This is a genomic window from Clostridium guangxiense, assembly GCF_021043395.1.
Lineage (GTDB): Bacteria > Bacillota > Clostridia > Clostridiales > Clostridiaceae > Clostridium_S > Clostridium_S guangxiense.
The window spans coordinates 165785-223455 of the sequence record NZ_JAJNKE010000003.1 but is presented as its reverse complement, the minus strand read 5'-3'; the positions used below and the strand labels follow the sequence as shown (position 1 = coordinate 223455).

Annotated in this window: 59 protein-coding genes and 1 pseudogene (2 of these 60 running past the window's edge); 12 read left to right on the top strand and 48 right to left on the bottom strand. The window is 30.3% G+C overall.

Annotated elements, in window-relative coordinates; translation table 11 throughout:
• The 5 genes and pseudogenes from LQK79_RS04215 to LQK79_RS04200 all read right to left on the bottom strand — a co-directional run.
• On the bottom strand, positions 1 to 816 hold the beginning of the coding sequence (locus LQK79_RS04215; protein ID WP_269144048.1) for an elongation factor G. It extends 1137 nt beyond the left edge of the window; 816 of the gene's 1953 nt are visible here — the first part of the coding sequence; the start codon lies at positions 814 to 816; its stop codon lies beyond the left edge, outside the window.
• 992 nt (positions 817 to 1808) lie between these two features.
• Positions 1809 to 2312 (bottom strand): PDDEXK nuclease domain-containing protein, encoded by a 504-nt coding sequence (locus LQK79_RS21175; RefSeq protein WP_407928511.1) that lies wholly within the window; start codon positions 2310 to 2312, stop codon positions 1809 to 1811.
• A 99-nt stretch (positions 2313 to 2411) separates the two neighbouring features.
• Positions 2412 to 2651 (bottom strand): annotated as a pseudogene (locus LQK79_RS21170) (DUF1016 N-terminal domain-containing protein); the annotation flags it as partial.
• 125 nt (positions 2652 to 2776) lie between these two features.
• Entirely contained in the window at positions 2777 to 2920 is a 144-nt protein-coding gene (locus LQK79_RS04205) for a hypothetical protein (RefSeq protein WP_231015671.1), read from the bottom strand.
• A 14-nt stretch (positions 2921 to 2934) separates the two neighbouring features.
• Positions 2935 to 3273 (bottom strand): DUF6088 family protein, encoded by a 339-nt coding sequence (locus LQK79_RS04200; RefSeq protein ID WP_331000637.1) that lies wholly within the window; start codon positions 3271 to 3273, stop codon positions 2935 to 2937.
• A 191-nt stretch (positions 3274 to 3464) separates the two neighbouring features.
• Here LQK79_RS04200 and LQK79_RS04195 point away from each other — a divergent pair, with 191 nt between their 5' ends.
• Positions 3465 to 3812, top strand: a complete 348-nt coding sequence (locus tag LQK79_RS04195; protein ID WP_231015669.1) for a TIGR04076 family protein — start codon at positions 3465 to 3467, stop codon at positions 3810 to 3812.
• Between the two features lie 314 nt (positions 3813 to 4126).
• Here LQK79_RS04195 and LQK79_RS04190 read toward each other — a convergent pair whose 3' ends face one another.
• The 3 genes from LQK79_RS04190 to LQK79_RS04180 all read right to left on the bottom strand — a co-directional run bounded on the left by LQK79_RS04190 (position 4127) and on the right by LQK79_RS04180 (position 7161).
• The gene (locus LQK79_RS04190; protein ID WP_231015668.1) at positions 4127 to 5248 is read right to left on the bottom strand and encodes an SLC13 family permease; all 1122 of its coding nucleotides are present in this window, start codon (positions 5246 to 5248) and stop codon (positions 4127 to 4129) included.
• Positions 5238 to 6155, bottom strand: coding sequence for a ketopantoate reductase family protein (locus LQK79_RS04185; protein ID WP_231015667.1), 918 nt, complete (start codon positions 6153 to 6155; stop codon positions 5238 to 5240). Before LQK79_RS04185 ends, LQK79_RS04190 begins: the two co-directional genes overlap by 11 nt.
• A gap of 163 nt (positions 6156 to 6318) precedes the next feature.
• Entirely contained in the window at positions 6319 to 7161 is an 843-nt protein-coding gene (locus LQK79_RS04180; RefSeq protein WP_231015666.1) for an AraC family transcriptional regulator, read from the bottom strand.
• A gap of 172 nt (positions 7162 to 7333) precedes the next feature.
• On the opposite strand from LQK79_RS04180, the gene LQK79_RS04175 reads away from it, so the two are divergent.
• From LQK79_RS04175 to def, 3 genes are all read left to right on the top strand, one after another.
• The gene (locus tag LQK79_RS04175) at positions 7334 to 8785 is read left to right on the top strand and encodes a UDP-N-acetylmuramoyl-L-alanyl-D-glutamate--2,6-diaminopimelate ligase (protein WP_231015665.1); all 1452 of its coding nucleotides are present in this window, start codon (positions 7334 to 7336) and stop codon (positions 8783 to 8785) included.
• 125 nt (positions 8786 to 8910) lie between these two features.
• Positions 8911 to 9147 carry a helix-turn-helix transcriptional regulator gene (locus tag LQK79_RS04170; protein WP_231015664.1) on the top strand — a complete coding sequence of 79 codons (237 nt, stop codon included), beginning with the start codon at positions 8911 to 8913 and terminating at the stop codon, positions 9145 to 9147.
• A 1-nt stretch (position 9148) separates the two neighbouring features.
• Positions 9149 to 9601, top strand: coding sequence for a peptide deformylase (gene def / locus LQK79_RS04165; RefSeq protein WP_231015663.1), 453 nt, complete (start codon positions 9149 to 9151; stop codon positions 9599 to 9601).
• Between the two features lie 55 nt (positions 9602 to 9656).
• Here the strand turns inward: def and splB are convergent, their stop codons facing one another.
• The 24 genes from splB to LQK79_RS04045 form a co-directional block, all read right to left on the bottom strand.
• On the bottom strand, positions 9657 to 10679 hold the full coding sequence (gene splB, locus LQK79_RS04160; protein WP_231015662.1) for a spore photoproduct lyase: 1023 nt from the start codon (positions 10677 to 10679) through the stop codon (positions 9657 to 9659).
• Between the two features lie 65 nt (positions 10680 to 10744).
• Entirely contained in the window at positions 10745 to 10894 is a 150-nt protein-coding gene (locus LQK79_RS04155) for a hypothetical protein (protein ID WP_231015661.1), read from the bottom strand.
• A gap of 55 nt (positions 10895 to 10949) precedes the next feature.
• Complete coding sequence (locus LQK79_RS04150) at positions 10950 to 11837, bottom strand: fructose bisphosphate aldolase (protein WP_231015660.1); 888 nt, start codon at positions 11835 to 11837, stop codon at positions 10950 to 10952.
• A 160-nt stretch (positions 11838 to 11997) separates the two neighbouring features.
• Entirely contained in the window at positions 11998 to 12555 is a 558-nt protein-coding gene (locus tag LQK79_RS04145) for an HD domain-containing protein (protein WP_084756829.1), read from the bottom strand.
• A gap of 199 nt (positions 12556 to 12754) precedes the next feature.
• On the bottom strand, positions 12755 to 12913 hold the full coding sequence (locus tag LQK79_RS21165; protein ID WP_347460365.1) for a hypothetical protein: 159 nt from the start codon (positions 12911 to 12913) through the stop codon (positions 12755 to 12757).
• A 282-nt stretch (positions 12914 to 13195) separates the two neighbouring features.
• Complete coding sequence (locus LQK79_RS04135; RefSeq protein ID WP_231015659.1) at positions 13196 to 13714, bottom strand: 2'-5' RNA ligase family protein; 519 nt, start codon at positions 13712 to 13714, stop codon at positions 13196 to 13198.
• Between the two features lie 36 nt (positions 13715 to 13750).
• Positions 13751 to 14365 (bottom strand): EFR1 family ferrodoxin, encoded by a 615-nt coding sequence (locus LQK79_RS04130; RefSeq protein WP_231015658.1) that lies wholly within the window; start codon positions 14363 to 14365, stop codon positions 13751 to 13753.
• A 70-nt stretch (positions 14366 to 14435) separates the two neighbouring features.
• The gene (locus LQK79_RS04125) at positions 14436 to 14927 is read right to left on the bottom strand and encodes a MerR family transcriptional regulator (protein WP_231015657.1); all 492 of its coding nucleotides are present in this window, start codon (positions 14925 to 14927) and stop codon (positions 14436 to 14438) included.
• On the bottom strand, positions 14896 to 15453 hold the full coding sequence (locus LQK79_RS04120; protein WP_231015656.1) for a calcium-binding protein: 558 nt from the start codon (positions 15451 to 15453) through the stop codon (positions 14896 to 14898). Before LQK79_RS04120 ends, LQK79_RS04125 begins: the two co-directional genes overlap by 32 nt.
• Positions 15454 to 15619: 166 nt before the next feature.
• Positions 15620 to 15931, bottom strand: coding sequence for a nucleoside triphosphate pyrophosphohydrolase (locus LQK79_RS04115; protein WP_231015655.1), 312 nt, complete (start codon positions 15929 to 15931; stop codon positions 15620 to 15622).
• Between the two features lie 14 nt (positions 15932 to 15945).
• A complete protein-coding gene (locus LQK79_RS04110) occupies positions 15946 to 18435 on the bottom strand; it encodes a DEAD/DEAH box helicase family protein (RefSeq protein WP_231015654.1) in 2490 nt (829 codons plus the stop codon).
• A gap of 22 nt (positions 18436 to 18457) precedes the next feature.
• Positions 18458 to 19813 (bottom strand): ATP-binding protein, encoded by a 1356-nt coding sequence (locus LQK79_RS04105; RefSeq protein WP_231015653.1) that lies wholly within the window; start codon positions 19811 to 19813, stop codon positions 18458 to 18460.
• 12 nt (positions 19814 to 19825) lie between these two features.
• Positions 19826 to 21928, bottom strand: a complete 2103-nt coding sequence (locus LQK79_RS04100; protein ID WP_231015652.1) for a hypothetical protein — start codon at positions 21926 to 21928, stop codon at positions 19826 to 19828.
• A gap of 72 nt (positions 21929 to 22000) precedes the next feature.
• The gene (locus tag LQK79_RS04095; RefSeq protein WP_231015651.1) at positions 22001 to 23593 is read right to left on the bottom strand and encodes an ATP-binding protein; all 1593 of its coding nucleotides are present in this window, start codon (positions 23591 to 23593) and stop codon (positions 22001 to 22003) included.
• Positions 23586 to 25262 (bottom strand): ATP-binding protein, encoded by a 1677-nt coding sequence (locus LQK79_RS04090; protein WP_231015650.1) that lies wholly within the window; start codon positions 25260 to 25262, stop codon positions 23586 to 23588. The genes LQK79_RS04095 and LQK79_RS04090 overlap by 8 nt, the downstream gene beginning before the upstream one ends.
• 12 nt (positions 25263 to 25274) lie before the next feature.
• Positions 25275 to 26369 (bottom strand): hypothetical protein, encoded by a 1095-nt coding sequence (locus LQK79_RS04085; RefSeq protein WP_231015649.1) that lies wholly within the window; start codon positions 26367 to 26369, stop codon positions 25275 to 25277.
• A gap of 339 nt (positions 26370 to 26708) precedes the next feature.
• Positions 26709 to 27155 (bottom strand): YaiI/YqxD family protein, encoded by a 447-nt coding sequence (locus LQK79_RS04080; protein WP_231015648.1) that lies wholly within the window; start codon positions 27153 to 27155, stop codon positions 26709 to 26711.
• A 21-nt stretch (positions 27156 to 27176) separates the two neighbouring features.
• Positions 27177 to 27653, bottom strand: a complete 477-nt coding sequence (locus LQK79_RS04075) for an LURP-one-related/scramblase family protein (protein ID WP_231015647.1) — start codon at positions 27651 to 27653, stop codon at positions 27177 to 27179.
• Between the two features lie 282 nt (positions 27654 to 27935).
• Positions 27936 to 28721 (bottom strand): SDR family NAD(P)-dependent oxidoreductase, encoded by a 786-nt coding sequence (locus LQK79_RS04070; RefSeq protein ID WP_231015646.1) that lies wholly within the window; start codon positions 28719 to 28721, stop codon positions 27936 to 27938.
• Between the two features lie 49 nt (positions 28722 to 28770).
• Positions 28771 to 29817, bottom strand: a complete 1047-nt coding sequence (locus LQK79_RS04065) for an NERD domain-containing protein (RefSeq protein WP_231015645.1) — start codon at positions 29815 to 29817, stop codon at positions 28771 to 28773.
• A 198-nt stretch (positions 29818 to 30015) separates the two neighbouring features.
• Entirely contained in the window at positions 30016 to 30813 is a 798-nt protein-coding gene (locus tag LQK79_RS04060) for a flavodoxin family protein (RefSeq protein ID WP_053241552.1), read from the bottom strand.
• 1 nt (position 30814) lies between these two features.
• The gene (locus tag LQK79_RS04055; RefSeq protein WP_053241553.1) at positions 30815 to 31393 is read right to left on the bottom strand and encodes a TetR/AcrR family transcriptional regulator; all 579 of its coding nucleotides are present in this window, start codon (positions 31391 to 31393) and stop codon (positions 30815 to 30817) included.
• 118 nt (positions 31394 to 31511) lie between these two features.
• Positions 31512 to 32642: a hypothetical protein gene (locus LQK79_RS04050; protein WP_231015644.1), complete on the bottom strand. Its 1131-nt coding sequence runs from the start codon at positions 32640 to 32642 to the stop codon at positions 31512 to 31514.
• A 147-nt stretch (positions 32643 to 32789) separates the two neighbouring features.
• Positions 32790 to 33062: an acylphosphatase gene (locus LQK79_RS04045; RefSeq protein ID WP_053241556.1), complete on the bottom strand. Its 273-nt coding sequence runs from the start codon at positions 33060 to 33062 to the stop codon at positions 32790 to 32792.
• 202 nt (positions 33063 to 33264) lie between these two features.
• Between LQK79_RS04045 and LQK79_RS04040 the strand changes: the two genes are divergently transcribed.
• The gene (locus LQK79_RS04040) at positions 33265 to 33960 is read left to right on the top strand and encodes a Bax inhibitor-1/YccA family protein (protein WP_053241557.1); all 696 of its coding nucleotides are present in this window, start codon (positions 33265 to 33267) and stop codon (positions 33958 to 33960) included.
• An 88-nt stretch (positions 33961 to 34048) separates the two neighbouring features.
• On the opposite strand, the gene LQK79_RS04035 is transcribed toward LQK79_RS04040, so the two are convergent.
• The 13 genes from LQK79_RS04035 to LQK79_RS03975 form a co-directional block, all read right to left on the bottom strand.
• Complete coding sequence (locus LQK79_RS04035) at positions 34049 to 35056, bottom strand: aldo/keto reductase (protein WP_053241558.1); 1008 nt, start codon at positions 35054 to 35056, stop codon at positions 34049 to 34051.
• 26 nt (positions 35057 to 35082) lie between these two features.
• Positions 35083 to 36270 (bottom strand): pyridoxal phosphate-dependent aminotransferase, encoded by a 1188-nt coding sequence (locus tag LQK79_RS04030; RefSeq protein WP_053241559.1) that lies wholly within the window; start codon positions 36268 to 36270, stop codon positions 35083 to 35085.
• Between the two features lie 21 nt (positions 36271 to 36291).
• Positions 36292 to 37269 (bottom strand): 2-hydroxyacid dehydrogenase, encoded by a 978-nt coding sequence (locus LQK79_RS04025; protein WP_331000636.1) that lies wholly within the window; start codon positions 37267 to 37269, stop codon positions 36292 to 36294.
• 87 nt (positions 37270 to 37356) lie between these two features.
• Positions 37357 to 38391: a CdaR family transcriptional regulator gene (locus LQK79_RS04020; protein WP_231015642.1), complete on the bottom strand. Its 1035-nt coding sequence runs from the start codon at positions 38389 to 38391 to the stop codon at positions 37357 to 37359.
• Between the two features lie 151 nt (positions 38392 to 38542).
• Positions 38543 to 39685, bottom strand: coding sequence for a glycerate kinase family protein (locus tag LQK79_RS04015; RefSeq protein ID WP_231015641.1), 1143 nt, complete (start codon positions 39683 to 39685; stop codon positions 38543 to 38545).
• Positions 39686 to 39709: 24 nt separating this feature from the next.
• Entirely contained in the window at positions 39710 to 40993 is a 1284-nt protein-coding gene (locus LQK79_RS04010) for a GntP family permease (protein WP_231015640.1), read from the bottom strand.
• Positions 40994 to 41281: 288 nt separating this feature from the next.
• A complete protein-coding gene (locus LQK79_RS04005) occupies positions 41282 to 42391 on the bottom strand; it encodes a glycoside hydrolase family 172 protein (protein ID WP_231015639.1) in 1110 nt (369 codons plus the stop codon).
• 173 nt (positions 42392 to 42564) lie between these two features.
• The gene (pcp, locus tag LQK79_RS04000; RefSeq protein WP_053241563.1) at positions 42565 to 43173 is read right to left on the bottom strand and encodes a pyroglutamyl-peptidase I; all 609 of its coding nucleotides are present in this window, start codon (positions 43171 to 43173) and stop codon (positions 42565 to 42567) included.
• A 21-nt stretch (positions 43174 to 43194) separates the two neighbouring features.
• On the bottom strand, positions 43195 to 45192 hold the full coding sequence (locus LQK79_RS03995; protein WP_231015638.1) for a methyl-accepting chemotaxis protein: 1998 nt from the start codon (positions 45190 to 45192) through the stop codon (positions 43195 to 43197).
• Positions 45193 to 45466: 274 nt separating this feature from the next.
• Positions 45467 to 45961, bottom strand: coding sequence for a flavodoxin family protein (locus LQK79_RS03990; RefSeq protein ID WP_231015637.1), 495 nt, complete (start codon positions 45959 to 45961; stop codon positions 45467 to 45469).
• A 79-nt stretch (positions 45962 to 46040) separates the two neighbouring features.
• Positions 46041 to 48974 carry an insulinase family protein gene (locus LQK79_RS03985; RefSeq protein ID WP_231015636.1) on the bottom strand — a complete coding sequence of 978 codons (2934 nt, stop codon included), beginning with the start codon at positions 48972 to 48974 and terminating at the stop codon, positions 46041 to 46043.
• Between the two features lie 133 nt (positions 48975 to 49107).
• Positions 49108 to 49335, bottom strand: coding sequence for a transporter substrate-binding domain-containing protein (locus LQK79_RS03980; protein ID WP_407928510.1), 228 nt, complete (start codon positions 49333 to 49335; stop codon positions 49108 to 49110).
• Positions 49295 to 49999, bottom strand: coding sequence for a polyprenol monophosphomannose synthase (locus tag LQK79_RS03975; RefSeq protein ID WP_231015635.1), 705 nt, complete (start codon positions 49997 to 49999; stop codon positions 49295 to 49297). The genes LQK79_RS03980 and LQK79_RS03975 overlap by 41 nt, the downstream gene beginning before the upstream one ends.
• Positions 50000 to 50196: 197 nt before the next feature.
• Here LQK79_RS03975 and LQK79_RS03970 point away from each other — a divergent pair, with 197 nt between their 5' ends.
• From LQK79_RS03970 to LQK79_RS03950, 5 genes are all read left to right on the top strand, one after another.
• Positions 50197 to 51594, top strand: coding sequence for an aspartate ammonia-lyase (locus LQK79_RS03970; protein ID WP_084756897.1), 1398 nt, complete (start codon positions 50197 to 50199; stop codon positions 51592 to 51594).
• Between the two features lie 21 nt (positions 51595 to 51615).
• Positions 51616 to 52854 carry a [FeFe] hydrogenase H-cluster maturation GTPase HydF gene (hydF, locus tag LQK79_RS03965; protein ID WP_053241569.1) on the top strand — a complete coding sequence of 413 codons (1239 nt, stop codon included), beginning with the start codon at positions 51616 to 51618 and terminating at the stop codon, positions 52852 to 52854.
• Between the two features lie 201 nt (positions 52855 to 53055).
• Entirely contained in the window at positions 53056 to 53895 is an 840-nt protein-coding gene (locus LQK79_RS03960) for a CvfB family protein (protein WP_053241570.1), read from the top strand.
• A 59-nt stretch (positions 53896 to 53954) separates the two neighbouring features.
• Entirely contained in the window at positions 53955 to 54452 is a 498-nt protein-coding gene (locus tag LQK79_RS03955; RefSeq protein WP_053241571.1) for a DUF1259 domain-containing protein, read from the top strand.
• 131 nt (positions 54453 to 54583) lie between these two features.
• Positions 54584 to 55399 (top strand): TIM barrel protein, encoded by an 816-nt coding sequence (locus tag LQK79_RS03950; RefSeq protein ID WP_231015634.1) that lies wholly within the window; start codon positions 54584 to 54586, stop codon positions 55397 to 55399.
• A 217-nt stretch (positions 55400 to 55616) separates the two neighbouring features.
• On the opposite strand, the gene LQK79_RS03945 is transcribed toward LQK79_RS03950, so the two are convergent.
• Positions 55617 to 55805: a hypothetical protein gene (locus tag LQK79_RS03945; protein WP_231015633.1), complete on the bottom strand. Its 189-nt coding sequence runs from the start codon at positions 55803 to 55805 to the stop codon at positions 55617 to 55619.
• A gap of 161 nt (positions 55806 to 55966) precedes the next feature.
• Between LQK79_RS03945 and LQK79_RS03940 the strand changes: the two genes are divergently transcribed.
• Together LQK79_RS03940 and LQK79_RS03935 are read left to right on the top strand one after the other, a co-directional pair.
• Positions 55967 to 56227, top strand: a complete 261-nt coding sequence (locus LQK79_RS03940) for a helix-turn-helix domain-containing protein (RefSeq protein WP_231015632.1) — start codon at positions 55967 to 55969, stop codon at positions 56225 to 56227.
• A 71-nt stretch (positions 56228 to 56298) separates the two neighbouring features.
• Positions 56299 to 56454 (top strand): hypothetical protein, encoded by a 156-nt coding sequence (locus LQK79_RS03935; RefSeq protein ID WP_231015631.1) that lies wholly within the window; start codon positions 56299 to 56301, stop codon positions 56452 to 56454.
• Between the two features lie 6 nt (positions 56455 to 56460).
• Here the strand turns inward: LQK79_RS03935 and LQK79_RS03930 are convergent, their stop codons facing one another.
• A complete protein-coding gene (locus LQK79_RS03930; RefSeq protein WP_231015630.1) occupies positions 56461 to 57114 on the bottom strand; it encodes a hypothetical protein in 654 nt (217 codons plus the stop codon).
• Between the two features lie 93 nt (positions 57115 to 57207).
• Positions 57208 to 57671 carry the 3' portion of a hypothetical protein gene (locus LQK79_RS03925; RefSeq protein ID WP_231015629.1) on the bottom strand. 118 nt of this gene lie beyond the right edge of the window, so 464 of the gene's 582 nt are visible here — the last part of the coding sequence; its start codon lies beyond the right edge, outside the window — the gene reads right to left on this strand; its stop codon occupies positions 57208 to 57210.

Here is a 57671-nt window from a genome sequence, read left to right as displayed (position 1 = left end):
AGTTTTCTTATTATTGATTTTTGAATTGTCAATTTTAAATACAACTCCAGAAAGCATGCTCGCCTCATTACCTTTTGAATATGGCAAATACTTAACTACAGCATCCATTAAATCCTGCATGCCAATTCTCTTTAATGCCGCACCAATTAATACAGGATAAAGCTTTCCGCACCTAGCTTTAAATTGTATTCTTTGCTTAACATATCGCCTTTCAATTTTTTCACCATTTATATATGCTTCTAAAAACTTATCATCAATATCACATAAATTTTCTATAATTCCTTCTATACTATCACCAGAATATGGCTTCTCTACTTCAAGTTCATGAATACCTTCTCTATGTGCATTTTGAATTCCTATTATATTAGGTGATAAAACCTTTTTCATTTCTTCTATTACCCTTTTGTAATTAGCTCCACTTCTATCGAGTTTATTTATAAATATAACCGTTGGAAGCTTAAGTTTCTTTAAAACTCTAAAAAGCATTAAAGTGTGTGCTTGAACTCCTTCAACTGCTGAAACAACAAGCACTGCTCCATCAAGTACACTTAAGGAACGTTCAACTTCTGCTACAAAATCTGCATGTCCCGGTGTATCCAGTATATTAATCTTTACATTTTTCCAATTAAAGGATACTACAGATGACTTTATTGTAATTCCACGCTTTCTTTCAAGTTCCATAGAATCCGTCTGAGTATTTCCATTATCTACTCTTCCGATTTCCTTTATGACTCCACCCAAATATAGTAAGTTTTCTGTAACGGTTGTTTTTCCTGCATCAACATGCGCAACTATGCCAATATTAATTTTATTCAAAATATCATCCCTTCAAATTCAGCACATGCAAAATAGATGTTAAAGGTAAGGTGATAATCCAATACTACCTTTTTTATATGCTGCGTTTTCCCCGAATCAGATTACACATCTGAAGGTATTTTAAATAACAAAAAAACACCATAACCAATGGTGCCAAATGTCTTTTATTATAAATCATCAAGGCTTCAGGGTTACTTTACTTTTTAAAAGAAGCATCACCAAATAAAGCAAAAACATAATACTTTTTTGCCTCATGTGTGGTTACCGACTCAACTATTAAGTTTCGGTACAGTAAACCATTAAAAACATACTTCTTTTTTAAATATTAAATTAGATACTTTTCACCTTTATGATTTTTTTTAGCATGAAAAACAACTCCTTACAATAAGTTTAGGCATCTGAAAGAAAATAGTAAATTCATATTACTGAAAATTAGCCGATAGATGGACCTATTATTTTTTTGAAGATACCTTAAATACCTACCTATATGAGTTTATTATACAAGTAATGTATTTATATGTCAATTTGTAATTACTATGGATAGAAAGCTGGAAAATTGAAAACTCAAAGTTTATCCTAAAAAACTAGAAGTTGTAAAGCAGAGTAGAGAGTAGGGAGCACAGAGTACAGTGAAGGATGATTTTTCTCAGCTATGCTTCGAAAAATCTAAAACTTAATGGGCGCAAAGCGCTTAAAATAAAGTGTTCAGCGCAGCTGACACTATTAAGTTCTAAGATTTACCTAAGTGAAACGAAAGGTAAATCCACCTTCACTGTACTCTGTACTTTGAAAACAACTTCAAAAAATCTCTCAGTCCATAATTTCATTACGCTTGTAACATTTTTTTTCTTTATATCTAAGTTAAAAATACTTCAACCACAATAATTGCCTAAATTATATTGTTATCTCAACTCTCTTATGCTATTATTTTTTCCTCTATAAATTTGTTCTTAAGTAATAAAAGTATCAAATAGTAATTCATACCTTGCTATCTATTTTATTTTCATAAGTTCTAATCTACTAATACCTATTTTTTCAACTTCTTCAACTAATTTTTCCTTCTCTGGTATATACAAAGTATATTTTGATGCAAATATTTGATTGTTTAAACCACCTAAAGCATATTCTGCAGCTACTTCATCTTTATCGACGCATAAAATTATACCCATTGGCTCACTATCTCCTTCATCATTAACTTCCATACTATAATAATTTAAATACATATTCATTTGTCCAACATTTTCTGGTTTTAATTTTCCCATTTTCAAATCAATTAGTACATATGCTCTAAGAATTTTATTATAAAAGATCATATCTACATAATAATGAGTATTATTTAATGTAATTCTTTGTTGAGATCCCACATACGTAAAACCTCTTCCAAGTTCAAGTAAAAAGTCCCCTATGTGTCTTATCAATTTATATTCTAAATCCTTTTCTAAAAATGGCTTACTTTCTGGAACCCCTAAAAATTCAAATACATATGGATCTCTCATTAAATCTTGTGGCTTTTTAATCTCAATTCCTCTTTGAGCTAAATTAAGCACTTTTTCTTTATTTGATTTTCCATCTGATAACAAAACTCTTTCAAACAAAGAAGTATCAATCTGCCTTTTCAATTTTCTTACAGACCAGTTTGAATTTATAGTTTCTTTTTTATAAAAATCCATTTTACTTTCATGAGAAATAGATAAAAGTTCACAATAATGTGATCAACTTAATTCGCCAGACAGTGTCTGGCAATTTGGGTAACTCAAATATAAATTTCTCATATTTTGAAGATTTGAGCGAGAAAAGCCCTTTCCAGGTTCATTTACTAATTCCTTAGATAATATTTTTAATATTTATAATCAATTTCTTTAAATTTTTGTTTTCCACTTTTACTTATCCTCCAAAACTTTTAAAATTCAGAGTGTTCTAATCAAGTCATTAAATTTAACTTATTTAAAACTATCTTCCTTTAGTCTGCAGTTTCATAAAATGCCTCCACCTTTGGTATTTTGTATTTCGATGTTTTATTTAAAAACTGCGAAAGAGTATTTTTTACTCCCCTACTATTTAAAATCTCTTCTAAATAAGCAATAGTTCTTTTCTTATATTTCATACCTTTCAAAACACTTATAAAAACTTCATCACAATATTTTTGATAACTTTTCTCTCTTCATCCAAAACGTTTGAATAAACTTTAACTGTATTAGATATTTGAGTTGTAATTCCATATTTGTTATATAGTCTATAACCTACAACGACTCCTGTGCAGTTTTCTTTTCCAACGTAATAATTTAATATATGATTTTCACCAGCTGATATCTTACCAAACTTAGTTACCTTAGGTCTACAATAAATGCCTTTTGATATTTTATCCAGTTCACCTTTTCTAAACATTCGCTCAATACTTTTATAATAAGTATTTGGCGGAACGTCAGGTAAATTTTCTCTAAAAAATTTGCTCGCAATAATTAATTCTACAGTATTTTCATCGATTATGTAAAAGCATCAAATTTTAAGCAAAGAAAGCCGGTATTTGCCTAAATATATACATTATTTTGAAATTAATGTTATAATTATAGCATATATTAACTATAATTTATTACGCAATTGTAATTTATTGTGTACTAAACATATAAGTTAGAGTTTGGAGGATAATTATGAAAAAATGGTATGATGAAGAGTACGAATGGGAAATTGAGGTAACAGGGTTTCTTCGAAGTGACCACACAGAAAGATATTGCCGAAACGGCGAGGAAGTTGGAGATAAGTATACCTGCACCTATGGATGTCCTGTAAATAAGGATGGACAAGGTATTTGCTCCAAAGTAATGATGATTATGTTCCCAATCATGGAGGCTGTCAGAAGTGGTGGAGATTTACAGAATATTGGTGGTGATGGAAAGTATACCAAGGATGTTGTATGCCCAGATGGCTGCGTTATGTTTAGGATGACAGCAAAGAAACTTGGAAATGAGAATTTTTTTAAGGGTAAGTTTTTCGATTAGCTTAAATTTTTATTGTGTTCAGTTTGAGGATAGACCAAAAGGAAAAGCATATGGGAAATGTGAAATGAATGACATTCCTGTATCTTTAATTCAAGTTGATACGCTACAAAAGCAAAAGATTTGCCTTCCTCACGTCAGGCAAATCTTAAAACTTAAATAATGTCAACTGCGCTGAGTGCAATGCTTTGTGCTATTGCGTAAGCATTAAGTTTTAGCTTTCTCGAAGCACAGCTGAGAAAAATCATCCTTCACTCTACTCTTTACTCCCTACTCTCTACTCTGAGCTAAGTTTCATCCTTCCAGCTATTTCTCCCTTAAAAGTATAACGTTTGTATATAAATAATTACCCCAAATAAAAACAAGCTTGCAAAATTATACATATAGAATTTCTTCATATACTCACTGCTCTTATCAATATTTTCATTAATATATATTTTATAAGAAATAAGACTTGCAAGTGATGCAATTATGGTTCCCATACCTCCAACGTTCACGCCTAAAAGCACTTCTCTCCAATTGGTGGTAAAGCTAGAAACAAGTATGGAACATGGAACATTACTAATAACCTGGCTGAGAACTATAGAAGATATGTACGGCATATGGGGTATTTTGAGAAAAAGTCTAAGTTGCGCCTGTACAAGTTCAATGTTTGATATGTTACCAATAAACACAAAAAATCCTACAAAAGTAGCTAATAAAAAATAATCCACTTCTTTTATAAGATGTCTATCCAAAATTAGAACACAAACCAGTACCGCTGCAAAGGTACATCTGTAATCTATAAGACTAAATACGGAAGCTGTTATAATTAAAAATAAAACTATGTAAACATAAGTTCTTTTTTTATCTTCAATATGTACCTTTTGAACAGAAATTTTTATACTCCTTCTTAAAGTTCTTCTATTCAAAAATAAAAGCCATAAAAACCCCGTAAAAACAAAGGGTATGGTTACGGAAAAAAACTCTACCCCACTAAGTTTATAATGTGTAAACAAAAATAAATTTTGAGGATTGCCCATAGGCGTAAGACTGCTTCCAATGTTTGCCGCAAGTGTTTGAATTACAACAGTTTTCATTGAATCTATTCTGGCATTTTTCAGTGTCAGAATTGCAAGTGGTACAAAGGTTAAAAGCGCCACATCATTAGTTACAACCATTGAAGAAAAAAATGTGACCACTATAAAAACCAAAGAAACCATTCTCGTATTTTTGCACCTAGTTAAAATTTCCACCGCTATTTTGTCCATAACTCTTAGCTTTTCAAAGGCTGCAACCACTATCATTAAATTAAATAGTAAAACAAGCACCTTGAAATTTATATAAGATATCTTAGGTCTTACGGCTAAAGAAGATGCAGCCGCTAAAATAAAAGCAGCAGCAAACACCTTTTCCTTAGCCAATTTTTCTTTAAATGCATTTAAATAATTATTTTTCATGATTCTCCATTACCTTTATCATATTTAAAAATGTTTTATTTACAGGTGTAGCTATGCTGTACCTTTCTCCAAGGTCACACACAGTTTTAGAAAACATATCTACCTCTGTTTTTCTTCCAGACAATATATCCTGACACATTGAAGTTTTTCCTTCCGGCTCACAGGTATCTAAAATTTTACACCAATTTTCTATGTCGGTTTTATTAAGGTTAACTCCTGTTTTTTTAGATACCTCTACAACCTCCATCATTAAAGAAATCATAAGCTCTCTTGCTGCTTTACTTGTCTGAAACACTCCATAATCAGACTTTAAAGCAGCAGACGCTGTATTTATTCCTACATTAAACATAAACTTTGACCACTGTGCGTGAAGCATATTTTCCGGTATTTCATAAGAGACCCCTGCTCTTTCAAAGAATTCTTTTACTGCCTGTACTTTTTCAGAATATACTTTATTTTGCTTTTCCCCAAAAACTATTCTGTATCTATCAGAAACATGAACCTCATTTCCTAAGCGCGTTGCCTCTATAATACAAAAAGAGTATAAAAGCTTATCCATACCATATCTTTCACCAATTATCTCTTCGCTGCTTATCCCATTCAAAAGTGAAAGTATTATAGTATCCTTTCCAACAAAATTTTTTATATCCTCTAGAGAATTTTTAAGTTCCGTCCCTTTTACGGATACTATAACAAGATCAAAGGGTTCTCTGTTTTCATCTGGACTAACACAAGCAAAATTGTATTTTTTGCCGTTTATTATAAATCCATTTTTCTCATATCTATCTTTTCTTTCCCCTTTTGCTATTACTCTAAATTTATCTTGATTAAAATTATAAAAATTTCTTCCAAAGGCGCAGCCTACTGCTCCCATCCCTATAAGCGCTACATTTTCTATTTGTTTCATTATTAACTCAGCCCCCAATTTAAAGTATTATAGTTACAACTTCATATTCATACATAAATATTCGCCCCATAGATAATATTTTATTCTTACTATAAGGATATTTCAACCTAAACATATATGAACAACATGAAAGATTAAAATGACTAATACTGAATTCATACTGTCAACTGTACTCTGAGTTAAATTCCTTAGGCGATTTATCAAACATTTTTTTAAAAGCTCTAAAAAATGAAGAATAATCCTTAAACCCGCATTCCATGTATACTTTAGTAACGGCTTCTCCACTTTTTATGCGGTCTTTTGCCATCAAAAGCCTTTTTTGCAGCACATAATTATATACTGTATATCCTGTTTCCCTTTTAAATTTATGCATAAGGTAGTACTTGCTTATATAAAATTTATCAGATAAAGATTCTATTGAAAGTTCTTTATCTAAATTTCCATTTATATATTTTAATATTTTTTCAATTTGTTTATCATACCTTATTGTTTCATCATTTTGTAAATATAAATTTCCAAGGTGTACTCTATTCAAATAGATTATAAGCTGAATAAAAAGAGAATTGCTTAAAAGTTTGCCGCCAAATTCATTGGAATTAATAGATGTTTCAAGGGATTTAATTATAAATTTTATGTTATTTTGAAATTTTTCTTCAAGTCTTACAAGATTAAAACTCTTTTCCCTTGCCAGCTTAAAGCAATTTGAAAGATCACAGCCATTATAATTATGTTTCTCTATAAAATCTGAATTTGCCCATATAATTATTCTTTCATAAGTTTCAGATGGATCGATAATAGGTTTATGGACATCATGATTGTTTACAAGTAAAATATCCCACGGTTTTAAATGATATGCCTTTCCTTCAATTAAATAAGTTACCTTTCCAGATAAAAATATTATTATTTTATTAAAATCATGATAGTGAAATTCAAAGCTCTGACTTTTCTTATCTTTTAAATGAAATAGCTGAAAATCTTTATTTAAGTATCCCGATTTATTTTCCATATAAAAACACCTCAAAAAAAATAATAAAGCATTTTTTACAATATATCAAGCAATATATACACTATTCATTGTTAAAATTCCTTATATAATATAAGTATACCTATTTAATCAACCAAACTTTATTTGTACCAAATTTCACGTATTTGGTACAAATTTTAATGGAGGAAGTAAAATGAAATTAGTTAAACTCTTAAAAGATATAAATTATGATGTAATAAGTGGAAATATTAATATAGATATTAAAGGCATAAGCTATGATTCAAGAAAAGTTCAGAAAGACTTTGTATTCATATGCATAAGAGGCACAAGAGTTAATGGTCACAACTATATAAAAGAAGCTATAAATAATGGAGCCTCAGCAATAATAATTGAAGAAGAAGTTCAATTTAATAGTGCAGAGATTACCTTAATAAAAGTTAAAAACACAAAAATTACTCTTGCAAGCGCTGCAAATTTATTTTATGGGGAGCCTTCAAAAAAAATAAATTTGATTGGAATAACTGGCACTAACGGTAAAACCTCAGTTTCCCACTATGTAAGAGATATATTAGAGGAACATGGTCAAATTACTGGTGTTATAGGAACTCTAGGCTATGAACTTACAAATGAAACAATAGATGTAAAAAAGATAAATCCAACTACTCCAGAGGCCCTTGAGCTTCAAAATATACTTAAAGAATTTGTATATAAAGGTGCCAAAAATGCAGTAATGGAGGTTACCTCTTCTGCCCTCTTAAATGAAAGAGTTGATTTTTGTGATTTTAATATAGGAGTATTTACAAATCTTTCTCCTGATCATCTCGATATACATGGTACCATGGAAAACTATAAAAATGAAAAAATGAAGCTGTTCCAAAAATGCAAAATAGGAGTTATAAACCTTGATGATAAAATTGCAAATGAAATTATAGAGAAATCACCATGCAGCTTCTTAACCTACGGTATAGACACCGATGCAGACATAAAAGCTTTTGACATCTCTTACACTCAAGCTTCAGTAAGTTTTAAAATCAGCTATAAAGAAATAAGCCGCAAAATAACTGTAAATATCCCTGGTAAGTTTACAGTTTACAATATCCTGGCAGCTGTAGGCATATGCCTTTCTCTAGGAATGGATATAAACCAAATTTTAGCTCTTGTACCTAATATAAAACGCGTTCCTGGAAGACTTGAAATGATAAAAAACTCTGCTAACAAAAATGTAATTGTTGACTATGCTCACACTCCGGATGCCCTTGAAAAATTACTTCTTATGGCAAGGGACATAACTAAAGGCAAACTTATAACTGTATTTGGCTGTGGCGGTGACAGAGATAAATCAAAACGAAAGGTAATGGGAATGGCAGCAGGAATCTTATCTGATTACTGCATAATAACCTCAGATAATCCAAGGACAGAAGATCCAAAAAAGATAATCGAAGAAATAGAAGATGGTATGAGTGTTGTAAATTCAAAATATGAAAAAATAGTGGATAGAAAAAAAGCCATTGAAAAAGGATTAAATATTTTAACCCCAAATGATTTATTAATAATCGCTGGAAAAGGTCATGAAAGTTATCAAATCATAGGAAATGAAAAAATACATTTTGATGATAGAGAAACAGTTGATGAACTTTTAGGTTAATATAAAAAATTAGAAGATAGTTTTGGTTTTTTCAAAACTATCTTCTAATTTTTTATCATATTGACGTCTATTTCTTGCAATGCTATAATTTAAATGTAAGGTTAACATTACAGAGGTGATGCCTAATGAAAAATAAAATAAAAGAATTTAGAGAAGCTTTTGGTTTAACTCAAGAGCAACTAGGAAAACTTGTAGGCGTTTCAAGGCAGGCAATAAACGCCGTTGAAACGGAAAAATTTGAACCTTCTATATGGCTTGCCTATGATATATGTAAAGTTTTTAATAAATCTATAGAAGATATTTTTCTCTTTGAAGAAAGCGAGAGAAAATCAAGAGCTGAACAAAGTAGGGGTGTGGTTTAAAATGGCATTAAGGCAAATTAGACTTTTAGGGGATGACATATTAAGAAAAAAAAGCAGAGACGTTGAAGTTGTAGACGATAAAATAAGACAAATCCTAAACGACATGGTTGATACTCTTCACAACACAGATAATGGTGCAGCAATAGCAGCTCCACAGATAGGCATATTAAAAAAATTAGTTGTAATAGACATGGGCGAAGGAGTTATAAAATTAATAAATCCAAAAATAGTAAAAAAAGAAGGAATTCAAGAGGTAGTTGAAGGTTGCCTCAGCATTCCTAACAAGTTTGGCAAATTAAAAAGGCCTGCAAAAGTAACTGTTGAAGCCTTAGATGAAAACGGTAAAAAAATCACCCTTACAGGAACAGGTGATTTAGCAAAGTGTTTTTGCCATGAAATAGACCATTTATATGGTATATTATTTACTGACTTTGTTACTGAATATTTAAACTAACGAGTTTTTGCTGACCATTTAAATACATCATTGTAATGCTTAAATGGTCAGCAAACTATATTATATAAAGTATGGTCTTATTTTTAAATATGTCTTCTATCTCTGTTGTAAAAAATGCTTTCATATCCTCCAGCTGCTCTTTGCTGTAAATAAATTTTCCATATCCAAACTGCCCATATTTATATTTTCTTTCTTCATCTACCATTGGAAGCGTTGTTTCTGGGAATACTTCTAATATTACGTTTTTTGCTCTAGTGGTATATCTATGAGATATGACTTCAAAGGTTACAGGATAATCTAAATCTTCAGGCATTTTAGAATTTAATTCTATAAGCATATTTCTGTAATCCTCTTTCCACCCTTCATATATAAATACTGGTGCTATTATGTAACCAACTTTATATCCTGCCCCAGCGACCTTTACACTAGCCTCTATTCTTTTATTAATTGGAGCAGTTCTATTTTCATACTCGCTTATAACCTTATCCGTGTTTATTGTAAATCTAATTTCTGTATTTCCGTTATGCTCAGCATCAAGCAGCGTATCTACATCATTAAATTTAGTAACAAATCTAAATCTGCCCTTATTGCTGCTTCCAAAAAATTCTATAGTTTTTTTTAATATATTTGTATACGGCTCAACTGGTACTGGATCAGAAGTGGCGGAACCTTCAAATATAGTGGTCTCTGGTAATCTTTCATTTATATACTTTTGAGCTTGATCTAGTATATCCCCTATATTTACATTGACCTTCATATATGGTTTATCACCTAAATTAGTATTTAAATAACAGTATTCACACTGCCCAATACAGCCAGATACCAGAGGCAATTGATAATGTGCTGAAGGTTTGCAGGATTGAAACTTAAATCCCCTTTTCACTCCAACCACTAAGGTATTTTTTCCTTCTCTATAAAAATCATATAAATTATCACCTGGAATATGCTGTTTTATCTTGTTAGAAGACAAATTTATTATTTCCATGCCTTCCTTCCCCTTAAACTTATTATATATATTTTTACCTATTTCATAATCCAAAGAAGTTTTTTCAAATATTATTCTTTTAGGAATAAACATAATTTACTTTAGAGATTTAATTCATCTCTTCCTCCTTACATTAGCAAATTAAATAATCTTATCATCTACATTTCACTTTTATTTTTGGGTTTGACTGATTTATATTTTGATTTACTTTTTTCTGAAGGATCTATGTAATCATAATCTCCCCTATCGTTCTTCTTTAAGCCAAGTGACGCCATTTTCTTTTTAGTTGTAGTTAACTTATTGCTCATAATAATTGTACTCCTCTTTATTTTTTATATTTTTCATTTAAGTTCTAACACAAAATTATTTGATTGATGCTTCATAGATTTTCTTAATTGAGCTTGATAACACTTCATTAAATTCTTCTTGAGTTTGATGAACAGTTAATCCCTGCAATAGTGCTCGTGAAAAGCTAGCAATTAATCTATGATTACGTGCTAACTTTTTATTTGCTTCAATTTGACTATATCCACCAGACAAAGCCAATATTCTAACAACATGTGGATCATCCATGAGATCACTATAAAAATCATCCTTCGTTGGTATTGAAAGTTTAAGCATTACTTTTGTTTCATTGCCAAGCCTCGATAATTGTTTTGAAATTTCAAGCTTCAAAAGTTTTTCTGATTCTTCCTTGTCAACGCTGTAGATATCAACCTCTGGTTCAATTATTGGAATCAATCCCGTATTAAAAATTTGTCTAGCAATTTCAAATTGCTGATCAACAACCATTTTAATTCCTCTTGGATTAGCTTCTTTAATAACAGAGCGCATTTTCGTTCCAAAAACATTTTTTTCTACAGCCTCATTTAAAATGTTCTTCAAATTATTTATTGGCTTCATGAGCTCTACACCATTTTCAATTTCAGCTAATCCTTTATCGACCTTCAGAAAAGGCACAATATTCTTCTCTTCCCAGAGATAATCGGCAGTATATTTATCATCAATGGTACGATGCATTGTATCTTCAAATAGTATAGCGCCCAAAATATACTTTGAATTGAAGGCAGGACTCTTTATAATGCGCGTTCTCATCTCATGTACCAAATCAAACATAGCTTTATCATTAGAATAACTGTTCTCCTGAATACCATACTGCAGCAGTGCTTTTGGAGTACTACCTCCACTTTGATCTAGCGCAGCAATAAATCCACTTTCCGTATGCATTCGGCTCATTTGCTTTTCATTCACTATACTCTCTCTCCTTCTCTTATTTAAAAATTGAGTAATAAAAAAATATTGAAGCTAGAATTTTTTAACTATAGCTATTTCATTCATTAGTATGCATAAAAAAAACTACAGATATGCCTGTAGTCTACTTAAAATATTTTTCTAATTCTTCCAAATAAAATTATTCAAATATAGTCTTAATTAAATCCCTTTTAGCTTTATAGTATTCCTTGCTTTGTTTAGACATCTTATTATAGCTTCTTTCAAGCTTATTTCTGACAAATTCGGTGCCAGCATCAATATTAAGCTTTCTCTGAACAAAGGCTAAGTAAAATAATGCAGGCAAAGCATCATAATGAGAAATTGCATCAGCATCGGCAACACATATTTCTTCTATAGTTCTTTTTTCCTTTAACACACTTCCACGATGATTCAATATGCATAATTTAACAAGTTCAATTTTATTTTCTGGATAGTTATATTTTTTCAAGATTGCTTCTGCCATAGCTGCTCCGTGAATATGATGCTTTTCATATAGCTTGTAATCTGTAACCGAAGCTATATCATGTAACCAGCCTGCAATTTCACACACTTCAACATCTGCCTTGTACAATTCAGCAAGTTCAACAGCATTCTTTGCTACACTTTTAATATGTTCATAGCTTCCCGGTCCAAAAAAGTTATTTGGACTTTCACATCTTTTCTTTATATCTTCTTTTATTTCCTCAAGCATACTCATTTTTATTTTCCTCCATGTCCTACGAATTTTAAAACAAATCAACAAGTATTCATATGATTAAATATATCAAACATATGTTCGTATGTCAAATTTACACATAACCGGATTATGAAGGATTTATAAAGATATGATAGTTACATTGATTGAACCTTATATTAGCAGATATCTCCCTTACTAGAAGTAAATATTTCAGCATTCATCATGCTTCCTCAATTGCTATCCAAATCTCTTGTCGATTTTCTTGCATATAACATTCAAATACAGGCAAGTCTGCAAGTTTAAATCCCGAACTTGGAAGCCATATCTGTTTTAATCCTGCTAGCAATCCCAGCCACTTTAAATGCAGGCCAATGTTCAATTTGATACTTCATTTTTTCTTCCCCCTTAATCACAATTTGAAAAGAGAGTTTAGGACAAGATTTAAGCGTTACTGTTTCACTTCTTACTGTTGACGGCAAAACCCCATGGAAATTTCTAAAAGCACGTGAAAATGCATCCTGCGAATCATATCCATACTTTTCCTCCTGTCATATACAATTATAAAATAAATATTAAATTACCTCCCGACTTTTTATGCCGCAATTAGTAGATAAAGACTATAATAATAATCGGCTAGCGAAGCTAAACAAATTATAATTTATCAATCCAGTTCGTGCTCTATTACAATAATTGATTCTTCATGCTCACCAATCATTTCAACCGATATCTTTTTGACTACAGTACTAAATTTATCATTATACTTGTTATTTACATCATCAAATGCTTTATCAAGCAGCTCTATAGAAGATAGTTTTCCAACTGTCATATGAGGAACATAATCTTGACTTGCATCAAATTGCTTTAGTTTATCTTTATATAGCATATCATGAATGTTTTTAATTACACCCATGCCTTGTACTACATTTAAAAACAAGTAATTTCCATATCTATCGTGCTGTTTACTAAACCCCTTCAATTCAACTTTAAATGCCTTTATATTTCTTAAACACACTTTTAAATATAAATTAAGTTCTTTATTAGTCAGCTCGCTATTAAAAGGAAATACTAAAGTAATATGTGGCAACACTAAATCTACCAAGGGATCATATTTCTTACGGATTTCATTTATAACCTTAATATTTTCAAATTGAGGAAAAATCATAATAGTTCTTGTATTCATGCTCATATCTCCCTCTACAAATACGCCTTTCTTATATTAAATTTCTTTCCCGGGGCATACTTTTTCACATATTCCACAACCAACACATTGGGACGTATATGAAACATTTTTGGGAGTTAAATACATTTGCTTTCCAAGGGATTTACAAACAGCACTTACTATACGGGTCTTAAGGCTACCTTTTCCTTCAATTTTATTTATACTTCTATTATTAATATTAGTTGAAATTTCAGCTAATTTAATCTTATAATTGTTCAGTCTTTCAATTTCAATGTTATGTGGAGTTACAAGTGCATTGCCGGGCATATAAATAACGAAACCTGAAGACAGAGCTTTTCCTTTTCTTTCTAAACATTTATTTAGCTCAATCAAGCTTGCACCAGGAGCTCCGTTGCATGTTTCAATAGCAAAAATATATGGATTGGTTTTAAATGTTAATTTTTTTATAAAGGACCTAACTATATCTGGAATATTCATAAAATAAACCGGAAATACAAATCCTAATACATCTGTATCTATCTGTACGGATTCTTTATCTCTAAATATTGATAATGGAATTATACTTCCTTTATCACTCAAATTATCATTAATCTCTCTTGCAACTGCTAAAGAATTTCCCGTTCCAGAAAAATAAAAAATTTTTGAACTCATACTAACACCTCTTATTATAATTTCAACTAATTATAATCCTTGTACTTAGGTACAGAGTCAAGCTTTTTTATTATTTTCCTGAATTATTATTAAATGCATTGCATAATGGACATTCATGTGGCTGATATAAATTTTCCTTAATATTCTTAAGATTTTCCTTTACACTTTTAAGCTCTATAATCTTATCACTAATTTCCACAAGTTTTTCATCAATTAATTCTTTTACATAATTTAAATCTATATTTACACCATTTACAGCTGAAAATAAATCTCTTATCTGCTCTAAAGTAAAACCTGCACTCTTAGCCCCCCTAATAAATCTAAGAATAATTAATGTATCTTCTGTATAAATTCTATATCCTTTTGAAGTTCTTTTGGGAATAGGAATCAGTTTATTCTTTTCATAATATCTTAGTGTTTCCACATTAATGCCAGATATTTTGGCAATTTCACCTCTTAAATAATACTTCATATTGCTTTTCTTTAACTCCTCACTTTCTAATCTAAATACTACAAATGATTTATAAAATCTATCTATTGCAAAGCCAAAAATTGTAATCATCAATAATTTTAGCTTCAAAAGGAAACTGAAGTTTTTCTTTAAGGTAATCACACCAGTATTCCTGAATAGCTGCATCATCTTCATATCCGCTGTTTCTTATAAAACTTTCAACTCGTTTTTCCTGCATATCATAAAGCTTTTCATGTCGCTTCATTTCTAATGAGCTTATATTATCAATATCCGATTTTACATATTCAAGCTTAATATTTTTAACCATACTATTTAATAGTTTCTTAAATTCACCAATGTCTGTTTCCTGTTTTTCTCTTTTCAGTATTACAGCACCCTTATCTGTTGTTATATTTACAAGTGTCTTTTTATTTTTTGTGAATTTGATTCCTGTTATATCATTCCATTCTATAAAAAGACTTTTCTCACTAAGACTTGTAGAAATTAAAAAACCTTTTTTATAAAATTTTACTTTTGCATTTATAATAAATATATCAAAATCAGGATAAGTTCCAGAATAATCAAATTCAAATTCAGTAATATATTTTCCGCATTCAGTTTTTATAACTTCAAACATAGTGCTTGCTCCTTTGTTTTTCTAATTCACTTAAAATATTTTTCTAATTCTTCTATATCTTTTAAATTAAAAATCTGTATTGCAATAACATCGATATAAATTTATATATTAAAATACCCACAACTATCATGTCAATTTAAAATTCATAATAATTGTAGGTATATTCTTATTCATACACTTTCTCTAACACAATTCCTTCCTTAAATCCTCCTCGCTCTTCTCTCTTTTCAGATCTCTTTTTCATCAAATCCTCTTCACTGTAGCCCATATTCTCTGCTAGTCCAAATAACACTTCCATAACATCTGCTAATTCCTCTAAATTTTTATCTTTCAAAAATTCATTTACTTCTTCTTTTAGTTTTGTCTCTAGCAATTTATAATGTTCTTCTTTATCTGCTTTTCTTATATCAAACTTCTTTCCCGAAGCCTCTATCACAGCTGGTATTTTATCACGGACTAATTTGTTGTAAACCTTCATCTTACTCTCTCCTATCATATTTGATTTTTTCTCTTTTCAAGCCTCTCCTTGTAAAATTTACTCGTTCTATAATCTATAACATCCTTAAAATGCTTTATAAATGTCTTATTTTTCTCAAACTCTTTTAAAGAGGATTTTATGCAATATGTATCTCTATTATCGTAAAAAAACTCATCAGCAGAATTTAAAAAAGCGGCTCTTGGATTTTTAGCAATTTTTAAATATTCTTTCTTTCCCCACGTTAAATAATCTTTAGTAGACTTATCCTTTATTAAATCTACTGCATTTGAGGCTTTGCTGTAAAACTCCTTAAAGCTTAAATATATTTCCTCCTCAGTTACAGACAATTTGAAGTATCCATTGTTATAAAAAGCAAGTAATAAAGGCATCTTATAAGTTTTAGTCATAGAAGTAATTTCTAATAACTTTATAAAGTCATGCGCCTTAGTTTTTATGAGAGATTTTTCTTCTTCAGTAAGTTCATCTATTGAATTTAAGAAACCTAAATAATCATTAAAAATATTGATTTTAGTTTTAGCTCTAATATTACTGTAAATATCATCATCTATGTATTTGTACATTTCATATCTCGTTGGAACTCTTCCAAGTTCATTTTTTATTCTATAAAACTCTTCTTTAACCAAATCTACTATCTTTTTCTGATCTTCTGCCATTTTCTTAAACAAATCAATAAGCTTAAAATCAAAATCTACAATACAATCTTCTGGATATTCTTCTTCTTTTGGGAATACTTTATTTTTAGCTTTATCAGCTATATTTCTTACATCACCACTTAAAAGATAAGGAACTAAATTCGCCTTTTTATAATTTCCTATGAAGTCCAGCACATTCAGATATTTTTTATTGCCGCACCTTCTAAGTCCACGTCCTAGCTGCTGCAAAAATACAGTGGTTGATTCCGTTGGTCGTAAAAACATAACCATATCTACATCAGGTACATCTAGCCCCTCATTAAACATGTCCACAGAAAAAAGTACTTTTACTTCTTCCTCCTTAAACTTCTTTAAAGCTTCTTCCCTATCCATAGAGCAGCTCATTTTTTCTCCGCTAAGTACTGCACAGGCAGATATTCCATTATGACAAAAATATTCTGCCATAAAATTTGCATGCTTTCTACTAGAACAAAAGCCTAAGGCTCTTTTGCTGTTATATTTTTCATAATGATTTAAAATTAAATCTGCACGTTTCTCTATCATAAAAGCTTCATCTAACTCTTTTTCATTATACTTTCCATTATTAAAGCTTATTTTACTATAATCCGTATCATCAAAAATACCATAATATCTAAATGGCACAAGCCATCCTTTGTTTATAGCTTCTTTGAGTCTTACCTCATAAACAATATTATAGCTGCATATTTCAAAAACATCCTTGTTGTCCATTCTTTCTGGTGTAGCTGTAATTCCAAGCAAAAACTTTGGCTTAAAATAATCTATTATGTTTTGATAATTTCCTGCCGCTGCATGATGAAATTCATCTATTACAATATAATCAAAATAATCTCTTTTAAAATATTCTTCACATAAGTATTGAGCTTGTCCCAAGGTTTGAACCGTTGCAAATAATATATCACAATTGATATCTTTATTACTGCCGCTAAAAAATCCTGTAGAATCCTTTGGTCTGACAGATTTAAATGAAGCCTCTGCTTGATTTAAAATTTCCTGCCTATGTGCTACGAACAGTACTTTTTGAAAACCTTTTGAATCAAAAGCCGCTAAATATGTTTTTCCTATACCCGTAGCCGCAACTACAATGCCTCTATCCCAACCTTCCAGCCTTGATTTTTTAAGTTCATATAAAGCTTCTATTTGGGCCGCCTTAGGTGTAGGATAAGCAATTACATTTTCTTCTTCTCCATCTTCTAACTTTTCTATATCGTAAAAAACCTTTGGCCTTCTCCAAACTTTTGAATACCTCTGAAGTTCATTGTCATCCACTATAATTGTGTGATTCAAAAACAAATCTTCAAAAGTACTTTTATACTGCTCAAAATCCTCTTCATGTCCATGTTTTGTAATTCTATAATTCCATTCAATTCCACTGGTTAAAGCCGACCTTGATATATTGGAAGAACCTATAAATATATCCCCGCCATTTTCATATTCAAATATGTATGCCTTTGGATGAAAAGATTTATTGCAAACATTATAAAACCTTAAGTCAACTTCGTCACCAAGGGCATCTTTTAAAAGATACAATGCCTGCGGCTGAGTTATGTTAAGATAGTTTCCTGTTAAAATTCTTATTGGCACACCCTTTTTTATAACTTGTTTTAAATCCTCTACTATGAGCTTAACTCCTGATTCCATTAAAAAAGCTACTATTATGTCTATGGATTTAGCTTGGGTAATGGAGGATTTTAGCTGAGGGAGAAAGTGGTTGGTGTCGCCAGTGATACAATTTTGTAGTTGGATATCTTTGTATCCTATGTTAGATTGCAATATTGAATTTTCTTTGATACATTCTTCATCATGACTCATATTATCTTTCCTTTCATGATGTCTAATTTTCCTTTCCTTTCATATCAGCTAATACTTTTTCAATGATATCAGGTGCAATATTATTATCACCTAAAACTTTTTTTAGTTTTATTAATAGCTTATCATTGTGGTTTATTTGAGACACTAGATTATCTATCTTTTTAAGTATAGCAATATTATTACTAGAACCAAGTTTATTTTTATTTGCCATTTTAATTGTATTCTTTTTTTGATTATAACTTCTCATTTTAGAGGCAAATCTTATTTCATCACTTATCTTTTCTCCAATTATTCTTAACTTCTTAACCAAAAACAAATAAGCATCATTTTTTTCAAAACCATCCCTTCTTGCATTGGGAATTATATTATTGTCAACTATTATAATTTCTCCAATTATCCAACCATTAAAACGTTCTTCTTTAAAAATCGAATTTGCTAAAAATCTATCTCCGATTAATAAGCCTGATTTTCTAATTCTTAATCCTTTTAATTTATTATCCATAATAGTTCCAAATAATTTGCTCTTGCCATACCATACAATGGCAACTAATTTACTATCTTTAAAATCATTCTTAATTATTTTTATATTTACATCAGTTATTTCATCAAGAATCTGTTTTTTTAAATCTACAAAGAACTTTGTTCTATATGGTTTATACACTTTAGTACTAACATCACCATTACATAAATATAAATTATATTCATCTATTTTTACGCCTAGCTCATTTAACTTCCCATTTATACATGTCCCAAATCTAAACATTTCATTATTATATGGAACGGGAGAAGTCTCTTCAAGATATTCAAGTACTCTATCAAAATCTAATAATTTTAATTTAGGTTTTACATTTACTAATTTAACTTTAAAAAAATGCTTTTTTTCGTCCTCTTCTTCAAATTTTAAATCACTTGATTTTATTATTACATCCTCTAGCGTTAAATTTTCATATTCTCCTGGCAACAAATATTTTTGCAATTTAATACTATCAATGCAAACTACTGATTTTACACTTTCTCCAATTGCTGATGTTTCAAAGATTATTTTTTCACAGTATCCTAATCCGCTTAATCTTCCAATTCCTCTAAATCCTTTATACTCATTAATTTTCTTTTCTGAATTTCCTATATCTAATAAAGTATTATAAACTTTTTCTTTACTTATACCTAAACCATTATCTATAATTTCAATTTCATTTATATCTTTAATTAGACTAACTTGTATTTTGCCTTGTTGTCTTTTTAAAACTCCATATTTAACAGCTTTATCTATAGAATCAGCTGCATTTTGTATATATTCCCGGTATAAAACATATGGATCCGCATACATACCCATAGTAAGCGATTCCAAAGTATATTTGCCTATCGAAACCTTTTTCATTCTTTCCTCCTGTTAAATTAAAAAGCCTAATTGCATTGCTGTATCTCGTTTTATAGAATTTATCATTTTTTTTGATTCATCTTTACTATAATGCAATTCAATATAGTTAAAAATTCTTTTTAAAAGTTCATTAAATAAATCTAAATTATCAATATTTTCACACCCCATGGTAGTTAAGACATTCTCTTTTTCTTCTTTATCAATTATATTAGTTATACTACACCATTTAAGTATATATAAGAATTGTATTGGTAAATTATATACTTGAGAAGAATAATGCATGAAATCTTCATTTTCACACAAGTCATCCAACCATTTATTCAACAAATCTACTCTACCACTTTCCCCAAATATGTATTTAAACATTTGAAACCTAGGAATTTGATTATTGCTATTAACCATATACTCCACTAATTCTTTATACTTATATGTAAAATCATCTTTAATGTATTTAGTTACAAGTTTAATATCCTCTAACTTATTATCTAAATATAATTTTTGCAATATAATCATTAAGCCTGGAGACGTTAAGTAGTGAATAAATAACTTTTTAGAATTATCACCTATAAGTTGCTGAAACGCAAGATAATCAAAGTTATTATTGCCAATTACCTTATCAAACCTAATTTTTTCTTCAATATTGCTTATTGAATTATACAATGACACCCATTCACGCCTTTTATCTTCAAACTCATTATACGTTTTAATTTTAGTTTGTAATTCAGCTTCAGTAACATTTTTAATTTTATTTGGGTCACCTCTTGAAATTATGTATACCTCAGGCATTAATATTGTTTCCATAAATTTCTGTGCTGTTTGTCCAAATGCTGCTTCAAAAAAAGATTTACTACTTACCCCTTTACCTTGTGTAGGAATTAGTATACTTTGTACAGCTCTAAGGAATTTTTTGTTCCATTTTGCCCCAACATATCCTCGCTTTTCATCATTTAGTGGTATATATCTCATTGGGAAAGAAAAAATATATACTTTTTCCTTTCTGTTGTTTATTTTTCTATTCAATTCTTCTTGCAAATCTACATTTAATTTTAATCTATTATATAAATCTTCTGGTGTATCAGCTTTATACTGCCTACCTTTTCCAGAAAAACTATCTGCATTATATAACAAATAATTTGATAAATATCTCACTCCGTTTTTTGCAAGCAATCTAACCGCCTTTTCATAAGTTTTCGCATCTTCTATATGGTCAAATGCAACTCTTGCTGGTTTTATTGCTATATTACCCAACAGCCTTGCTTTATCATCTGTTATTAAAAATGCATCCAATCCTTGGTTAAAATCAACAAACCTTTTTTTTATTTTATTAGTTTTGGGATTAATATATGTTGCATCCTTTCCAAACCCTAAATCCAATATTTCATTTATTATTTTATTAATATCCTTAGATTTCAAAACATTGTTATCCATTAGCAGTAAATCTTTTTTTTCACCATAAAGTCTTTTTACATTACTAATTTGATTTTTTATAGATATAAATGATTTATATTCAGGTTCTAATGTTTTTACTGCACAAAAGCCGCAATTCATTCCGCATCCCCTAGTAGTATACGCATAATATGCATCTTCATTTTCATAAGAATACTCCGTATTATCTAAAATGCTATAATCCGGAGTTAAAATATCTATATTCACTTTATCATTATATCCAATATCTATCGTATCAGTTAATTGACCTGTATTTACTATTACACCCGTATCATTTCTTAATTGTTCTGGCATCAATGTTGCAAGAATACCACCAGTATAAACGTTATCCTTACCCACCAAACTTTTTGCATAGTCTATAGCCTTAATTGTTTCTTCATATTCAAATGTAAATAAAGTCGAAACATATACTCTATCCCATTCTTTATGCTTTATAATTTCATTAATCTTATATACATACTCATCAATATTTTTACCATACTTATCCTTATAATATTTACTATTTTTAAGTTGCTTAATTATCTGTGGAGATAATGATTTTTGAAGTTCACCCTTAGAAAACCAAACTATATCGTTTCTAATTTCCTTATGGTAATATGCAAATTTCATTAAACCTAATGGTGGATATTTGCATTTATAATTTGGTTCTATCATCAATATATTTGCCACTGAACTTCCTCCTTCTCATTTTTATTTAAATTATAACAAAACTTATATGAAAGATCAAAAAGGTAACTTACGCTACCTTTTGTTTTTAAGAACAAATTTATATATGTTTTGTTCAATCTCATTATATTTTTGAGGCTCAATTTCCTTTTCAAGTATTTTAAGTATTCCCCTTACAGTTTTTTGAACTTTCCTATCTATTCCCTTTAAAGGATTAATTGTTTTGCCCTTAAAATCATCATCACCCAATATTGTGTTTATATTTTTAACCTTAATTTTAGTTTCTCGGGAATTTTCATTTTCCTGAAAATTATTAGCTACATTTTTTCTTCCTAGTTCATCTAATTTTTTAGATGAATTTTTTTGGATATCCCTATCATTCTCAATTTTGTAGCTTATCTCCTGTACTTCCTTCTCTAACATTTCCTTTTCTTTTTGGTCTAAGTGTTTTCTGTATAGATTAGCTTTAATTTCATCTAATCTTCCTTCTTCGTCTCTTATTCTTTTCTTAGCATTATTTATCTGTGACATATTCCTCGCAACTGAAATTAACTCCTTAACTATTGGTCTTATCTGCTCTTTAAGCGCCTTATAATAATCATTGTCCTCAAAGTCATCTCTTCTAGCATTAGGAATTATATTCTTATTTAAAATATATATCTCACCTATGTAATACTTATTAAAACCCATTTGAGTCTCAGAATCTCCAAATAACTTTCCTAAAGTCTCAGAACTTCCTATCATTATATTATTCTTTCTATATCTTATACCTGCAATATTGTTATCATAAATCTTACCTTTTGCAATTTTTCTTTCTCCGTACCACAAGAACGCCAATTTGTTATCACTTTTATCTTTTATAATTTTTTTTCTTATTAATGTAATATCATCAACTTTTTTACCGTTTTTATCTTTTATAGCTGTAGAATATAATTTTGTTATTCTTCTTCCATTTAACCGAATTGGATATTCTTCAATCGGTATGCCATTCTCCTTCATAAATTTCTTAATTCCATCATTCAAATCTGAATAATAATAAAATCTTCTTGAATCTATTTCTATAGGTGCTACTTGTGCTAAATATTCCTCTACTTTATATTTATCTAATAAATTATTTTTATATTCAACGCCTTCTAATTTAACTTCAAAATAATGCTTTTCATTTTTTTCTTCTATAAATTCTTCACTTACACAAGCATCTATAACTTGTACCAAATCTAATTTACTATTTGAATTAGGTTTCAATAGTTCCTTCAATTTTTCACAATTCCATGTTATTATACTGGATTTATCTTCGCCTTTGGTCGATGTTTTAAATATCATTTTATTACAATAGGCCGTTCCCGCCAATCTTCCAATTCCTCTAAAACCACGACTAACAGAATAATCTTTTTCAGAATTTCCTATATCTTTTAAAGTTGAGCTTGCAATTTTCTGAGGTATTCCAACTCCATTATCCTTTATTTTAATAGTTCTACTTTCTTTGTCAATATCAATATCAATCTGCGATTCTTCTAATGAACTTATCCATCCTAATTCCACAGCTTTATCTATAGCATCTGTAGAATTTTGAATATATTCTCTATATACTACCAGTTCATTTTCATACATTCCAATTGTCAAAGAATCTAAAGCGAATTTACCTACAACAGCACTAGAATCATTCATCTTCCTCATCTCCTACTTCAATTAACAAATCTGATTTTTGATTATATGACGGATATGGAAATGAAATTTTTAATGGAGTTCCAAAAATAGAATGTTGTAATATCAATTCTCCTTTAACTAACCTAGTCATCATATTTGAATATACTTTAGGTATATATCTATAATCAGGCTTGCTTACTTCAATTGCATTAGTTCTTCCATATACGTGTGTAGAACAATTTCCTTTTATCCTATCATGAATATCACTTTTAAATTGTTCTGCAGAAAATAATATAATACCTTCTGACCTTCCTCTTTCTGTTATTTCTAAAAGATATTTTAATATGGGTGAGCTTTTAGGTGCACTTGAACCCGCATATTTATTTAACTCATCTACAAATATTATTATCTGTCTAGGTATGTTTCCTTCTTCTCTATCTGTCTCCCCAAGCTTCAATTCATAGACACTTTTAAGCACATCTCCAAATACTAAATATTGCAATTGTTCTTCCAATTTTGCAATATCAACAACTAATACATCATTTCCATTGATTTGCTTAATTTCATCACTAAGATAACACTGATTTCTACTTGGATTGGAGGATTTTGCCTCTTGGAAAATTTCACTATTAATAGACTTATTAATTAATCTTTTAAATTTGCGCCATGATTGTACTGTAATATCTCCTTTATGTCCTCTTTCCCCAGACTTACAATACTCCCCTAACTTTGTTTTAAATTCTTCCCATGTCAAATTATAAAAATCACTACTTTCTACAATATAATTCATTATTGATTCCATCGTATATGTCGGATCATCTACATTACTAAATAATAAGTCTAAATCCACTTTATGTTTCTTATATGTATATATATAATTTTTAGATTTTTTTTCACTATTTTGTTTTTCTAATGACTCTTTTTCTAAAGAAGTATTTGAACAATACATTTCACAGTTGCTTTTATACGGGTAATAATATTTAACATTATCAAACGGCTTACACTTTAATCCTGATTTTTTCCAAGCATCAACTTGTTGTTCAGTCAATTCTGGATTTTCTTGATCTAATCTAAGTAGGTCAGCACCTTTAACATTCAATATTATTATTGCAGTATCATTTGTCTTTTGTTGTATTGCCTGTAAAAGAAACATAGCATAAGACGTCTTTGTTGCCAATCCTGAAATTCCTGAAATATTTAAGTGTGCTCCTTCAGGTCCTATTAAGAATTCTTTATTTAATGCAATAGGGACTGAAATATTATTTGTTCCCTCAATAAATCCAGCTGGAATTGGATTTTTTATTTCATTTAATCCTAACGCTTCCTTAACTTCATCTTTCTCAGCAAAATATACAGGCACATTATCTTTTAACGGCATATATACATCTTTAGTATTACTAATTACTGATGCAGTTGCATAAGTAACACCTATATGTTTCGTCATTGGCTCACAATCTATATCCCCAAAATCTGACGATATATAATTACTTAAATGCCCAGCACTATCAGTTTGATGATATATCTCTTTTACTATAGCATACGAAATTGATTTTTTTTTACCTATATTATTTTCTGCTTTTATTATATCAAATGGTTTAATTTCTGCTTCATCGCCTAACCAAAATATAAATTCATCATTACTTGTTGGATTCTTCTCCGTTGCTGATATTCTTCCTATCTTATTTGACATAATAATTCTCCTTTATAAAATATTTAAAAATACACTTTCATCTAAAAAACTCTCTTTTAACATTTTTTCAGTTAAATATATTGGGTATAAATGATTACACCATCTTGAATCTCTTCCATGACAAGTAGAATTTCTTTCACAAAGCAATGCTTGTGAAATTGTATTTATTATATTTGTATCAAATCCTAAATCTTTTTCATCACCTATTGCAATTTTCTCCACCTTTATAATACCATCTAAAGGATTTCTAACGAACTTTTCAGGTCTAATTCTTAAATACCATGCTCCTATAACTCTATTAGAATTTGCAACTTGATATTTTAACACAGGCGTTCTTTGCCCATATTTCAATTGAGTCAATGCAGAAGCAATATGAATTTCTTTCGTTTTAAACATTCCACTTTGATTAGGATTAAATGATTTAGATATACCAATAACATATGTAAATAATTCATCATCAATACCAGTATCTAAAAACTGTAAGGATCCATCTAAAATTAGCATTTTATCACTTCCAAGCTTCCTATTGGAAACCATTTCTTTTAATGCACTTATCTCAATATTATGCATTTCACTCAATATCTTAGCTATTGCTGCATTTTCTGGTCTTTCTTTATTCTTAGTTGTCAACGTATTATATTGTATAGTATAAAATTCAGTATTATTTATGTTGCAACTTTCAATGATTTTTTTAATATCCACATAGTCTTCTTGATTTATGTGGCTATATAACGCTATCAAATTTTTTCTTTTCAGAAGTTCTTTTTTCATTCTTCTTGTTTCTGAATCTCTTGAACAAATTGCTGCTCCTATTTGCCCAGCAACAATTGGCATATATTCTCCATCTGCTGTTTCCATATCTGCTATTTTATAAGTATATCTAGATCCATCCAAAAAATACTTAAAAAGACTATAATAGCCTCTTTGTGGTATGTCTATAAAAAAATTTTTATTTCCATTACTTTCATAAGGCTTAATTACGTTATATATTCCTGTATCATCCTGATATGGCTCCATCAACTCATTATCTAAATTGAATCTATCTGTTCTATAGCACTTAATATTTAATGACTGCAATTTATCAATAATTCCCAAACTTTTTCCCATATAATCACCTATTTATCATTGCCTTTTATTAATAGTTACTTGTATGATCCATTATAGCATCTTATGAAATTAATACCATATTTTTATGTATTGAAAATAATATTACATTTTGTTAATTTTCACTATATTTTATTATTTATAAAAAACCAAATGCCTATATCTTTCTCCTATCTCGCATAAAAAGCTACATCAATTAATATTTGTTTTTCCATAATTTTATAATTATATTTTACTACAAAATTATGTAAAAATCACTTTAATATCCTATATTATGTACTTATATTTTTATCAAATATTAATAAAAAATGCCAGCGACACTTTCTCGTCACCAGCATTAATTCACATATTCGCTTTTGCAAGCATCCTTCTAAAGCTCTCCTCAAATCTTTCATCATCCTCCCCCGTTCTTTTCTTCGGTCCTTTTAAATGATTCTTTGAGGCTGCTCTTCTTGCCTTCTTTGCTAAATGTCTTTCCATCAGCATTTGGTCAATGTTGTTATTGGTATACCACTTTCCAGATTGATGAATAGCATACGCACCCTTCCCAAGTGCCATAGCCGCAACACCATAATCCTGTGTAACAACCGCATCACCCTTCCTCGCAAGATTAACAAGAGCAAAGTCTACAGCATCAGCGCCTGCACCAATTATTTTAATATCGCTGTAATCAGAGTGCAAAACATGGTTTGTATCACATAAAAGCGTAACTGGAATACTCATTTCTTTAGCTACCTTCTCTACAATGCGAACTACAGGGCAGGCATCGGCATCAACATAAATTGTCATTTAGTCACATCCTATCAAAACTTAGTCATTTTTATCAGAGCAATTTGCTGCATCTATTGCAATAACAAGCAGGAGTCCCATTATCTCATCCTCAGGATTATAAAAATCAAGCATGTAGGTGTCTCCCCAATGAAATGGTTCCTTTGAAATATGTACAATAGGTACAGAGCCGCTATAAACCTCGTAATCCCATCCAAAAAGATTTCCATTCACCTTCCAGCCGTTGCAGTCTATGGCATACCTGGGTTTAAAAAATGAAAGTTCCTTTTGTATTGTACCTACTGTTGCTCCATTTATCTCTATTTCAAACTTAGGAAGAAACGTCAAAAGCTTCTGGTGAATTGCCCCTACTTCATTATTGTTTCTATCATATACATGTATATTATGTCCAATGGACAAAAATTGAGATTTTACAAAGTACTTTGGCGTCTCACTTTCGTCATAAACATCATAAGTATCTGTCAAGGAAAATACACGCTGTTTTATCATCAATCGCATCTGTTTACCCCCTTTTATCCCAATAAATTTACAATAGTTAATAACAGTCGCATGTAAAAATTATAGAATACCTTTTTTCACATTCTCATATAATTATATTTTACTATAAAATTGAATAAACTCCTATTAATTTTTATCAGCTGCTTAACTTTCACGTATTTTGGGATATAGTGTTACCTACTTAGCTATTAAGTTATACATGCATCAAAATTCCTAGAACCATGTCATTTTGAAACATATATAACTTAAGTTTTGGTACGATAACCCTTTATCAATCCACATTTAGTTATTAGTATTGCCATGCTTTTTCACCCATATTTTAAATATTACCGCATTTATAATATCATATATACCATAAATAAATGGAAAAACACGGTTTATTGTATAATAACTAATGGCATAAAGAAGTGATGGAAAAACGACCGGCAAATTAAATTTTATACCTAGCAGCATACAGAAAGCTACCCATTTAGTCGGCTGAATAGGAAATGGTACAGGAGCCTTTTCACCTGATCTTTTAAAAAAATTTGATGCAGTTGCTATTGGATATACAATAATTAGTTTTCCCCTGTCGTTCTTTTCAAAACGGTAAGTGTGAGCAAAGTGAGCTATAGCTGCTTTAGTTGAACAGTAAAGAGCATAGCCAGGAAGTGGTACATTACTTACTGCAGAACAAGTTATTGCTACAGTGTAACGCTTTCCTCTGTTTAGTTCTTTCATCTTTTCAAAAGAATATATAGGTGAAATTACATTTGTGTTAAAAATTTTTTCTGCATGGTTCCAATCAGCTTTATTAATTTCTTCACAATAAGCAAAACCTGCATTGGCAACAAAAATATCTATACCTTTCATTTTTTCTAAGGCAAAATCAAATAATTTATTTATATTTTCCTTTTTAGATACATCACATTTATATGGAATTATTTTGCTATTTATAATAGGTATATTTTCAACATTTCGCCCCACTGCAATAATTGACGCATCATATTTTGATAGCATTTTCAAAAGTTCCAGTCCAATTCCAGAAGAAGCACCTGTTATTATAATTCTTTTTCCATTTAGATTCATAATATTCTCCTTTACTAAAGCAAGAAGTTCACCTACTAAAGAAAAGACATTAACAATTTTTATTTACAATTTCAACAATATCTCTGCCATACCTTTCACACTTCACATTTCCAAAACCATTTATTTTCCTAAGTTCCTCTACGTTTTTAGGTTTAGCTTTAACCAAAGCTTCTAGCTGCAAATTGCTGTATAAAAAATACGGTTTAACATTTTCCTCTCTGCTTTTGTCTAAACGATACTTCCTGAGTTCTTTATATAGAGGTGTTTTCTCCATTGGTTCTTCATATGTAATATCTTTATTACTTAATTGAAATTTTTCATCATTATCAAATAAATTCCCATACTTTTTCTTATAGTCAAAAGCATATGTACTATTATACTTTAATAATGTGTTTGCAATACTATACATCTTTTCTTCCGTAAACCAATATCCATCTTTATTCGCATAAGCTAATTCCTTCATTTTATTTATAAGTTGATCATGTTTTATTATATGTTCCTTTATTTCTTTTTTAGCAGATCTACTATTTATAATAGTTTTTGGATTTGCAATGACTACTAGTTGTTTAATTAATGAACACCTATGCTCACCAAAATCTTCTTCAGCCTTCAATATGTCTTTTATAAGCTCAACATGCCTTTCATTCTGAACAATTGGGCTATACATCCCTTCCGGTTTATATGTTTTGCCCTTAGGCCCTTTAAAATATCTTCTAAATTCTCCCGTACTCGTTATTTGTATATCTCCAACCATGTTTTTACATTCTACTACTAACAAAAATCTAGGGTTAATTACAACAAAGTCAATTTGAGCTGTAAGATCATTATACTTAAGATATAAATCATGCAAAATTAATATTGGCATATGGCTATTTTTAAGTTCAAACGCAACATTCTTTTCTCCTGCCATTCCACAAGACAATAATTTTATATCTTGCTCTATTTGTTTATGCTTTTCTTCTGGTGCAACTTTCAAAAATTCCTCCAAAACTTTAAATTGATCGTTATTTTCATTAAATTCTTTAAAAAAAGTAGGCTCTCTTAATGTAGATGGCTTATTAGTTATAACTTCTTTTAATGTACCAAAAAATCCCATATTGGTCCTCCCCTAAATTCATATGATAATCCAAATGACTGATTATACATTTTACCTTGCTTGCTAAATATTGCAATTATATTTTACTACAATATTATACAAATATGTATATTTTATTATTTTAAAAAATACCAGCAGCAATTAAAATCGTTACTAAATAAAAAAACACACCTGACCACCGCCAAGTGCTTAATTAAGCTATTTTTTATAAGTAACAATCATATGCTTAGACATAATCCTTCCAAGTAAATAAAACATATTTCCAAAAATCCTTTTAAATATTGATAGAGGCACCGCAGCATCATACGCTTTTTTAAGTCTATTTCCTTCCTGCCAAAATACTCCATCTTGTGTTGCATATTCTGAGCCTTTCACATAATCAAAGCTCATCCCTCTAAATAAATTGTATGGTATTAAAATTGGATATGATGGGGCATGCAGTTTTTTACTTGCAGTATCTTCATAAAATTTCCTTGCAGCAGCTTCTGCTTTTCTTTTATGCTTTTCTGTTGGCTCATAATTGTTCCAGCTAACTGAACTTATAGGGAGAGTATAACAGTAATTAAAGCCCCAGCCTTTCATAGTTCCTGCCATATTTTTTGTTGAATTTCCTGCTCCAACACCACCTGTAGTTGAAATTACTAGTCCTTTTTTATTAAAATATCTAGGTCGATGAAACATAAAACATAAATGATCCACAAAATTTTTAGTTAGCGCAGGCATCTGAAGATTATAAGTTGGAGCAGAAAAAATAACGCCATCGCTTTCTTCAATTTTATCCATGATTTTTTGTACAATGCTATTGTGAGGACAATAAATATGCCCCTTTCTAAAGCAGGAACTACAACCTGTGCAAAATGGCAAATTCAAATCCTTTAAGTGAAGTTCTGTAAACTCTATTTCACTAGACATTAATAATAGATATTCTTTTACAAGCATAGTTAACTTCCACGTATTTCCCCGCCTTGGCCCTCCATTAATTATTAGTATTTTCATATCACTGCCTCCCTCCAAATAATCTATCTATCATAAAATCAATAAAAATTTCTCTTTCTTTTTTGCTCTTAAAGTCAAGTCCTAAGCTTTCTTTCATAGTATCTTTTCTTAAAAATGCTGCTTGCAAAATAGAGGTCAAGCCAAAACTCAAAAGCATTTTCTCCTCTTTAGAAATATTGTAATCCTCCATGGAAAATAAAAATCCATTAACTGTTTTCATCGTATTATCTGCTTCCTTAGGAGCATTCATATCTCCCAATATAGAAATTTTGGAAACAGAAGGATTTTGCACTAAAAAGTTAGCTACCATTTTTGTAACCTTTTTAAGACGACTAATTGAATTTAATTCATCATTAGAATTTGGTTTAAAGGATTTAATTACATCACTAATAATCCTCTGAACACAGATTTCAACTAAATTTTCCTTAGATTCAAAATGATAGTTAATTAAACCAACTCCAACATTCGCTTCTTTTGCAATGGCACGAGTGGTTATTTTATGAGTCTCACCATTTGCTTTTTGTATTAAATCTATTGTAACTGCAATTATTTTTTCCTTTGCTAATTCTGATTTTTCCATATTATCTCCATTTCTGAACATTGTTCAGTTTTATTGTATGCTAAAATATTCCACTTGTCAAACAAAAAATGCCAGTAACGTTTGAACATTACTAGCATTTATACATAATTGTTATTTGTTAAATTTTATCTGGTAAAAAATCTAATATATTATCTTTCTTAAGCTCTTTGATTAGTTGTTTATAAAATTCTTTATTATTTATCATATCTATAGAAATATCATAATAGTTTAATGTATAACTAAAACTATCAATAATACTATTGCTATCTGGAATCTTTTTTAGCTCTTCCTCTATTGCAATAGCATTGCTAATATTCTTATTTATTGAATAATCCTTTAACAAGCTTAACAAATGCTTTTTTAATTTTTCTCTACCATCGCATATTTCATCTTTTAATCTTTTTGATTTTTCCATTTCAAGCTTCTGTTTTTTAAAAAATTTATCTAGTGAACTTTCTAAATCTTTTTTCCTTCTTTTAGCTATTATAAACCCTATATCTTCAATTTTTATTAATTTCTCTTTTTTAATCTTTAATGCAAATTTATTAAACTCACTAGAACAATCTTTTATCGACTGTATGCCATCAAAAACTTTAAAATCTACTTTAATATCTTTTTTATATTCCTTATTTTTAAAAGCGTACTTTTTTAGAAAAGAACTTACATTTATTCTTTTATCCACAATTCTTACGCCATGAAAAGTCATATTAACGCACTGAACATAATCTCTTAACATTAACAAAATATTATTTTTGTCTTTTAAAATTTCATTTTTAAGTTCAACTGAAAATTTTTCATTCAATTCATTCTCTATTTGACCATTTAATATATCCTTCTTTGCCTTAACATAAGTTTCTTTTAAATTTTCCTCGCTAATCGCCATTGTTATACAACTTATACCTTTATTTTGGTCAATTATATTATAATTAAAACTGTAAATAATGTTATCACAAATTATTAATCCCAATTTTAAGTTTTTCAAAACTTTAACTTTGCATTTCAAGCTTTTTAATTTCTCTATAGATGATAGATATGTTTCTACATAAAAAACTTTTTCTATATTAGAATCTTTTTCTATATTTTCACCTATAATGCACTCTACATTGCCTTGACCTAACACGTGCTCCATATCAATTAAAGCATCGGCTTCACTTGGAAGTATGTTGGGAGTTACCCACAAAATTGATTGTTTGGCTTTTCTTATCGCCTTAATTCTACTATCTTCATTAAAATTCTCAAATGCTATCATATTTTACATTCTTCTTTTACAATTACTACTATAGTATTTATATGATATCATTTTTCAATTAATCCACGTTATTTGTTAATATTATTCAATATCTTTTCATACAAACATTCATACAAATTCTCAAAAACAATCATATGTATTAGCAATTTAATATTTAACTCTAAATCTTTTCTCCCCAGGGTCAACATCAATTTTTTTAGTAACCATATCATCTACTCTAACAAAAGTATTTCCTCTTCTTATTTTTGCTAGAAACTCATTAATGCCAGACTCTTTTCCTTGAACTTCCATTCTAACTGTTCCGTCATCGCAATTTTCTACATACCCTGTTAAATCATAAGGAGCTGCTGTATATTGAGCAAAATATCTAAAACCTACTCCTTGAACTCTTCCACATACTTTTACTAAATATCTTTCCATAAAATTCACCCCAAAATATTAAACTTATGTTTTATATATTATAACATTTTTCATACAGTATTTATCATATAATTATTGCATAAAATATAAATACATTTATACTAATTTTTAATTAAATATGAACTTTTATAAAATCGCTTTGTCATATTTAATTCACTATGATAAAATATATAAACATAAAACAATTTAGGAGGTGTTTTTTATGGAATATTTAAAATTAAATGAAGATGAGCAGCGCGAACGCAGCTTCATACGCCAGGTTTACATGTGGATGGCACTAGCACTTTTAACTACAGCTGCAGTTGCATTTTCTATATCAATTTCTCCATCTTTAATGGAAGCTTTATTTAGCAATAGATCATCTTTCTTCGTTTTAGCTATAGCTGAAGTTCTTATTGTAGCATATTTATCTGGAAGAATACACAAAATGACCTCACAAACTGCACTTTTAGTGTTTGCTATATATTCAATATTAAATGGAATTACGTTTTCTTGGATATTCCTTGCTTATAGCTTAGGTTCAATTGCAAGTGTATTTCTAACAACTGCTGGAACTTTCGGAGTTATGTGTGCTTATGGATATGTTACTAAAAGAGATCTTTCAAGTATAGGTAATTTATGCTTTATGGCACTTATAGGTTTAATTATTGCTTCCATTGTGAACATTTTTATAGTTAACGACACTTTCACTATGATGATATCCTTTATAGGCGTTATAATTTTTGTGGCACTTACTGCCTATGATACTCAAAAAATAAAAAGAATGGCTGTATCTTTAAACTACTCTTTAGATGCTGATTATACTTCAAAAGTAAGTATTCTTGGTGCACTTACACTATATCTTGATTTTATAAACCTATTTTTATACCTTTTAAGGTTGTTTGGAAAAAAAAGATAATGCTTTGCAAAAATACTAGCAGCACTGAAGCCGCTAGTATTTTTTATGCTTTATTTTAAATGAATACTTACATTTTTAATACAAGGCATTATAAAAAAGTCTTATAATCCTCATAATTCTTTCTAAGTAGTTCTGGAGTATTAAGTCCATATGGACATTTGCTTGCACATTTATTGCAGTGAAGGCAATTTTCTATTTTTTTCATCTTCTCCTGCCAAGCTGCTGATAAATAATCTTTAGCTGGTGCACGGCGAAGAAGGAGGCTCATTCTTGCACAGTTGTTAATTTCAATTCCAGAAGGACAAGGCATGCAGTAACCACAACCTCGGCAAAAGTCACCTGATAATTCTTTTCTGTCATGTTCAATATTTTTCTTCATTTCCTCCGTTAAAACTGGTGGATTCTCGTTATAAGATAAAAATTCGTCTAATTCTCTTTCTCTTTGTATTCCCCAAATTGGAGCAACATTATCATATTGTGCAAGATATGCATAAGCCATAGCTGAATTTGTAATGAGACCTCCAGATAGGGCTTTCATTGCAATAAAGCCCATATTACTATCCTTACATGCCTTTACAAGCTCTACATCTGCTGAACTTGCAAGATAAGAAAATGGAAACTGAAGAGTATCATATAAATTTGATTCTATTGCTTCTCTAGACACTGTAAATTTGTGATTTGTTATTCCGATAAAACGTATTTTCCCCTGCTTTTTTGCCTCCAGCATTGCATCATAAAGACCAGTTTTATCTCCTGGTTTTGGACAAAAATCAGGGTTATGAAATTGATAAATATCAATGTAGTCCGTTTGAAGATTTTTAAGACTTTGCTCTAAATCCTTCCAAAAATCATCTGCATTCTTTGCTCCCGTTTTTGTACTTATAATAATTTTTTCTCTTATGTAAGAAAAAGCAGCCCCAAGCTTCTCTTCACTATCTGAATATAGCCTAGCCGTATCAAAATAGTTGATTCCATTGTAAAATGCTTTTTGTAATAAATAAACAGCTTCCTTCTTTTGAACACGCTGAACAGGAAGTGCTCCAAATCCATTTTTACTCACAACTAGTCCTGTCTTTCCTAATGTTACTGTCTGCATTTTACCCTTACCTCCTTAAATTTTAATTATTTTATATATTCTTTAGCTAACTTTTCAAAAGCAGGTAATGAATTTATTATTTGTTCTGTAGTTACGCAGTAAGAAATACGTACATGACCTGGGCATCCAAAATCATCTCCAGGAACTAAAAGAAGATTATATTTTTTTGCCTTTTCACAAAAAGCATATGCATCTTTTTCTAAGGACTGAGGGAATAAATAAAAAGCTCCTTGTGGTTTTACACATTTATATCCTAGCTTTACTAAACCATCATATAATAAATCTCTATTTTTCTTGTAAATTGAAATATCTGATGTATCAGCTGCACACTTTGCTACTACTTTTTGAAATAAGCTTCCAGCACATACATAACCTAAAGCTCTTGCAGCTCCGCAAACAGCAGCATATACCTTAGAGGCTTCTTCCATTTCATCTGGTACAACTATGTAACCTATTCTTTCACCTGGAAGTGACAAAGATTTACTATAGGAATAGCATACAAAGGTGTTATCATAGTATTTTGTTAAGTATGGAACCTTTACATCATCATATGCTATTTCACGATAAGGTTCATCTGAAATTAAGTATATTGTATGTCCATATTCTTTTGACTTAGCTTTAAGCAATTCAGTAAGCTTTACAATAGTTTCTTCTGTGTATACTATTCCAGAAGGGTTATTTGGAGTATTTACAATAATTGCTTTTGTATTTTCATTCATTCTTTTTTCAAACTCATTAAAGTCTATTTGAAAGTTTTCAATTTGAGCAGGAACTACTATAAGTTTAGCGCCAGCAGCTTCTACAAAGCATTTATACTCTGGAAAATATGGTGCAAAGGTTATAAATTCATCTCCAGCATTTGCTAATGCCTTAAAGCATGTGTTTATGGATGCAGCTGCACCTAAAGTCATATATAAATTACTAGCAGCAAATTTTGTTCCAAATCTTCTGTTAATGGAATCTGCTATTGATTTTCTTACATTAAAATCCCCCGGCGCACTTGTATATCCATGCACAGCTACAGGATCTTCATTTTCTAAAATTTCAATAATAGCTTTTTTTACGGATTCTGGTGCAGGAACATTTGGGTTTCCAATGCTAAAATCATATACATTTTCTGCTCCAACTTCAGCTGCTCTTTTTTTGCCAAATTCAAAAATCTCTCTTATTACGGAGCGCTTACTTCCTAGTTCATACATTTCTTGTGATATCATAAATTAATTCCTCCTAAAATTTTATAATCTGTTTACAATATTAATTGGTTTCTCACCATTTACGACCCTTGTAATATTTGTCCACACACCTTGATGCATTTTACGAAAAGCTCCATCGGTGGTTCCTGCGATATGCGGTGTAAATATAACCTTATACTTTACCCCTTCCGGAAGATACAGTAAAGGATTATCCAGTTTTACCGGTTCAGGAGATAAAGTATCAAGACCTGCTCCTGCTATTTCACCATTTATTAGTGCAGTCTTTAGTGCCTGTCCATCAACTATTTCTCCTCTTGCTGTGTTAATCAAAAGGGCTGATTTTTTCATGTTTTTTAAAAATGTTTTATCTACCATATTAGTTGTTTCCTCTGTTACTGGAACATGCAAACTAATTATATCGCATTCTTTTACAAGGTCACCTAATTTTTTATACTGAACGTTATATTCTTTTTCCACTTCAGTTGCAGCTTTTGTTCTGCTATAATAATAAGTCTTTGTGCCAAAGCTTATAAGGCGTTTAGCAGTCTCCTTAGCAATTGCGCCAAAGCCAATGAGCCCAACAGTGCAGTCTGCTAGTTCCTTAATTCCAGAAAGCATCATGCGTTCCTTTGTTTGTATTTGCTCTCCTGCTCTTACTTTAGAATCTCCTTCTAAAGCATTTCTGAGTAGAGCTAACATAAAAAATATTGTGTGTTCTGCCACTGCTCCTGCATTTGCTCCCCTGTTGTTGCAAACGTAAATGTTTAATTTTTTTGCAGTTTCAATGTCAATTCTATTAAATGCTACACCTTCAGAATGAATAAGCTTTAAATTAGGCATATTATTTATTAAATATCCACTTACTTCCTTAATTGCATCTGCCAAAATAAAATCTGCATCCTTCGCTTTAGAAAGTATTTCATCGTCACTAGAAGATATATCCTCAAATATAAACTCCATATCCTTTGGTACGCTGCAATATTCAAGATACTTTTCTACACGCTTTCTATTGCTAAGTATTAGCGTTTTCAGTCAAATCACCTTCTATTCTTTAACTATCAATTTATTATTATATTATACATTATTTTAACATATTTTCATATGCTTTTATTCTTTCCACATAAGTCCGCAAAAAAGCTCAAAAAGCTGCATCAAATTTTTAGGATCCTTTCCTGTAAGCTTTTTAATTCTTTCAAGTCTGTAATTTAAAGTGTTTCTATGAATATTGAGTCTTTTAGCAACATCATTTATTTGGCCATTTTCTTCTATGTATGTTTGCAGCGTTTGAATAAGTTCAAGCTTATATTCTGACTTATCTATGTTAGAAAATAAAGAAGTAGTATCACTTTTATTCTCACAAGATAAGTTTATAACAAATTTTAAGTTTTCATATTGATATATCTTCGATTCCGGTTTAATTTTTATTCCCATATCAATAGCTTTCTCGGAATTTTCAAGGGAAATAGCTGCAATATTTTCTTTTTCACCTATACTTATTTTTTCTATATCCTTACATTGCTTTAAATCATTAATGAGTAATTGATATTTATATTCTTCACAAACAAAAAATACTATTTTATTATTATCCAAATCACAATTATAGGTATGCTTTTTACACAAGCTTATTATTTCTTTTGAACTGATATCCCCATAAACAAGAATCGCTCTATAGTCTTTTGAAATATCAAAGCCATAATCTCTAGCTATTTTACAAAATTTTTCATCATAAGCTGTCTTTCTATGCGCTAGTTCATGATAAAATCTTTCTTTTCCAAGTCTTCTATCTTGAATTTCTTTATTTGCTTCAGCCTGTTCAATTAAAAGCACTGCTGTTACTCTTACCAGTTTTATAAATTTTTTCACTTCATCAGAATAGCCAGTTATGCCTATTACTCCAATTACCTTACCATCTATTATAATAGGTTCGTTTACACCAGGTTTAACAGATTCATTTTCATCATATATTACATTTAAAGATTTTTTTCTAATTGCTTCTACAGCTCCCTCATGAATATCTCCAATACGGCTTAAATCTCCACTTCCTACTATTATGCCATTTTCATTCATGACATTTATATTGTAAGGAACTACGCTCATCATTTCCTTTACAATATTTTGAGCAATAGTCTTTGATAACTTCATTTTATCACCTATTTCTTATATAAATCCCCACAGCTAACTTAAATTCACTATATAGCAATAATAAAATTATGTAAAGTTGTAATTTTCGCATATGAAAATAAAATCCAAACAGAATTAATTCTGCTTGAATTTTAAGTTAGTTTTATAAAAGCTATATATTTAAGTTTATTAATCTTATTACATTTTCAGAAGCTTTTTCAACATTCTCTTTTCCATTTTTAAGGGCATCTTCAATAGAAGCAGCTCCTCTCATTATTCCAAATATTGAATCTATACCATTTTCATATAAATCATCAATATTATCTCCAACTCTTCCTGCAAGGGCAATTACAGGTTTGCCATATTTTTTAGCAACTCCTGCTACACCAATTGGAGTTTTTCCAAATTTAGTTTGATAATCTATACTTCCTTCTCCTGTAAAAACAACATCGCAAAGCTTTATCTTATCCTCTAAGCCTGAATATTCTATAACTAGTTCAATTCCCTTTTTAAGTTTTCCATCTAAAAAGGCTAAAAGTCCTGCTCCTAATCCACCTGCAGCTCCTGCTCCTGGTATATTAATAATATCATTCTTACACTGCTCTTTTATTATCTCTGCATAATGCTTTAAGTTTTTATCTAATATTTCAATCATTTCTTTTGTTGCACCCTTTTGTGGTCCAAATATATTCGAGGCTCCATTTTCACCACAAAGTGGATTGTTTACATCACAGGCAACTTCAATTTCTACACTTTTTAATCTCTTATCAAAGTTGGACAAATCTATTGTTTTTAGTTTGCCTAGTTCACCACCGCCAAAACCTATTTTTTTTCCTTCTTCATCTAAAAATTTTGCTCCAAGAGCACTTATAGCACCAGCTCCACCATCATTGGTTGAACTTCCTCCTATACCTATAAGTATTTTTTTTACGCCTTTATCAAGACAAGCTTTAATAAGCTGACCTGTACCATATGTAGTAGTAGTTAATGGATTTCTTTTTTCTTTTGGAACCAGATGAATTCCACTAGCACTTGCCATTTCAATTACTCCAACTTCTCCATCGCCTAAAATGCCATATTGTGCCTCTATTTCGTTTAAAAGTGGTCCAACAACCTTTATGGAGTATATTTTTCCATTTGTAGCATCAATAAGAGACTGCATTGTTCCTTCTCCTCCATCAGCCATTGGAACATGTATACAGTTAATTTTATTGTTAATTTTCTTTATTCCTTTTTCCATTGCCATACAAACTTCTTTTGCAGTCATACTCTCTTTAAAAGAATCTGGTGCCAATACAATCGTAAAATTTTTCATAAGACATTCTCCTAACATAAGTTATTATAATAATCCATAAATAACAACTGCTGCTATTGCCATGGAACCTCCCACTATGGATTCATATGGTATTAATTTCATACGTTCACTGATATTCATTTTTACCGCATCTGCTGAAGCGTGAAAGAAATTTCCATGAGGAAGATGATCAATAACCACAGCTCCTGTATTAATCATAACCGCTGCGCTTAAAGGTGCTATTCCCATGGAAAGTATAGCTTTTCCAAATGTCCCTGTTGCTACTATTGCTCCTGTTGATGTGGATGCTGTAGCTGCTGCCATAAGTATACCGGCTATTGGCGCTAAAAATATTCCTGATATTCCAAGGGAATGTATTCCACTAACAACTACCTGACTTAAATTAGACTTTGAAATAACTCCAGCAATTGCTCCTGCTCCAATTAATATCATTACTGTTCCTGTCATTCTATTTAAGCCTGATGTAGTATAATCAATTACTTTATTAAATTGTCCCATTGCAGCTAAGCCTATCAGTCCTGCAATAGGCAATATAAACATAGCATCTATTTTAAGCTCTGTTAAAAATTTTATGTGAAGCATACTTCCAACAGGATTTAATGCTAGCAATATTACTGCTGTTATAGGTGCAACCATTGCCTTTCCAAAGCTTATTTTCTTTTTCTCTGAAGCTATTTTATCTATTTCGGTTTCTTTAATAAGTTCTCCTTTTTTGCTAATAAGTGTTGAAACTACATATGTAATTATAAGACCTATTATAGCAGGTATGAAAGCTCCTATCATAACCTGAGCAAGTTCTATATTAAAACCCTTGGCAACCGCAATAGTATTAGGATTAGGCGAAATTATGTTTCCTGCCTTACCTCCACCTATCATAGCTAAAAGTATAGACGATTTTGTTATTCCAACTTTTCTTGCCACTGGAAGTGCTATTGGCGCAACTATGATAACTGTAACTGGTATAAACACTCCTACAGCTGTGATTATCATGCTAGCTAGTGCAATTGCCAGAAGAACCTTCTTTTCTCCCATTTTTTCTACTATGGTTTCAGCAATTTTTTCTGCTGCTCCCGATTCAATCAAAATACCAGCTAAAACTCCGGCTGCAATTACACGAACCACTGCTCCCATTACACTGTTTGTGCCAGCAATTATAACATCAACTGTTTGTGATAAGCTTGCTCCTCCAACAAGTGCTCCTATGATTGCCCCTGTAAAAAGTGAATACACAGGATTTATTTTTCTAAAAATGAGTATTATGGCGATTATTAATCCAACTATCGCTCCACCCCAGTTAATAATATACATTTATGTTCCTCCCTTTGTTTTTGAGCGTTAACGTTTTCTTTTGTTATATAACAGTATTAATAATAATATATTTGAGGAACTCATAAAACTGTTTATTTAATAATTTATTTTGTTCATTTGCACTACATGATTAATTTATAAAAAAATATCAAGACATGCTAACCCGTTAACATATCTTGATATAATTACTCCACCTCAACTAAAAACTACATTATATATACATGGTAATTCCTTTAAGCTTAGCATCTAGAAACATAAATAGTTTAAATCTCACTCCTATAATTGCTTTTATCTAGGCCATCTTTCTTCTTTAGAGGGTAGTTCCTTGAATGAATTATGTGGTTCTGATTGATACCAATATGCAACAGTAGAAACATCATCCTGACGCTCAAAAAGGCCCTTATGGCATACCCCTATTTGTTGAATAGTAACCTTCAAGTCCTCTTCAAAACGAATTGGATCCATGATGTGCCATCTATACATTCCTCTCATTGGCATACAATCATTGTTATGATATGCATTATGAATATCCTCATCTTTATCTCTGTAAAAAGGATATCCCATAAATGGTGTACAATACGTATTTTCTACTGTTTTTCCATTTACCTGAGTTGCAAAACTCCATGCACCGCCAAAGTAATCTTCTGTTCCTGTACCGCATATTGTTGGGTATTCTTCATCACCATCCATATAAAATTTAACTTCACCTTCACCCCACCAATATCTTTCAAGCGTACTTAAAGCCATATATGTCCCTACATAATGTCCTTTTCCCTTTACATTGTCAAGTATTACATAATCCTGCTTTAATTTAGTTATTTTTTCACGTCTCCACTGTGCATGAAAATATGCGGTTTCCTCTGGAAGTTCATCATATAAACAGTAATCTATTTGATAAAAAAATCCAGTTATATCATTAGCATGTTGATTTTCAATTGTTATCTTAGCCCTTTTACCAAATGGCATAGGAAAATAACAGTTAAATCCTCTTGTTGGATTTACTACAATAGGCATAGAATTTACTACAGCACTAGACCCAAAACCAGAACAGAAAAAATCTCCTAATGGACTTTCAACCGAGGGTTCCTCTTCGTCATCCCAATACATTTTTAAAACAAGATCTCTTAAAACGAACCTATCTGCCTCAGATGTCCTATCTGTAACCGTTATCCAAATATGCTGAATAACTCCAGTTCCCTCTATTTCTGCAAGTGTAATCGTTTTATCGTGTTGTAAACTTATACATGGAGATCCTTTTCTTGATGGTCCTAAATTACTTGATGCCATACCGCCTTTTCCCTTTTCTCCTTTAGGGTTTTCCGCATTAATAGTTCTAGTTCTTCCGTTATTCATAATAGGAAGAGAACCCAGTCCTGTAATAAATGGATTATTTAACATATAATTACCTCTACTTTCCTTCTAAATTTAATATTTTAGCTTATGTATTTTCATAAAAAATAAATTATAGTAAAATATTTTTTACATACAAATATTCTACTATAATTTAGTCATAAAATCACCTATTTTTTTATATCTAAATGTTCCAAATCATTGTTACTTCGCAGCCTAATTTATTTAGCAGCAGTATTCACTGCAATTTCCAAAGCTTTCACCATATTTAGAAGACTCATACTTGGCTGGTTCTTATAATTTACTGCCTGCTCTGGTAAGTAAGGAATATGTATAAAACCTCCTGTAATATTGGTATACTTTGTGCTTATTATATGCATAAGACCATAAAATAACTGGTTGCACACAAAGGTACCTGCAGTATTTGATACGGATGCTGGTATGCCAGCTTCTTTTATATTAGAAACAATATCCTTTACGGGAATAGTGGCAAAATATGCTGCAGATCCATTTTCTACAATTGGCATATCTACTGGTTTATTGTTTTCATTATCTGAAATTCTTGCATCAATGACATTAATTGCAACTCTTTCAACAGTTATTTCATTTCTTCCTCCTGCTTGTCCAACGCATATAACAACATCAGGTTTAAATTCTTCTACAGCTTCTTCAAGTACCTTTATTGATTTATAAAAAACCGTTGGAATTTCTTTTATTTTGAGTTCAATACCATGGAATTCATTGTTTTTTAATTCTTTGATAGCCTCCAAAGCTGGATTTATTTTTTCTCCTCCAAAAGGATCAAAACCTGTTATAAGTACTTTTTTCATTTTTTAGTTTTCTCCCTTCTATTAAACTTCAAACTTTTGCATCATTTCATTAAGCTTTTGTGCTAAAATAGCCTGATTTTGTGCTGTTAACGCAACTTGTTCTATGCCTTTTGAAGTTTCACTTATACTTTTTTCTATAGCTTCTACATTTTTATATGAAACTTGTGTATTTTTAGTCATTGTATTCATTGCTTCTCCTACCTGATGTATTGATATACTTATTTCTTTTGCCATATCTAAAATTTTTTGGGACATTTCACTTACAAAATTAGAGTCCTTGTAATACTCACTCCCTAAACTTTTAAAGCTTTCTAATTGTGGATTTATATCTTGTTTAACAAACTTGAGTATTTCGCTGCTATTGTTTGATAAATCACCGAACGCATATCTTACTCTTTTTATTATATCTTCTATTTCTTCTACCGCTTCTGAAGACTCACTTGCAAGCTTTCTAACTTCATCTGCAACAACTGCAAAACCTTTTCCATGTTCCCCAGCCCTTACTGCTTCAATAGCTGCATTAAGTGACAACAAGCTAGTCTCTTCTGATATGTCCTTTATAGTATTAACCATAATTATTATTTTTTCTACAATATTGCCTTCTTCTATGGATTTAATTATGCTTTTCTCTTTATCATTGTATATATTTTTAACCTTGTCAATAGATATTCTACTGTCCTTTTCTATTTTAGTAGCTCTTTCCTTAAATGAATCTGAATTTTTACCTCCTTCTTCCGCTTTACTTGACAATATTTCTACATTTCCATTAATTTCTTCTACTGATGCATTAATTTCTTCTGATACTGCGCTAGTTTCCTGAGATGCAGAAACAATATTTTTGATTTCTGCATCTATGCTTTGTATCATAGAATAAAATTCTTCTACTGTTGCAGAAAGTTCTTCACTTGATGCACTTATATCTTCCGAATCACTTACAATTTCCTTAACTAAATTTCCAACATCCCTTTGCATAATAACTACAGCATTGGCAAGCTCTCCAATTTCATCTTTTCTTTTTATAAAAGCATCTGAAATAGGTACATTAAACTTACCATTAGAAAGATTTTTAAAATGCTCTACAACACCTTGAAGAGGTTTCGAAACTTTTAAATTGATATATAAATAAATTGCAAATCCAAATATTAAAAGTGCAGCTAAGCCTATTATTATATTGCTTTTAATAAAATCATTTTTGACCATATTGCTTAATGACTTGTCTTTTCCCACAAATAAAATACCCGAAACTTTACTTCCAAAACTCATAATTGGTTCGTAGGAGGTAGTATAACTTCTTCCAAGTATATTTGCATCTCCAATATATTTATTTCCAGAAAGAACTTTTTTAGCTATAGCAGAATCTAATTTAGTACCAACTGTTCTCCTTCCATTCTTTTTTATAGTCGTTGCAATTCTTGTATCTCCCAAAAAAATTGTTGCATCACAACCCAAGTTTGATTTTATATAATCTACAACTTTATTTGTATCAAGTCTATATCCTATTGATATAACACCAATAACTTCCCCATCACTATTTTTTACAGGTATACCAGACCTAACTGACATTTTAACGGAAGTTCCTCCTTCCACTTGAGTATTTGCTTCTCCTTTGAGTGCATTTTGTACATTAGTCTGATTAGTAACGCTGTCCCCTTTCTTATCCTTATCATGAGTTCGAGCCAAAACAATTCCTTTTTCATCTGTAACTGTAATAAAATCCATACCAGAATTATTAATAAGCGGCTCTAAAGTCTTCAATATAACATCAGTGTCCTTTTGTTTTATTGCTCCTACAACATCTTTATTTAACGATAATTGCATTCCCATATTAAAAGACACTTTTTTCATATCTGCTATTTTGTTGTCAAATATTTTAGTTGACTTTATGAGTTCTTCACTTATGCTTCCATCTACATATTTTTCAAACCTAAATACATCTTCCAACACAATAGAAGCTACAAGTATAACTATTACTACTGCTAAGAAGGCTACAATTTTAGTTTTTATTGATTTTCTCTTCATGTCCTCACCCCTTAATATAATTTTGCTCAAATGTATAATTGAACTAGCATAGTTGAGTCGATAGCCTTTTATATATTCTACCTAATTATATTTAAATCCTTTAGTCAAAAATTTACTATACTTACTAATCTTACTTGCATGTACATAATCTGAGTTGTAGAGACAAACAGAAATGATATAAATTAGACAGAAAATGGGCTGCCGCACTAAAATTGCGACAGCCTCATATTAAGTTTAAGAAGAATAATGAGCCTTCCACCAGACCTTCTCTAAGTTATTTTATATATTCTATTAAGTCTGCTCTAAAAATCTCTATTTTTTTCTTATAATCTCCATTTTTTATTTCAGCCTTAGAGATATCCATTAAAGCCTTAATTCTTTTGCCTGTGATACTTTCTACATCCTTAAATGCTTTAATTTCTCTAGGTTTTTCTGCCCCATGTGTATTAAAAAATGCTGTACATTTAATTTTATCTTTATTTTCGCTTATATATGTCCTAATTGCTGGTGTAATATGTGAAGCCCATACTGGAGTGCCAATTATAACAACATCGTACTTTGAAGGATCCTTTTCAGTTTTACAAATGGTTGTCTTATTGCCCAGAATAGCATTTTTAATTTCAATTATATTTTTAAATATTCCTTTTCTACTTTCTTTTTCTTTAATTTCTTCAATATCACAATTAAAACTTTTGCTTATGCTTTCTGCGACCTGCTTAGTATTTCCAGTCTTTGAGAAAAATACAACCAGAATCTTAACATCATCCATTTCGTTTCCTCCATTATTTTACAGCATTTGAATATTTTATAAATATTATATCACATATATTTTATGAATGGACATAAATTTAGCTTTCCGCAAAAATATTTATTACTCTTTTAAATTTATCCGCATTTTCATTTATTTTTTGCTCATTTCCAATGACGCATATATAATTTTCTTTCATACAATCCCCTATAAGCTTAGAACATTTTCTTATACTATAAATGTCAGCATTTATTATTTCATCTCTTATCCTTTGTATATAATCCATATCAATATTTGTAATATAATGCAGCACTGTTCTTTCACATTTAGACGCATTGCTTAAAGGTGCATCAATTCCGCTTATAGTTCCAAGTATATATTTTGTTATCTCTCTATAATCCGCATTAAAATTTTTGATATAATCAGCAAAGTCATCATATATTTCAATTGTTTCAGCTAAACCTGGATCCCTATAGGAACATAAATTCATATTTCCATTTCCAGAGAAAGAAGCAAATGCCCCATAGGCACCACCTTGAACTCTTACTTTACTCCACAGATAATCATAGTTTGCAATGGATTTTACTACAGATAAAACTCCACTATTTTGAAAATTAAGTTTTTTAAAATTATATCCCTTAACAACACATTGAATCTTTGAAGATATAATAAGCCCTTCATTTAGTTTTTCAAGCTTAAAATCATAATTGTATTTGTTTATTGGTTCATTTTTAAGCCTACCTCTAAACTCATTAAATAGCTTTAAGAACTCATTTAGTGCATCCCTATCTCCAGCATAACCAACCAACATATTATTGGAATTAAAAACAAGTTTTGCACATGCCTTTAACTTTTCCGAAATACTTTCTTTCTTTTCATCAAAGCTTCTCTCAAGATTACATAAAAATTTATAAAACTCTATTCCTGATATTATATCCACGTATTTATACATTTGAGAATAATATGAACCAATTCTTACTGCAGCAACCCTATGTGACCTGCTCTGCATAGACATTTCTAACCTAGACTTAAGCTCTTCAATGAGTTCTTTAAGTCTTTTATAATCATCATATATGGTTTTATTAATTACTTCCTCCAATAATTCAAGAAGCTTGAATGTTTTTTCTTTTAAAACCTTCGTTCTAATTACAAATTCAGGTACATATTTATCTACTTCATTTATATCTGAGTAAGGCTCCAAGCTAAAATCCATACCGCCAACATTCATATTTACCTGATTAGATAAATCCTTGAAATCATATTTTTTAGTATTCATTCTTCCAATTAAAATAGAAAACAGCGACAGATATGGTATCATATCTACAGGCACTACAGACGAATCAAAGTACAAATTCATATAATTTATACCATTAGTATTTAATGGAGTATATAAAATATCAACGCCATTTTGATTTATTTTTTCACTCTCAAAGTAATCTGCCTTCGGATTAATATCTTTAATTGAAAGCATTGGTATTTTATCTAAATCCTCTTTTTTATCCTGAGTTTCATATCTCAATTTAAGCTTTCTGTTTTGTTCAAATATTTCTTCTAGTTGTTCTTTATTAAGATTATCTCTAAAAATTTTAAGATCTTTTAAAACGGCTTTATTTGTTTCATATTCAAGGTTTTTCTTAGGCTTCACAGTTATAAGTGCGCTATGCTTGTTATTAAGAAAATACTTTTTTATAATTTTTTCAAAGTAGTTGCTATTCATAGCATTCTTCATCTTTTTTAGTTTTTTCTCATACCTAAGGTTTTCAAAAGGTTCTCCTCCATAAAGCATTCTATCTAATATTTTTTCATTATATTCAAGTCCCCTTGGATAGCTTTCATAATCAGCCTCCTTTATTTCAAATTCTCTTGCATTTATTACAGCTTCAATTACTTTTCTATCTATACCATTTTTACATAATTCCTCTAGCACACTGAAAACAATGTCCTTAAATTTATTTTTGTCTTTCAAATTGGAATCCTTTAAAATGATGCTAAAGGTTGGCTGCAAAATAGAATTATCAAAAACTCCAAAAACATCTTTCCCTATATTTGCTTCAACAAGAGCTCTTTTAAGCGGCGAAGAAGAAAGTCCTAAAAGTATACTTTCAAGAATATCAAAAGCAAAATACAGCTCTTCATCTAAAATGCTTCCGGTGCAGAAGCTTAAGCTAAAAAAAGTTTTATCATCTTCGCTTTCACTGTTTGATATAGAATATTCAACTTCTTTTTCAGTCATTTCTTCAAAAGCCTTTTGCAGTACAATGTCATTTTTAATTGCTTTCTTTTCAAATTTATCTAAGTACTCATCATTTATAAATTTAAGTTCCTCATCAAGCTTAATATCTCCATAAAGATATATTATACTATTGGACGGATGATAGTATTCTTCGTGAAATTTTATAAATTCATTGCTTGAAAGCTTAACTATTTCTTCTGGTTTTCCACCAGAATCAAACCTATATATATTATCTTTAAAAAGTGTTTCATCTACAGTCCTTAGAAGAATGGCTACCGGGGAAGAATACGCTCCTTTCATTTCATTGTACACTATACCCTTGTAATCAATTTCTCCATTAATATTATCTATATCATAATGCCAGCCCTCTTGCATAAATATTTCAGGCTTTTCATATATGGCTGGATAAAAAACAGCATCAAGATACACATTCATTAAATTTCTAAAATCTTTATAATTTCTGCTTGCAACAGGAAACATAGTTTTATCTGGGTAAGTTGCTGCATTTAAATACGTATTCAAAGATCCTTTTAGTATTTCTACAAATGGTTCCTTAACAGGAAACTTTCTAGAACCACACAATACTGAATGCTCCAATATATGCGGTATTCCTTTGCTATTTTGAGGAAGGGTTTTAAAGGTTATTGAAAATGTTTTATTATCATCATCATTCTCGAGGCTCACAAGTTTAGCCCCACTTTTTATATGTGTAAATACTCTACCAATGGATTTTATCTCATCTATTTTCACTTCATTCTCAAGTTTAAACCCAAAATAAATATCACCAATTTTAAATTTCATTAACTTTCCTCCATCTTTCCACCGAACTTATAACTAATTTTATCACACTTTTATATTTTATAGTGGAACCAGCTCAACTATATATTACAAATTTCCTTAGCACTGTAGTAGTCTCCTACCATTGGATCTGTAACTATTGCTGAAATTCTTTCATTTTTGAGATCAAGAAAAGCATTGTTTTCTTTCTTTCATTTGTAATACTTACAGTTGACATTATAACATCAAATTTTTTAGAATTAAGTGCAAGAAAAATTCCGTCCCATGCATTTGAAACAAATTTTATTTTAATACCCATCTTTTTACCTAATTCATTAGCAAGATCACTTACTGAATTTAGTCCGTAAAAGTAAACTAAATAAATGTTTTAAATATTGTGCTTGTACTACAGCACTCATCTTTGATTCACCGGAATTTCTCGTATCAAATGCGTATGGAATTTCAACTAAATTATTATATTCACCCATAACAAGTACTTCAATTAATATCTTCCAACCTATATCACTTAGATTTTTATTAGCTATAACGGACTTTTTTAACATAAAAATCCCGCTTGTAGGATCAGAAATCTGCCTAAGCTTTTTAAATAACACCTTTCCCATATACCTTGCTGTCCAAGAGACAAATTTTCTAAATAAATTTAGTCCTCCATCGCTTCCACCTTGAATAAATCTACTCGGAATTACTATATCTGCACCCTCATTAATTTTATCTAGCATAAATGGTACTATTTCTGGTGGATGCTGTAAATCTCCATCCATTACTGAAAACACATCACCCTTTGCTTCCTTAAATCCCTCAATTACTGCTGAAGATAGTCCTCTTTTTTCTTCTCTATGTATTAATTTAACCTTATCGTCTTGTTTCGTTAAATTCATTATTACATCTGTAGTTTCATCATTACTATCATCTACAAATATAATTTCATAATTCTTACTCTTAAGTGCATTTTCCATTCTTATAACTAATTCCCTTATGTTTTTCTTTTCGTTGTATACAGGAATAATAATAGATAACAATTTTTTCACCTACTTTTTAATTGTTACTTAGCACAAAATATTAGAATTACCACATTGTAAAAATCAAGTTTTCTTCCTAATATTAACATTCAAATCAACTTTATATCATATTAATATTCGTGTCAATATATTTGTTAGTTGTTAATACCATTAAACTTTGTTAAAATGAAACTGAAATTTATAAAATACTTCAAGGAGGATTTGATTTGAATTTTAGATTAGAAAAGGATTTACTTGGAGAAGAACAAATTCCCCAAAATGCATATTACGGTATAAATGCCAAACGTGCTGAATTAAATTTTAAGGTAAGTGATAGAAAAGTTAATATAAATTTAATTTATTCTATTGTAACTGTAAAAAAAGCAGCTGCAATAGCCCATAAAAAAACAAATGAACTTTCTAGTGAAAAGGCTGATGCTATAATAAAAGCTTGCGATGAAATACTTTGTGGCAAGCTTAAAAATGAGTTTATAACAAATTTTCTTCAAGGTGGCGCGGGAACCTCTACAAACATGAATGTAAATGAGGTAATTGCAAATAGAGCTATAGAATTACTAGGCGAAAAAAAGGGAGACTATTCTATTATAAAACCCATAGAAGATGTAAACATGTCTCAATCTACAAATGATGTTTATCCTACTGCACTTAGAATTGCATCAATAAAACTTTTAAGGCCACTAGCAGATGCTCTTTCAGATCTTCAAGAATCTCTTCAATTTAAAGAGAATGAATTTGCTGATATAATAGCTCTTGGAAGAACAGAACTTATGGATGCCCTTCCAATGATGGTAGGTCAGCAATTTGGGACTTATGCAAAGGCTATTTCAAGAGATAGATGGAGAATATATAAGGTTGAAGAGAGATTAAGAGAAATAAATCTTGGTGGAACCGCTATGGGAACAGGCCTTAATGCTTCAGAAGAATATATATTTACTGTAACTGACATTCTTCAAGACCTAACCGGACTTGGCCTTTCAAGAAGCGATTATATGATGGATATAACTCAAAATATGGATGTATTTGTCGAAGTTTCTGGCCTTTTAAAATCTGCTGCTGTAAATTTAATGAAAATTTCAAATGATCTAAGATTGCTTGGCAGTGGTCCTAATGGCGGATTTGGAGAATATAAACTTCAAGAAGTTCAAGCTGGCTCCTCAATTATGCCTGGAAAGGTAAATCCAGTTATATGTGAAATGGTAGCTCAGGTTTCCATGAAAGTGATAGCAAACGATACAGCTATAACTTTAGCAGCTTCTCAAGGTCAGCTTCAACTTAATGCATTTTCTCCACTTATTTGTGAAAGTCTTCTTGAATCACTGGAGCTACTTACAAATGCAGTTAAAATATTTGACGATAAGTGCATTAAATCCATTAATATTAATGAAGAAAAGTGCAAAAAAAATTTAGAAAAATCGACCTCTATAGTTACAGCTTTAGTACACCATATTGGGTACAAAAAGGCTTCTGAAATTGCTCAAAAATCAGTAAAAGAAAACAAAACTATAAAAGAAATTCTTATTTCAGAAAATATTTTATCAAAAGAAGTCATGGAAGAAATATTAAATCCATATCAAATAACAAAGCCTGGAATACCAGGAAAATAAAAATTAATCAGAGGTGATAACATGAATGAACTTAATTCTACCCCAAAGGGTGATAGATTACATATAGCTTTATTTGGAAAAACTAATGCTGGTAAATCAAGTATAATAAACGCAATAACTTCTCAAAATATAGCTTTGGTATCTGACGTTAAAGGAACAACTACAGATCCTGTATACAAAGCAATGGAACTTTTGCCTATTGGTCCTGTAATGTTAATAGACACTGCTGGTCTTGATGACGAAAGTAGTCTTGGTGAACTTAGACGCGAAAAAACTTTACAGGTTTTAAATAAAACCGATGTTGCTTTACTTGTAGTAGACGCCTTAAATGGACTTACAGATTATGACAAGAATATAATATCAAAAATAAAAGCAAAAAATATTCCAATAATTGGTATTTTAAATAAAATAGACAAAATAGATAAAACCAAACTTAATATTTCTTCATATGAAAAAGAAGCTGGCATTTCTTTTGTTCCTGTTTCTTCTTTTACAGGTGAAGGTATAAAAGAACTTAAGAGCTCCATAATAAAATCAGTACCAGAAAATGAAGACAAATTTAAGATTGTTGGAGATTTAATTTCTCCCGGAGATTTCGTAATACTTGTAACCCCTATAGACAAGGCAGCTCCAAAGGGAAGGCTCATACTTCCACAACAGCAAACCATAAGAGATATTCTAGAAAGTGATGCAATGGCAATTGTAACAAAAGAATTTGAACTTAGGGAAACTTTAGCTGGGCTATCAAAAAAACCAAAAATGGTTATAACAGATTCGCAGGTATTTTTAAAAGTTTCTGCTGATACCCCAAAAGACATTTTAATGACATCTTTCTCCATTTTAATGGCAAGGCATAAAGGTGATTTAACTGAGCTTGTAAGAGGCGCAAAAGCAATTGAAAATTTAAAGGATGGAGATAAAATTCTCGTTTCAGAGGCTTGCACTCATCACCGTCAATCTGATGATATAGGTAAGGTTAAGATTCCAAGATGGCTCAGACAAAAAACAGGTAAAAAACTTGAATTTGATTTTTCAAGCGGCTTTTCCTTCCCTGAAAACATAAAAGACTATGCTCTTATTGTACATTGTGCTGGGTGCATGCTTAATAAAAAAGCAATGATGTATAGAATAACTGAAGCAAAAGCTCAAAATGTACCTATAGTTAATTATGGTGTTTTAATTGCCTATGTCCAAGGGATTCTTCCAAGAGCGTTAAAGCCATTTCCTGGTGCAGATAGAATGTACACCTCCAATTGTTAATTCAGTTTAACTATAACATTTTAATGATAAAGTTGAAAATTCAACGAATTATTTGTAGTTAAATAATAATAATAATAAATGGATAAAGTCATATTAAAATAGAATTTTGCTTCCATGGATTTCTTACACAATATAATAAAAGTATGGTAAAATTATATGGCATGAAAATTATGCATATTTAACTACAGGGAGGATTATAAATTGATAAAAATAGGTGAATATAATGAGCTTAAAGTTGCAAGAAAAAGTGATTTTGGTCTTTTTTTAGATGCTAAAACTGGAAATACAAGTGATGATATACTTTTACCAATAAAAGATGTTAAAGACAAAGAAGTAAATATAGGTGATACTCTAAATGTATTTATTTATAGGGATTCAAAGGATAGACCTATAGCTACTTTAAGAAAACCTTATGCAAAAGTATCTGACATTGCCTATCTAAAAGTAATATCAAACACAAAGATAGGTGCTTTTCTTGATATTGGTCTTGAACGAGATTTATTTGTCCCAATAAAAGAACAAGGCTATATATTAGAACCAAATAAGTCTTATCTTTTTTATGTTTATGTGGATAAAACCGGAAGGCTTGCTGGAACAACGAACATTGGCAATTACCTTGAACCTGCTGATGATACTATGGTTAACAAAGAAGTTACTGGTATTGTCTATGGTTTTCAAACCAATGGAAGTGCCATGGTAGCCATAGAAAACAAGTATGATGGTGTTATTTTAAAAAACGAGTACTTTAATAGATTATACCCTGGTGAAAAGCTTAATCTTAGAGTAAAAAAATTATTTGAAGATGGAAGGCTCTCCTTGACTCCTAGAAAATCTCCAAAAAACGAAAGATTAGAATTGGAAGACAAAATATATGAATATTTAAAGGCTCATGGGGGTTCTATGCCATATAACGATAAAAGCTCTCCTGAAGATATAAAAAGAACTTTTCACGAAAGCAAAAATTACTTTAAAAATGCCTTAGGTGGACTTATGAAAAAAGGATTAATAATTCAAAATGAAAATGGAACAAAGCTAAAATAGTCACATTATTTTATTGCCTCTCATAAATTATAAGTGGTTATACTTTTAGGAGGTTAATAATGTATATATCAAATAACTGCGGTTACTGTCCATATATGAAAAATTTTGTAAGAGAAGATACTGAGGCAAGTGAGGAAGAGGATTCTACAGTAGAAACAAATGCAGATCCTAACTCAACATTATGCGAGCAATTTGCAAGCATCCTTAAAGGCAAAGTAACTGAATCTAAGCCCGGCTCTTGTGCAGTAGAAAAGGACAGAGGTAATTTAAATGTTACTATATCCGGAATACCAGTTAAAACAGTCCTTAAAGGAGAATTTTCATTTCAAGGTATGAATGCAGTCGGTAGGGCTTTAAACCTAGGTGAAATAGTTGTTCTTCAGGATGAACTTAATAGATTTCTAACTGCTCTTAAAAGAAATGGAATTGATATTTCAGGAGTTCACAATCACTGGATATATGATAATCCTAGAATATTATATGTTCATTTTCAATCAGTTGAAAATCCTTTAAATTTTGCAAGAAAAGTAGCAGAAGCTCTTAGGGTACTTAAATAAAAAAATGCGAAGTAATTCAAGGAAAAAATTCCTCTGTGCCTACGGAATTTTAGCCTTGAATCTTTGTAACCCATTTTATTACAAAAGTAATTTATTTGGCTTTGCCCAAATCTACATTAGGAGATGTTATAATGGATAAACTTTTGTTTGGAATTTCTGGTCTTCCAATAGGAGATGGAAATACTAAATTTACATATAAAACCGGTATAGATTATTTAAGCAGTATTGGTCTCGATGCAATGGAACTCCCCTTCGTAAGAAATGTAAATGTAACCTCCAAAAATAAAGATGGCATAATGGACTCTAAAATTAAAAATAATTTTTATCTTTCTGCCCATGGTTCATATTACATCAATTTAAATGCAGATGATTTAGAAAAACAAGAAGCCTCCTTAGAGAGGATAATAAAGGGAGCAGAAGCTTTAAAAAGTCTTTCTGGTAGAAGCCTTGTATTCCATCCTGGCTTTTATTTAAAGGATTCGAAAGAAGAAACTTTCAATACAATTAGAGATAATCTTTTAAAGCTTCCTTCTATAAATGTAGATTATAGACTAGAAACCACAGGAAAAGGTACTCAATTTGGTTCCCTAAAAGAAAATATAGAATTGTGTAAAGCTGTTTCAAACTGCAAACTATGTATTGACTTTTCTCATATTCATGCTAGAGAAAACGGAAGTTTAAAATCACAGGATGATTTTGATAGGATTTTAAATTTTGTTGGAGAAGAACTCGGAGAAGATGCTCTTTATGATTTACACATACATATGGCAGGTATAAATTATGGTGAAAAAGGAGAAAAAAATCACCTTCCATTTTTAGAAAGTGATTTTCCATATAAAGAATGCATAAAATCTCTTATAAAATTCAACGCTAAAGGCTGCATTATATGCGAAAGCCCTATGCTTAAAAAAGATGCTTTACTTCTAAAAAAAATATACAGCAGCTAAACTACTTCTTGAGTCTTTCCTTTTCTAAAACCTTTAGTATTTGAATAAGATTTTTGTATTGAAATATTTTAAAAGATTATAAGCGGTTAAGCGTTGCATTTTTTAGCTTTGTTTTGAAACTAAAAAATTAATTAAAAGGCTTTGATTTGCATTGAATTTTAATTAAGGGCGTACACTAGTGGCACTAAGGTGGCAAATTGATTTTTGCCACCATCTTTTACGTATAAGCCTTCCTAATAGCCTTGTGCAATATCTTACTTTTTAATTTATTATCTAAATTATTATTAATAAATATTATAATAGCTCCGTTCTTTTTTATAGTATACCAATCAAAACTATAATTACAATATCCTAATATTATTTTCCTTCCACTATATTTAAAATGATAAAACTTAGTTTTCTCCATGTGCTATTCTCCCTTATTGTAAAAATCAGCAATGCATTACCTATATTTAAATCATACTACATATAAATATAACTGACAGTTATATTTACGACAAATTCCATGTTTTGTATGTAGAAAAATGTCGTAATTTAATATATTATTTAAATAAGGAGGGATTGAAATTGGAAGTATACATATTGTTAATAAGAGAATATAGAGTACTTAGAGGAATGACCCAAAAAGAGCTGGCACGAAAAGCAAAGTTAAGACAAGCCTATATAAGTGAACTGGAGCGTGGACATCCAAAAATAAAAAGTCCTACATTACGAGTAACATTTAGAATTGCTAGAGCTTTAGACATTTGTCCGCATGTATTAGTAAGATATAACATAGGGTGTGACTATAATTGTTTTAATACTTGTAACAAAAATTTTTTTAAATAGTGTGGCGTCATGGCGTCATAACGGTATGATGTTAGAATGGCATTTTGTAGAATGTCTATGAGGTGCTGATTATGAATGAAAAAACTACAGTGTATTTAGAACCACAATTAAAAGAAGATGTCCAGGTGTTACTTATAAAAGAATTTGATAAAAAAAGTTTATCAGCTTTATTGAATGAACTTCTAGCAAAATGGTATGCAGAGCATAAGAAAAAGGAGCAGCGTTAATGCTCCTTATTTCCTCTTACCAGCTTTCCACTTATGCCCGCAATTAAGACAAGTAATTATTACTTTATCCTTACCAATAGAGCCCGTTACTAATCCACCTATAGGTCCAGCAACTAAATCACCCACAACTGCTTTTCCAATACCAAAACCCTTTTTGTCGGCTGCTATTTGAGTTGATCCACATTTAGGGCACCTAATTGGTTCTTGTGCTCGTCTTTCTTTTTCAGCATCAATCTTATTTTGTTCATAATTATAGCTATCCTTAAATCTCTGTAAACCGCTCTTACTGTTAAATCTAAATTCCGGATTATATGAACTGTCACCTGTTATTTGTTTCACTGATTCAACTATTTTATCAAAATATTTATGCGCTTTCTTTTCATTAAAATATCCATGCTGCAGTAAATCTAATACACCATTTTCATTAATTAACATCTTGTTTATGCCTTTTATAAAATGCTCATTTTCTTTATTAACATATCTCGATATTCCGTCTAAGTATCCACCCATACCAGGTATCTTATATAGCTCAAATACTTTAAAGAAATATTCAGCATCAAAGAATACATTTCCTATAAAGTCCTCATCTATTTCACTATCGTTCTTAGTATATACATCAACTTTTCTATATCCAAAACCAAAGATATTTATCTTCTCCATAACAATCCCCCTTACTTATGTATATTGTTGGTTTAATTGTAACAAAATTAGGCAAAAAAATAAAGCCTAGGACATAATACCCTAGGCTTAAAATTATTTCATTTGTGCCGCTACATTAGCAAGCTTTTCGTTTAAAGTTTGATTTTCTGCTGTAAGTTTGGTATTAGTATCTGCAAGTGAAGAAACTTCACTTTGAAGAGCTGCAACCTTTGTATTAATAAGATCATCTATCTTTTTATTTATTTCCTCAATTGTCTTGTCCGACAAAACTGTTTTTTCCACTATACCTTGAACTATAGTTTTTATATCATCCGTAATGGCTATTCCATGAGCTTGTAAAAATGCATAGATATATTTTTGAGCTAGCTCTCTTCGTTGTGATCCGTCTGTGTCGTTTTGTATCTGCATAGATAATAGCATCTGTTCAGCATATGTTGCACCTTCAATCCCTAACTTTTCAAATACATCTGCTGCCTGCAAAATTTGATTTGCTTTTCCTTCCGTTAATCCTTCTGCTGCTTTAGTGTAAGTCTCTGCTGTTGTAAAGATTGATTTTA

What these genes read in the sequence shown, in the direction of transcription:
- LQK79_RS04015 (WP_231015641.1), bottom strand. Translation starts at nt 39,685, where the DNA reads ATGAAAAATTTTACGATTGTATTGGCACCAGATTCTTTTAAAGAGAGT.
- LQK79_RS04120 (WP_231015656.1), bottom strand. Translation starts at nt 15,453, where the DNA reads ATGTTTGAAGTTATAAAAACTGAATGCGGAAAATATATTACTGAATTT.
- LQK79_RS04070 (WP_231015646.1), bottom strand. Translation starts at nt 28,721, where the DNA reads ATGAATCTAAATGGAAAAAGAATTATAATAACAGGTGCTTCTTCTGGA.
- LQK79_RS04110 (WP_231015654.1), bottom strand. Translation starts at nt 18,435, where the DNA reads ATGAGTCATGATGAAGAATGTATCAAAGAAAATTCAATATTGCAATCT.
- LQK79_RS04145 (WP_084756829.1), bottom strand. Translation starts at nt 12,555, where the DNA reads ATGAGTATGCTTGAGGAAATAAAAGAAGATATAAAGAAAAGATGTGAA.
- LQK79_RS04115 (WP_231015655.1), bottom strand. Translation starts at nt 15,931, where the DNA reads ATGAAGGTTTACAACAAATTAGTCCGTGATAAAATACCAGCTGTGATA.
- LQK79_RS04055 (WP_053241553.1), bottom strand. Translation starts at nt 31,393, where the DNA reads ATGGAAAAATCAGAATTAGCAAAGGAAAAAATAATTGCAGTTACAATA.
- LQK79_RS21175 (WP_407928511.1), bottom strand. Translation starts at nt 2,312, where the DNA reads ATGAGAGATCCATATGTATTTGAATTTTTAGGGGTTCCAGAAAGTAAG.
- LQK79_RS04065 (WP_231015645.1), bottom strand. Translation starts at nt 29,817, where the DNA reads ATGGGATTTTTTGGTACATTAAAAGAAGTTATAACTAATAAGCCATCT.
- LQK79_RS04075 (WP_231015647.1), bottom strand. Translation starts at nt 27,653, where the DNA reads ATGCGATTGATGATAAAACAGCGTGTATTTTCCTTGACAGATACTTAT.
- LQK79_RS04085 (WP_231015649.1), bottom strand. Translation starts at nt 26,369, where the DNA reads ATGGGAAAAAGTTTGGGAATTATTGATAAATTGCAGTCATTAAATATT.
- pcp (WP_053241563.1), bottom strand. Translation starts at nt 43,173, where the DNA reads ATGAAAAAAGTACTTATAACAGGTTTTGATCCTTTTGGAGGAGAAAAA.
- LQK79_RS04010 (WP_231015640.1), bottom strand. Translation starts at nt 40,993, where the DNA reads ATGTATATTATTAACTGGGGTGGAGCGATAGTTGGATTAATAATCGCC.
- LQK79_RS04185 (WP_231015667.1), bottom strand. Translation starts at nt 6,155, where the DNA reads ATGAAACAAATAGAAAATGTAGCGCTTATAGGGATGGGAGCAGTAGGC.
- LQK79_RS04190 (WP_231015668.1), bottom strand. Translation starts at nt 5,248, where the DNA reads ATGAAAAATAATTATTTAAATGCATTTAAAGAAAAATTGGCTAAGGAA.
- LQK79_RS03985 (WP_231015636.1), bottom strand. Translation starts at nt 48,974, where the DNA reads ATGAAATTTAAAATTGGTGATATTTATTTTGGGTTTAAACTTGAGAAT.
- LQK79_RS04105 (WP_231015653.1), bottom strand. Translation starts at nt 19,813, where the DNA reads ATGAAAAAGGTTTCGATAGGCAAATATACTTTGGAATCGCTTACTATG.
- LQK79_RS04030 (WP_053241559.1), bottom strand. Translation starts at nt 36,270, where the DNA reads ATGATATCACAAGAAATGTATGAACTAGGAAGTAAGCGCTCCGTAATA.
- LQK79_RS04180 (WP_231015666.1), bottom strand. Translation starts at nt 7,161, where the DNA reads ATGGAAAATAAATCGGGATACTTAAATAAAGATTTTCAGCTATTTCAT.
- LQK79_RS04205 (WP_231015671.1), bottom strand. Translation starts at nt 2,920, where the DNA reads ATGAAATATAAGAAAAGAACTATTGCTTATTTAGAAGAGATTTTAAAT.
- splB (WP_231015662.1), bottom strand. Translation starts at nt 10,679, where the DNA reads ATGTTTATTCCTAAAAGAATAATATTTGAAAAAACTTCTTTGGATTAT.
- LQK79_RS04020 (WP_231015642.1), bottom strand. Translation starts at nt 38,391, where the DNA reads ATGAAGTTATCAAAGACTATTGCTCAAAATATTGTAAAGGAAATGATG.
- LQK79_RS04060 (WP_053241552.1), bottom strand. Translation starts at nt 30,813, where the DNA reads ATGAAAATACTAATAATTAATGGAGGGCCAAGGCGGGGAAATACGTGG.
- LQK79_RS03930 (WP_231015630.1), bottom strand. Translation starts at nt 57,114, where the DNA reads ATGGAGAAGATAAATATCTTTGGTTTTGGATATAGAAAAGTTGATGTA.
- LQK79_RS04170 (WP_231015664.1), top strand. Translation starts at nt 8,911, where the DNA reads ATGAAAAATAAAATAAAAGAATTTAGAGAAGCTTTTGGTTTAACTCAA.
- LQK79_RS04040 (WP_053241557.1), top strand. Translation starts at nt 33,265, where the DNA reads ATGGAATATTTAAAATTAAATGAAGATGAGCAGCGCGAACGCAGCTTC.
- LQK79_RS04050 (WP_231015644.1), bottom strand. Translation starts at nt 32,642, where the DNA reads ATGATAGCATTTGAGAATTTTAATGAAGATAGTAGAATTAAGGCGATA.
- LQK79_RS04135 (WP_231015659.1), bottom strand. Translation starts at nt 13,714, where the DNA reads ATGAATACAAGAACTATTATGATTTTTCCTCAATTTGAAAATATTAAG.
- LQK79_RS04125 (WP_231015657.1), bottom strand. Translation starts at nt 14,927, where the DNA reads ATGATTACAATTTTTGGCTTTGCAATAGATAGATTTTATAAATCATTT.
- LQK79_RS04130 (WP_231015658.1), bottom strand. Translation starts at nt 14,365, where the DNA reads ATGAGTTCAAAAATTTTTTATTTTTCTGGAACGGGAAATTCTTTAGCA.
- LQK79_RS03935 (WP_231015631.1), top strand. Translation starts at nt 56,299, where the DNA reads ATGAATGAAAAAACTACAGTGTATTTAGAACCACAATTAAAAGAAGAT.
- LQK79_RS04005 (WP_231015639.1), bottom strand. Translation starts at nt 42,391, where the DNA reads ATGTTAAATAATCCATTTATTACAGGACTGGGTTCTCTTCCTATTATG.
- LQK79_RS04080 (WP_231015648.1), bottom strand. Translation starts at nt 27,155, where the DNA reads ATGACAATTTATGTTGATGCCGATGCCTGCCCTGTAGTTCGCATTGTA.
- hydF (WP_053241569.1), top strand. Translation starts at nt 51,616, where the DNA reads ATGAATGAACTTAATTCTACCCCAAAGGGTGATAGATTACATATAGCT.
- LQK79_RS04090 (WP_231015650.1), bottom strand. Translation starts at nt 25,262, where the DNA reads ATGTCAAATAAGATAGGAAGAATATCAGCAACGGAGAAGAATCCAACA.
- LQK79_RS04195 (WP_231015669.1), top strand. Translation starts at nt 3,465, where the DNA reads ATGAAAAAATGGTATGATGAAGAGTACGAATGGGAAATTGAGGTAACA.
- LQK79_RS04095 (WP_231015651.1), bottom strand. Translation starts at nt 23,593, where the DNA reads ATGAATGATTCTAGTGCTGTTGTAGGTAAATTCGCTTTAGATTCTTTG.
- LQK79_RS04035 (WP_053241558.1), bottom strand. Translation starts at nt 35,056, where the DNA reads ATGCAGACAGTAACATTAGGAAAGACAGGACTAGTTGTGAGTAAAAAT.
- def (WP_231015663.1), top strand. Translation starts at nt 9,149, where the DNA reads ATGGCATTAAGGCAAATTAGACTTTTAGGGGATGACATATTAAGAAAA.
- LQK79_RS04155 (WP_231015661.1), bottom strand. Translation starts at nt 10,894, where the DNA reads ATGAGCAATAAGTTAACTACAACTAAAAAGAAAATGGCGTCACTTGGC.
- LQK79_RS03995 (WP_231015638.1), bottom strand. Translation starts at nt 45,192, where the DNA reads ATGAAGAGAAAATCAATAAAAACTAAAATTGTAGCCTTCTTAGCAGTA.
- LQK79_RS04175 (WP_231015665.1), top strand. Translation starts at nt 7,334, where the DNA reads ATGAAATTAGTTAAACTCTTAAAAGATATAAATTATGATGTAATAAGT.
- LQK79_RS03990 (WP_231015637.1), bottom strand. Translation starts at nt 45,961, where the DNA reads ATGGATGATGTTAAGATTCTGGTTGTATTTTTCTCAAAGACTGGAAAT.
- LQK79_RS03945 (WP_231015633.1), bottom strand. Translation starts at nt 55,805, where the DNA reads ATGGAGAAAACTAAGTTTTATCATTTTAAATATAGTGGAAGGAAAATA.
- LQK79_RS03955 (WP_053241571.1), top strand. Translation starts at nt 53,955, where the DNA reads ATGTATATATCAAATAACTGCGGTTACTGTCCATATATGAAAAATTTT.
- LQK79_RS03950 (WP_231015634.1), top strand. Translation starts at nt 54,584, where the DNA reads ATGGATAAACTTTTGTTTGGAATTTCTGGTCTTCCAATAGGAGATGGA.
- LQK79_RS04045 (WP_053241556.1), bottom strand. Translation starts at nt 33,062, where the DNA reads ATGGAAAGATATTTAGTAAAAGTATGTGGAAGAGTTCAAGGAGTAGGT.